This window comes from Streptomyces sp. NPDC093111 (assembly GCF_040683955.1).
Taxonomy (GTDB): Bacteria; Actinomycetota; Actinomycetes; order Streptomycetales; family Streptomycetaceae; genus Streptomyces.
In genome coordinates, this window is record NZ_JBFBNW010000014.1 from 166221 (window position 1) to 221078 (window position 54858).

52 protein-coding genes, 1 tRNA gene and 1 pseudogene (2 of these 54 running past the window's edge) are annotated in these 54858 nt (G+C 73.8%); 30 read left to right on the forward strand and 24 right to left on the reverse strand.

The genetic code is table 11. From position 1 onward, the window contains the following. A protein-coding gene (locus tag AB0Q96_RS25195) for a M20/M25/M40 family metallo-hydrolase (RefSeq protein ID WP_365329130.1) crosses the window boundary here: on the reverse strand, window positions 1-833 show its 5' portion. It extends 493 nt beyond the left edge of the window; only the first 833 of its 1326 coding nucleotides appear in the window; its start codon is at window positions 831-833; the stop codon falls past the left edge of the window. 208 nt (window positions 834-1041) lie between these two features. On the opposite strand from AB0Q96_RS25195, the gene AB0Q96_RS25200 reads away from it, so the two are divergent. Continuing rightward, a tRNA-Leu gene (locus AB0Q96_RS25200) sits at window positions 1042-1129 on the forward strand. A 75-nt stretch (window positions 1130-1204) separates the two neighbouring features. Further along, entirely contained in the window at window positions 1205-2134 is a 930-nt protein-coding gene (locus AB0Q96_RS25205) for an RluA family pseudouridine synthase (protein WP_365329131.1), read from the forward strand. Here AB0Q96_RS25205 and AB0Q96_RS25210 read toward each other — a convergent pair. Both AB0Q96_RS25210 and AB0Q96_RS25215 read right to left on the reverse strand, forming a co-directional pair. Continuing rightward, window positions 2118-2747 (reverse strand): MBL fold metallo-hydrolase, encoded by a 630-nt coding sequence (locus tag AB0Q96_RS25210; RefSeq protein ID WP_365329134.1) that lies wholly within the window; start codon window positions 2745-2747, stop codon window positions 2118-2120. The two genes, AB0Q96_RS25205 and AB0Q96_RS25210, sit on opposite strands and share 17 nt — an antisense overlap. Then, window positions 2747-3832 carry an S-(hydroxymethyl)mycothiol dehydrogenase gene (locus AB0Q96_RS25215; protein WP_365329136.1) on the reverse strand — a complete coding sequence of 362 codons (1086 nt, stop codon included), beginning with the start codon at window positions 3830-3832 and terminating at the stop codon, window positions 2747-2749. Before AB0Q96_RS25215 ends, AB0Q96_RS25210 begins: the two co-directional genes overlap by 1 nt. Before the next feature lie 140 nt (window positions 3833-3972). Between AB0Q96_RS25215 and phsA the strand changes: the two genes are divergently transcribed. Continuing rightward, window positions 3973-5826 carry an O-aminophenol oxidase PhsA gene (gene phsA, locus AB0Q96_RS25220; RefSeq protein WP_365329138.1) on the forward strand — a complete coding sequence of 618 codons (1854 nt, stop codon included), beginning with the start codon at window positions 3973-3975 and terminating at the stop codon, window positions 5824-5826. A gap of 150 nt (window positions 5827-5976) precedes the next feature. Here the strand turns inward: phsA and AB0Q96_RS25225 are convergent, their stop codons facing one another. Both AB0Q96_RS25225 and AB0Q96_RS25230 read right to left on the reverse strand, forming a co-directional pair. Next, entirely contained in the window at window positions 5977-7443 is a 1467-nt protein-coding gene (locus tag AB0Q96_RS25225; protein WP_365329140.1) for an amino acid permease, read from the reverse strand. Window positions 7444-7607: 164 nt separating this feature from the next. After that, window positions 7608-8309, reverse strand: coding sequence for an FCD domain-containing protein (locus AB0Q96_RS25230; protein ID WP_365329142.1), 702 nt, complete (start codon window positions 8307-8309; stop codon window positions 7608-7610). 147 nt (window positions 8310-8456) lie between these two features. Between AB0Q96_RS25230 and AB0Q96_RS25235 the strand changes: the two genes are divergently transcribed. Together AB0Q96_RS25235 and AB0Q96_RS25240 are read left to right on the forward strand one after the other, a co-directional pair. Next, window positions 8457-8990, forward strand: a complete 534-nt coding sequence (locus AB0Q96_RS25235) for a gluconokinase (RefSeq protein WP_365329144.1) — start codon at window positions 8457-8459, stop codon at window positions 8988-8990. A gap of 63 nt (window positions 8991-9053) precedes the next feature. Next, the gene (locus AB0Q96_RS25240) at window positions 9054-10451 is read left to right on the forward strand and encodes a gluconate:H+ symporter (RefSeq protein ID WP_365329146.1); all 1398 of its coding nucleotides are present in this window, start codon (window positions 9054-9056) and stop codon (window positions 10449-10451) included. A 140-nt stretch (window positions 10452-10591) separates the two neighbouring features. On the opposite strand, the gene AB0Q96_RS25245 is transcribed toward AB0Q96_RS25240, so the two are convergent. Then, complete coding sequence (locus AB0Q96_RS25245; RefSeq protein WP_365329148.1) at window positions 10592-12253, reverse strand: FAD-binding dehydrogenase; 1662 nt, start codon at window positions 12251-12253, stop codon at window positions 10592-10594. A 115-nt stretch (window positions 12254-12368) separates the two neighbouring features. Between AB0Q96_RS25245 and AB0Q96_RS25250 the strand changes: the two genes are divergently transcribed. The 9 genes from AB0Q96_RS25250 (at window position 12369) to AB0Q96_RS25290 (ending at window position 19150) form a co-directional block, all read left to right on the forward strand. Next, a complete protein-coding gene (locus AB0Q96_RS25250) occupies window positions 12369-13031 on the forward strand; it encodes a helix-turn-helix domain-containing protein (RefSeq protein ID WP_365329150.1) in 663 nt (220 codons plus the stop codon). Then, on the forward strand, window positions 13028-13819 hold the full coding sequence (locus AB0Q96_RS25255; protein ID WP_365329152.1) for a glucose 1-dehydrogenase: 792 nt from the start codon (window positions 13028-13030) through the stop codon (window positions 13817-13819). The genes AB0Q96_RS25250 and AB0Q96_RS25255 overlap by 4 nt, the downstream gene beginning before the upstream one ends. A 40-nt stretch (window positions 13820-13859) precedes the next feature. Next, window positions 13860-14375 carry an NUDIX domain-containing protein gene (locus AB0Q96_RS25260; protein WP_365329154.1) on the forward strand — a complete coding sequence of 172 codons (516 nt, stop codon included), beginning with the start codon at window positions 13860-13862 and terminating at the stop codon, window positions 14373-14375. 209 nt (window positions 14376-14584) lie between these two features. Next, entirely contained in the window at window positions 14585-14980 is a 396-nt protein-coding gene (locus AB0Q96_RS25265; protein ID WP_132914678.1) for a DUF202 domain-containing protein, read from the forward strand. Beyond that, entirely contained in the window at window positions 14977-15309 is a 333-nt protein-coding gene (locus tag AB0Q96_RS25270) for a DUF202 domain-containing protein (RefSeq protein ID WP_365329156.1), read from the forward strand. Before AB0Q96_RS25265 ends, AB0Q96_RS25270 begins: the two co-directional genes overlap by 4 nt. 121 nt (window positions 15310-15430) lie before the next feature. After that, a complete protein-coding gene (locus AB0Q96_RS25275; protein WP_365329159.1) occupies window positions 15431-15727 on the forward strand; it encodes a hypothetical protein in 297 nt (98 codons plus the stop codon). Window positions 15728-15824: 97 nt separating this feature from the next. Next, window positions 15825-16736 carry an MBL fold metallo-hydrolase gene (locus AB0Q96_RS25280; RefSeq protein WP_365329161.1) on the forward strand — a complete coding sequence of 304 codons (912 nt, stop codon included), beginning with the start codon at window positions 15825-15827 and terminating at the stop codon, window positions 16734-16736. A gap of 155 nt (window positions 16737-16891) precedes the next feature. Further along, the gene (locus tag AB0Q96_RS25285; RefSeq protein ID WP_365329163.1) at window positions 16892-17929 is read left to right on the forward strand and encodes a phosphotransferase family protein; all 1038 of its coding nucleotides are present in this window, start codon (window positions 16892-16894) and stop codon (window positions 17927-17929) included. 6 nt (window positions 17930-17935) lie between these two features. Then, the gene (locus AB0Q96_RS25290; protein ID WP_365329165.1) at window positions 17936-19150 is read left to right on the forward strand and encodes an acyl-CoA dehydrogenase family protein; all 1215 of its coding nucleotides are present in this window, start codon (window positions 17936-17938) and stop codon (window positions 19148-19150) included. 15 nt (window positions 19151-19165) lie between these two features. Here the strand turns inward: AB0Q96_RS25290 and AB0Q96_RS25295 are convergent, their stop codons facing one another. Genes AB0Q96_RS25295 through AB0Q96_RS25305 form a run of 3 tightly spaced genes read right to left on the reverse strand, consistent with a single transcriptional unit; the run spans window position 19166 to window position 22328 of the window. Then, window positions 19166-19759, reverse strand: a complete 594-nt coding sequence (locus AB0Q96_RS25295; RefSeq protein WP_365329167.1) for a TetR/AcrR family transcriptional regulator — start codon at window positions 19757-19759, stop codon at window positions 19166-19168. Window positions 19760-19788: 29 nt separating this feature from the next. Beyond that, a complete protein-coding gene (locus AB0Q96_RS25300; protein WP_365329168.1) occupies window positions 19789-21558 on the reverse strand; it encodes an AMP-binding protein in 1770 nt (589 codons plus the stop codon). Then, window positions 21555-22328 (reverse strand): SDR family oxidoreductase, encoded by a 774-nt coding sequence (locus tag AB0Q96_RS25305; protein ID WP_365329170.1) that lies wholly within the window; start codon window positions 22326-22328, stop codon window positions 21555-21557. The genes AB0Q96_RS25300 and AB0Q96_RS25305 overlap by 4 nt, the downstream gene beginning before the upstream one ends. A 153-nt stretch (window positions 22329-22481) precedes the next feature. Between AB0Q96_RS25305 and AB0Q96_RS25310 the strand changes: the two genes are divergently transcribed. From AB0Q96_RS25310 to AB0Q96_RS25335, 6 genes are all read left to right on the forward strand, one after another. Beyond that, window positions 22482-23756, forward strand: a complete 1275-nt coding sequence (locus tag AB0Q96_RS25310) for a DUF1343 domain-containing protein (RefSeq protein ID WP_365329172.1) — start codon at window positions 22482-22484, stop codon at window positions 23754-23756. Window positions 23757-23830: 74 nt separating this feature from the next. After that, window positions 23831-25243, forward strand: a complete 1413-nt coding sequence (locus AB0Q96_RS25315; RefSeq protein WP_365329174.1) for an erythromycin esterase family protein — start codon at window positions 23831-23833, stop codon at window positions 25241-25243. Between the two features lie 68 nt (window positions 25244-25311). Then, window positions 25312-26595, forward strand: coding sequence for a serine-threonine protein kinase (locus AB0Q96_RS25320; protein ID WP_365329176.1), 1284 nt, complete (start codon window positions 25312-25314; stop codon window positions 26593-26595). Window positions 26596-26743: 148 nt separating this feature from the next. Further along, window positions 26744-27355 (forward strand): hypothetical protein, encoded by a 612-nt coding sequence (locus AB0Q96_RS25325; RefSeq protein ID WP_365329178.1) that lies wholly within the window; start codon window positions 26744-26746, stop codon window positions 27353-27355. Further along, window positions 27355-28095: a 3-keto-5-aminohexanoate cleavage protein gene (locus tag AB0Q96_RS25330; protein WP_365329180.1), complete on the forward strand. Its 741-nt coding sequence runs from the start codon at window positions 27355-27357 to the stop codon at window positions 28093-28095. Before AB0Q96_RS25325 ends, AB0Q96_RS25330 begins: the two co-directional genes overlap by 1 nt. A gap of 122 nt (window positions 28096-28217) precedes the next feature. Then, complete coding sequence (locus AB0Q96_RS25335; RefSeq protein WP_365329182.1) at window positions 28218-29291, forward strand: RNA ligase (ATP); 1074 nt, start codon at window positions 28218-28220, stop codon at window positions 29289-29291. A 60-nt stretch (window positions 29292-29351) separates the two neighbouring features. On the opposite strand, the gene soxR is transcribed toward AB0Q96_RS25335, so the two are convergent. Next, on the reverse strand, window positions 29352-29813 hold the full coding sequence (soxR, locus tag AB0Q96_RS25340; RefSeq protein WP_365329184.1) for a redox-sensitive transcriptional activator SoxR: 462 nt from the start codon (window positions 29811-29813) through the stop codon (window positions 29352-29354). Between the two features lie 139 nt (window positions 29814-29952). On the opposite strand from soxR, the gene AB0Q96_RS25345 reads away from it, so the two are divergent. Continuing rightward, window positions 29953-30414 carry a MaoC family dehydratase gene (locus AB0Q96_RS25345; protein ID WP_365329186.1) on the forward strand — a complete coding sequence of 154 codons (462 nt, stop codon included), beginning with the start codon at window positions 29953-29955 and terminating at the stop codon, window positions 30412-30414. On the opposite strand, the gene AB0Q96_RS25350 is transcribed toward AB0Q96_RS25345, so the two are convergent. The 3 genes and pseudogenes from AB0Q96_RS25350 to AB0Q96_RS25360 form a co-directional block, all read right to left on the reverse strand. Beyond that, window positions 30405-31031: a TetR/AcrR family transcriptional regulator gene (locus AB0Q96_RS25350; protein WP_365329188.1), complete on the reverse strand. Its 627-nt coding sequence runs from the start codon at window positions 31029-31031 to the stop codon at window positions 30405-30407. The two genes, AB0Q96_RS25345 and AB0Q96_RS25350, sit on opposite strands and share 10 nt — an antisense overlap. A 76-nt stretch (window positions 31032-31107) precedes the next feature. After that, window positions 31108-31320: pseudogene (locus AB0Q96_RS25355) on the reverse strand (YiaA/YiaB family inner membrane protein); the annotation flags it as partial. 125 nt (window positions 31321-31445) lie between these two features. Continuing rightward, a complete protein-coding gene (locus AB0Q96_RS25360; RefSeq protein WP_365329191.1) occupies window positions 31446-32597 on the reverse strand; it encodes an acyl-CoA dehydrogenase family protein in 1152 nt (383 codons plus the stop codon). A 65-nt stretch (window positions 32598-32662) separates the two neighbouring features. Here AB0Q96_RS25360 and AB0Q96_RS25365 point away from each other — a divergent pair, with 65 nt between their 5' ends. The 3 genes from AB0Q96_RS25365 to AB0Q96_RS25375 all read left to right on the forward strand — a co-directional run bounded on the left by AB0Q96_RS25365 (window position 32663) and on the right by AB0Q96_RS25375 (window position 35110). Beyond that, entirely contained in the window at window positions 32663-33310 is a 648-nt protein-coding gene (locus AB0Q96_RS25365; protein ID WP_365329193.1) for a TetR/AcrR family transcriptional regulator, read from the forward strand. Between the two features lie 119 nt (window positions 33311-33429). Continuing rightward, complete coding sequence (locus tag AB0Q96_RS25370) at window positions 33430-34125, forward strand: winged helix-turn-helix domain-containing protein (protein WP_365329194.1); 696 nt, start codon at window positions 33430-33432, stop codon at window positions 34123-34125. Window positions 34126-34201: 76 nt separating this feature from the next. Then, the gene (locus AB0Q96_RS25375) at window positions 34202-35110 is read left to right on the forward strand and encodes a DMT family transporter (RefSeq protein WP_365329196.1); all 909 of its coding nucleotides are present in this window, start codon (window positions 34202-34204) and stop codon (window positions 35108-35110) included. 58 nt (window positions 35111-35168) lie between these two features. On the opposite strand, the gene AB0Q96_RS25380 is transcribed toward AB0Q96_RS25375, so the two are convergent. From AB0Q96_RS25380 to AB0Q96_RS25420, 9 genes are all read right to left on the reverse strand, one after another. Continuing rightward, the gene (locus AB0Q96_RS25380; protein WP_365329198.1) at window positions 35169-36248 is read right to left on the reverse strand and encodes a Zn-dependent alcohol dehydrogenase; all 1080 of its coding nucleotides are present in this window, start codon (window positions 36246-36248) and stop codon (window positions 35169-35171) included. Window positions 36249-36276: 28 nt separating this feature from the next. After that, window positions 36277-37668 (reverse strand): aldehyde dehydrogenase family protein, encoded by a 1392-nt coding sequence (locus tag AB0Q96_RS25385; protein WP_365329199.1) that lies wholly within the window; start codon window positions 37666-37668, stop codon window positions 36277-36279. An 880-nt stretch (window positions 37669-38548) separates the two neighbouring features. Beyond that, a complete protein-coding gene (locus tag AB0Q96_RS25390) occupies window positions 38549-39205 on the reverse strand; it encodes a class F sortase (protein WP_365329393.1) in 657 nt (218 codons plus the stop codon). Window positions 39206-39362: 157 nt separating this feature from the next. Next, a complete protein-coding gene (locus AB0Q96_RS25395; RefSeq protein WP_365329202.1) occupies window positions 39363-40133 on the reverse strand; it encodes a hypothetical protein in 771 nt (256 codons plus the stop codon). Window positions 40134-40257: 124 nt separating this feature from the next. After that, window positions 40258-41718, reverse strand: coding sequence for a citrate:proton symporter (locus AB0Q96_RS25400; RefSeq protein ID WP_365329204.1), 1461 nt, complete (start codon window positions 41716-41718; stop codon window positions 40258-40260). A 285-nt stretch (window positions 41719-42003) separates the two neighbouring features. Next, complete coding sequence (locus tag AB0Q96_RS25405) at window positions 42004-42687, reverse strand: TetR/AcrR family transcriptional regulator (protein ID WP_365329395.1); 684 nt, start codon at window positions 42685-42687, stop codon at window positions 42004-42006. Window positions 42688-42706: 19 nt separating this feature from the next. After that, window positions 42707-43981 carry a hypothetical protein gene (locus AB0Q96_RS25410; protein ID WP_365329397.1) on the reverse strand — a complete coding sequence of 425 codons (1275 nt, stop codon included), beginning with the start codon at window positions 43979-43981 and terminating at the stop codon, window positions 42707-42709. A gap of 89 nt (window positions 43982-44070) precedes the next feature. Continuing rightward, window positions 44071-44874, reverse strand: a complete 804-nt coding sequence (locus tag AB0Q96_RS25415; RefSeq protein ID WP_365329207.1) for a hypothetical protein — start codon at window positions 44872-44874, stop codon at window positions 44071-44073. Beyond that, window positions 44871-46964: a right-handed parallel beta-helix repeat-containing protein gene (locus AB0Q96_RS25420; protein ID WP_365329208.1), complete on the reverse strand. Its 2094-nt coding sequence runs from the start codon at window positions 46962-46964 to the stop codon at window positions 44871-44873. Before AB0Q96_RS25420 ends, AB0Q96_RS25415 begins: the two co-directional genes overlap by 4 nt. A gap of 150 nt (window positions 46965-47114) precedes the next feature. Between AB0Q96_RS25420 and hmgA the strand changes: the two genes are divergently transcribed. The 3 genes from hmgA to AB0Q96_RS25435 are packed head-to-tail and all read left to right on the forward strand — an operon-like array spanning window position 47115 to window position 50455. Then, complete coding sequence (gene hmgA, locus AB0Q96_RS25425; RefSeq protein ID WP_365329210.1) at window positions 47115-48428, forward strand: homogentisate 1,2-dioxygenase; 1314 nt, start codon at window positions 47115-47117, stop codon at window positions 48426-48428. Window positions 48429-48470: 42 nt separating this feature from the next. Further along, window positions 48471-49220 carry a GntR family transcriptional regulator gene (locus AB0Q96_RS25430; RefSeq protein ID WP_365329212.1) on the forward strand — a complete coding sequence of 250 codons (750 nt, stop codon included), beginning with the start codon at window positions 48471-48473 and terminating at the stop codon, window positions 49218-49220. Between the two features lie 14 nt (window positions 49221-49234). Further along, window positions 49235-50455, forward strand: coding sequence for a type ISP restriction/modification enzyme (locus AB0Q96_RS25435; protein ID WP_365329214.1), 1221 nt, complete (start codon window positions 49235-49237; stop codon window positions 50453-50455). A 21-nt stretch (window positions 50456-50476) separates the two neighbouring features. Here AB0Q96_RS25435 and AB0Q96_RS25440 read toward each other — a convergent pair whose 3' ends face one another. Further along, on the reverse strand, window positions 50477-51196 hold the full coding sequence (locus AB0Q96_RS25440; protein WP_365329216.1) for a TetR/AcrR family transcriptional regulator: 720 nt from the start codon (window positions 51194-51196) through the stop codon (window positions 50477-50479). 86 nt (window positions 51197-51282) lie between these two features. On the opposite strand from AB0Q96_RS25440, the gene AB0Q96_RS25445 reads away from it, so the two are divergent. Further along, window positions 51283-52239, forward strand: coding sequence for an ATP-binding cassette domain-containing protein (locus tag AB0Q96_RS25445; RefSeq protein ID WP_365329218.1), 957 nt, complete (start codon window positions 51283-51285; stop codon window positions 52237-52239). Beyond that, window positions 52236-53012 carry an ABC transporter permease gene (locus AB0Q96_RS25450; protein WP_365329221.1) on the forward strand — a complete coding sequence of 259 codons (777 nt, stop codon included), beginning with the start codon at window positions 52236-52238 and terminating at the stop codon, window positions 53010-53012. Before AB0Q96_RS25445 ends, AB0Q96_RS25450 begins: the two co-directional genes overlap by 4 nt. A 151-nt stretch (window positions 53013-53163) precedes the next feature. Here AB0Q96_RS25450 and AB0Q96_RS25455 read toward each other — a convergent pair whose 3' ends face one another. After that, the gene (locus tag AB0Q96_RS25455; protein ID WP_123955266.1) at window positions 53164-53430 is read right to left on the reverse strand and encodes a hypothetical protein; all 267 of its coding nucleotides are present in this window, start codon (window positions 53428-53430) and stop codon (window positions 53164-53166) included. Window positions 53431-53706: 276 nt separating this feature from the next. Between AB0Q96_RS25455 and AB0Q96_RS25460 the strand changes: the two genes are divergently transcribed. Further along, on the forward strand, window positions 53707-54858 hold the 5' portion of the coding sequence (locus AB0Q96_RS25460; RefSeq protein WP_365329223.1) for a serine/threonine-protein kinase. The gene runs 498 nt beyond the window's last position; only the first 1152 of its 1650 coding nucleotides appear in the window; the start codon lies at window positions 53707-53709; the stop codon falls past the right edge of the window.

Consider the following 54858-nt stretch of genomic DNA (forward strand, 5'->3'; position numbering starts at 1 on the left):
TTGGCGAGGGTGGCCTCCATGTCCTCGGGGTCGAGCGGGGTGCCGAGGGCGTCCGAGAGCTCGTCGAGGAAGGACCGGACGGTCTTGGTGACCCTGACGGGCCACTGGTGGCGGCCGAGCCGGCCCACGGCCTCGCACAGCTCCGTGATGGCGTTGTCGTTGTTGGTCATCGAGCCGTGGCCGGCCGTGCCCTCGACGGTCAGCCGCATCCAGTGCATGCCCTTCTGGGCGGTCTCGACCAGGTAGAGCCGGAGGTTCTCGTTGACGGTGAAGGAGAAGCCGCCGACCTCGCCGATCGCCTCGGTCACCCCGTCGAAGAGGCCCCGGTGCTTGTCGACCAGGTGGCGGGCGCCGTAGGTGCCGCCCGCCTCCTCGTCCGCCAGGAAGGCCAGGACGATGTCGCGCGGGGGCTTGCGGCCGCTGCGCATGCGGTCGCGGACGACCGCGAGGGTCATCGCGTCCATGTCCTTCATGTCGACGGCGCCGCGGCCCCAGACGCAGCCGTCGGCGACCTCGCCGGAGAAGGGGTGGTGGGTCCAGTCCTCGGCGTTGGCCGGGACGACGTCGGTGTGTCCGTGGATGAGGAGGGCCGGCCTGGACGGGTCCTCGCCCTCGATGCGGGCGACCGTGGAGGCCCGCCCCTTGTGCGACTCGATGATCTTCGGTTCGAGTCCGACCTCGGCCAGCTTCTCGGCGACGTACTCCGCCGCCGCCCGCTCGCCCGGACCGGAGTGGTCGCCGTAGTTGCTGGTGTCGATGCGGATGAGGTCACGACAGAGGTCGACGACCTCGTCCTCGCCCGTGACGGTTCGGCCGGTGTTCGACTCGCTCACGCTGCTTCCTCCCACTACGTGCCCCATGTACTGACTGGTGATCTCCCCATCCTCCCGCGTGCCCCCCTCGGGACCCAAGGGCGGCCACCGCCCGACATGCGCCCGTCACACGACGGGGGGCGCGCAGGGGTGGTGATCGGCCACCTCAGATGTTTGCTATGGTTTTCCTCGTCGGAAGGGCCCAGCGGTCCGGAAGACGAGATCACCTGTCCGGGTGGCGGAATGGCAGACGCGCTAGCTTGAGGTGCTAGTGCCCTTTATCGGGCGTGGGGGTTCAAGTCCCCCCTCGGACACCAGCGAAGGACCCCACATCATGTGGGGTCCTTCTTGTATGGGGCTCTTCTCAGGGCTCGTCCAGGGCGGTGGGACCGGTGCGACGCAGGAACAAGGCTCCCGTCTCCCCGCTTCCGCAGCGGCACGGGATCGACGCCGTGCGGGTCCGGCTGCCGGAGGATCCGGAGCGGTGCTGGGGCACCGTGGGGGCGTATCTCCTTGACCGGTACGCGGCGGCCGTCGGGGCCGGGCGGATCGAGGCGATGCTGCGCGAGGGGCGGTTCGTCGGGGCGGACGGGACGGCGGCCGACGGGGACGAGCCGTACGCGGCGGGGCGGCACCTCTGGTTCCACCGGGACTTTCCCGCCGAGGAGCGGGTGCCCTTCGAGATCGGCGTGGTGTACCGGGACGAGCGGATCGTGGTGGCGGACAAGCCGCACTTCCTGGCGACGACGCCGCGGGGCCGGCACGTCACGGAGACGGCGCTCGCGCGGCTGCGCCGGGAGCTGGGGCTGCCGTTCCTCCAGCCCGCGCACCGGCTGGACCGGCTGACGGCCGGGCTCGTGCTCTTCGTCGTACGGCCGGAGGACCGGGGGGCGTACCAGACGCTGTTCCGGGACCGGGTGGTGCACAAGGCGTACGAGGCGGTGGCGCCGTACGACCCGGCGGTGGAGCTGCCGGTGACCGTGCGGAGCCGGATCGAGAAGGAGCGCGGGGTGCCGGCCGCCCGGGAGGTCCCGGGCGAGCCGAACGCCGAGAGCCGGATCGAGCTCCTGGCGCACGCGCGCGGGCTGGCCCGGTACCGGCTGGTGCCGGTGACCGGGCGGACCCATCAACTGCGGGTGCACATGAACGCGCTCGGGCTGCCGATCCTCCACGATCCGCTGTACCCGGTGGTCCGTGGGGACGGGCCGGAGGACTTCGGGCGACCGCTCCAGCTGCTCGCGCGGTCGCTGGCGTTCACCGACCCGGTCACGGGCGAGCCGAGGCGGTTCCTGAGCCGCCGCCCGCTCAATGGCCTCGGCTGATCCACTCCTCCAGGTGCGGGGCCTCCGCGCCGACGGTGGTGCCGTCGCCGTGGCCGGTGCGGACGACCGTCTCGGGCGGCAGCGTGAGCAGCCGGTCCCGGATCGAGTCGACGATCGTCGGGAAGTCCGAGAAGGACCGTCCGGTCGCGCCGGGGCCGCCCTGGAAGAGGGTGTCGCCGGTGAAGACGGTGCCCAGGTCGGGGGCGTACAGGCAGACCGCGCCGGGGGCGTGGCCAGGGGTGTGCAGGACGTGCAGGTCGGTCCCGGCGATGGTGAGGACCTGGCCGTCGGCGAGGTCGCCGTCCGGGGTGTGGTCGGGGTGGGTGAGCTTCCACAGCGGCTGGTCGGCGGGGTGGAGCAGGATCCGGGCGCCGGTGGCGGCGGCGAGGGCCGGGGCCGCGTCGATGTGGTCGTCGTGGGCGTGGGTGCAGATGATGGCGCGCAGGGCGCGCCCGTCGAGGGCGGCGAGAATGGCCTCGGCGTCGTGGGCGGCGTCGATGACGACGGCCTCGGTGTCGTCGCCGACGATCCAGACGTTGTTGTCCACCTCCCAGGTGCCGCCGTCGAGGCTGAAGGTGCCGGAGGTGACCAGGTGGTCGATGCGGGTGGTCATCAGAGGATCACCACCGAGCGCAGGACGTCACCCTCGTGCATGCGTCCGAAGGCCTTCTCGACGTCGCCGAGGCCGATGGTCTCGGTGACGAAGGCGCCGAGGTCGATGCGGCCCTGCTGGTGCAGGTCGATCAGCATCGGGAAGTCGCGGGAGGGCAGGCAGTCCCCGTACCAGGAGGACTTGAGGGCGCCGCCGCGGCCGAAGACGTCGAGGAGGGGCAGTTCCAGCTTCATCTCGGGGGTGGGGACGCCGACGAGGACGACGGTGCCGGCGAGGTCGCGGGCGTAGAAGGCCTGGCGGTAGGTCTCGGGCCGGCCGACGGCCTCGATGACGACGTCGGCGCCGAAGCCGCCGGTGAGCTCGCGGATCGCCTCGACGGGGTCGCCGGTGCGGGAGTCGACGGTGTGGGTGGCGCCCATCTCGCGGGCCTTGGCGAGCTTGCGGTCGTCGATGTCGACGGCGATGATCCGGGCCGCTCCGGCGAGCCGGGCGCCGACGATCGCGGCGTCGCCGACGCCTCCGCAGCCGATGACGGCGACGGTGTCGCCGCGGCCGACCTGGCCGGTGTTGAGGGCGGCGCCGATGCCGGCCATCACGCCGCAGCCGAGGAGTCCGGCGACCTCGGGGGCGACGGCCGGGTCGACCTTGGTGCACTGTCCGGCGGCGACCAGGGTCTTCTCGGCGAAGGCGCCGATGCCGAGGGCCGGGGAGAGCTCGGTGCCGTCGAGCAGGGTCATCTTCTGCTTGGCGTTGTGGGTGTCGAAGCAGTACCAGGGGCGGCCGCGCAGGCAGGCCCGGCACTGGCCGCACACCGCGCGCCAGTTGAGGACGACGAAGTCACCGGGGGCGACGTCGGTGACGCCCTCGCCGACCGACTCGACGACGCCCGCCGCCTCGTGGCCGAGGAGGAAGGGGAACTCGTCGTTGATCGCGCCCTGTTTGTAGTGGAGGTCGGTGTGGCAGACGCCGCAGGCCTGGATCTTCACGACGGCCTCACCGGGCCCGGGGTCGGGGATGATGATCGTCTCGACCCGGACCGGCTCGTTCCTGCCGGGGGCGACGACCCCCTGGACCTGCTGCGCCATCGTGGACTTCCCTTCCACCAAACGGTGACCTGCGTTACGGATGTGACGATATCGGCCAGGTTACGCGGAGGCCGCAACCCGCGTCCTCCCGCTCGCCGTCTCCACCTCCAGCAGGCATGACACAGCCTCAGGGGGAATCCATGACCAGTGAACTCGAACCGTTCGCGGACCCGTTGACCGTGCCGCCGGTGATCCGTCCGGAACCGGGCGACGACACGGCCGAGATCGAGATCGCGTTACGTCCGACGTGGGTGCGGATGCACCGGCAGCTGCCGCCCACGCTGATGTGGGGGTACGGGGGGAGCGTCCCGGGCCCGACCATCGAGGTGCGGCGGGGGCAGCGGGTCCGGGTGGCGTGGACCAACCGGATCCCGCAGGGCAGCGCGTACCCGGTGACCGTGGTCGAGGTGCCGCGGACCGAGGGGCGGCCGGATCCGCACAACCGGCCGGGCCGGGAGGGCGTGGAGCCGGTCCAGGAGGTGGCGGCGCTGCCCGCCTGGTCGGTGACGCACCTGCACGGGGCGCAGACCGGCGGCGGCAACGACGGGTGGACGGACAACGGGGTCGGCTTCGGCGGCGCGCAGCTGTCGGAGTATCCGAACGAGCACCAGGCGGTGCACTGGTGGTACCACGACCACGCCATGAACATCACCCGGTGGAACGTGTTCGCGGGGCTGATGGGCACCTATCTGGTGCGGGACGAGGAGGAGGACGCGCTGGGTCTGCCGTCCGGGGAGCGGGAGCTGCCGCTGGTCCTGGCGGACCGCAATCTCGACGTGGACGACGACGGGGTGCTGAACGGGCGGCTGCTGCACAAGACGACGCGTCTGGTGGCCAGTCACCCGGAGACGGGGAAGCCGGTCGGGCTGCCGTTCCTCGGCCCGTACACGACGGTGAACGGCACGATCTGGCCGTATCTGGAGGTGCGGGACGGCTGGTACCGCTTCCGGCTGGTGAACGCGTCGAACGCGCGGACCTACGACCTGGTCCTCGTCGACGAGGACGACCGGCCGGTGCCGGGGGCGGTGCATCAGATCGGCAGTGACGGCGGGCTGCTGCCGCGCCCGGTGCCGTTCGACTTCGCGGCGGGCGACGGGGGCGCGGAGACGGTCGCGCCGATGACGATCGCCCCGGCCGAGCGCTTCGACCTGCTGATCGACTTCCGGGGCCGGGCGGGGCAGCGGCTGCGGCTGGTGAACAAGGCCCCGGGGCGGGAGCCGGGGGTGCCGGACGCGGCGCTGAGCGTGCCGTATCCGCAGGTGATGGAGTTCCGGGTGGGCGAGGGGGCCGAGGACGGGGGCTGCGACGGCTTCGCGCTGCCGCCGGTGCTCTCGGGGTCCTTCCGGCGCTACGACCACGCGCACGTCGAGCACGGGCACCGGCTGGTGGTGCTGACGCCGCCGGGGACGGTCGGGGGCGGCGGGCATCCGGAGATGTGGGAGATGGAGGAGGTCCCGGAGGGCGAGGGGGCCAAGCTGCGGCTGCCGGCGAACGGGGTGATCCAGCTCCAGTCGGCGGACGGCAAGGTGCGCACGTACCGGCGTACGGCCCGGACGTTCAACGACGGGCTCGGGTTCACCATCGGCGAGGGCTCGTACGAGCAGTGGTCGTTCCTGAACCTGGCCCCGGGGCCGCTGATGCATCCGATGCACATCCACCTGGCGGACTTCCAGGTGATGGGGCGGGAGGCGTACACGACGGACGGCTTCGACGCGGTGGTGGGCGGTTCGCGCAGGCCGGTGCGGTTCGATCCTTCGCGGCCGGTGCCGGTACCGGCGAACGAGGCCGGCTGGAAGGACGTGTTCCGGGTGCCCGGCGGGGAGCTGGTGCGGGTGCTGGGCCGCTTCGACGGGGCGTACGGCCGGTTCATGTACCACTGCCATCTGCTGGAGCACGAGGACATGGGGATGATGCGCCCGTTCGTGGTGGTGCCGCCGGAGGTGCTGCCCTTCGACCACGGCGCGGGCCACGGGCACGGGCACGGGGGCCACTGAGCCGCCGGAGGTCCGGTGAGGACGCGCGAGGCCCCCGCGAGCTGCGTGCTCGCGGGGGCCTCCTCCCGTGGGGGGGTCTCTGTCGCCGGGATCGGCTCAGTCGTGGGGGTGGGCTCAGTCGCGGGGGTGGGCCCCGTGGCCGGGGTGGCCTCAGTCGCGGGAGTGGCCCTCGGTGGCGCGGACCCGGCCGCGGACCAGGAACCAGCCGCCGACGAGGGCCGCGGCGATGAGCGGGAGGCAGGCGACGGTGGTGCGGCCGACGCCGCCGTCCATCCACATGAGGACGAGGACGGTGGCGAGGAAAGCGAGCGTGATCAGCTGGGTGTAGGGGGCCCAGGGCAGCTTGAAGCCGGGGCGGGTGACCCGGCCGGCGCGGGCGGCGCGCCAGAACAGCAGCGAGCAGATCATGATCATGGCCCAGGTGCCGATGATGCCGATGGAGGCGAAGTTGAGGACGAGTTCGAAGGCCTCGCCGGGCATGACGTAGTTGAGGGCGACGCCGAGGACGCCGAAGCCGGCGGTGAGCAGGATGCCGCCGTAGGGGACGCCGCCGTTGTTCATGACGCCGGTGAACCTGGGTGCGGAGCCGGCCAGGGACATGGAGCGCAGGATGCGTCCGGTGGAGTAGAGGCCGGAGTTGAGGCTGGAGAGGGCGGCGGTGAGGACGACCAGGTTCATGACGCCGGCGGCGCCGGGGATGCCGAGTTTGTCGAAGACGGTGACGAAGGGGCTCTGGTCGCCGGTGTAGGCGGTGTAGGGGAGGAGCAGGGCGAGCAGGACGACGGAGCCGACGTAGAAGAGGCCGACGCGCCACATGATCGAGTTGATCGCCTTCGGCATGATCTTCTCGGGGTTCTCGGTCTCGCCGGCGGCGACGCCGCACAGTTCGACGGAGGCGTAGGCGAAGACGACGCCCTGGATGAGCAGCAGCATCGGCATCATGCCGTGGGGGAAGATGCCGCCGTTGTCGGTGATGTTGGCCAGGCCCGGGGTGTGGCCGCCGACCTCGTGCTGGGTGACGACGAGGAAGATGCCGACGAGCATGAACGCGACGAGTGCTGCGACCTTGACGATGGCGAACCAGAATTCCATCTCGCCGAAGTACTTGACCGAGATGAGGTTGGCGGCGAGGACGACCGCGAGGGCGATCAGGGCGAGGATCCACTGCGGGACGTCGCTGAACATCGCCCAGAAGTGGGCGTAGGTGGCCGCGGCGGTGATGTCGGCGACGGCGGTGGTCGACCAGTTGAGGAAGTAGAGCCAGCCGGCGGTGTAGGCGCCCTTCTCGCCCATGAACTCCCGCGCGTAGGAGACGAAGGCGCCCGAGGAGGGGCGGTAGAGCACGAGCTCGCCCAGGGCCCGCACGACGAGGAAGGCGAAGACGCCGCAGACCGCGTACGCGAGGAAGAGCGAGGGTCCGGCACTGGCCATCCGGCCGCCCGCGCCGAGGAAGAGGCCGGTGCCGATGGCGCCGCCGATGGCGATCATGTTGATGTGCCGGGACTTGAGGTCCTTGCGGTATCCGGCGTCGCCGGCGTCGATGTGGGGGGACGCCGTGGAACCGGTGGCCGCCGGGACGGCGGTCCGCTGCTCGGCCGCGGTGACGCGGTCACTCATGGAGTTGGTCGCCTTCGTGAGGGGAGGGTCGTGCGGTACCCGGCCGCGCCCGTGGGGGGTTCTCCCCGGCACGGCCCACGCACATCCTCACGGCAACCGGCGCCACTGACTGTGGCGGATGTCACTGAACGCCCCGATTTGAGCTAGTTCAGAGCTTGGGCGGCTCAGGGCGCGAGGACGTCCAGCTCCTTGAGCGCGCCGACCGCGATCTCCCGGGTCAGCGCCTCGGCGCGGACCGCGTCCCGCTCCCGTACGGCCTCGGCGACCTGCACGTGGAGGGTGACGGCGGCCGGGTCGGGGTCCTCGAACATCACCTGGTGGCGGGTGCGCCCGCTGAGCACCTCGGCGACCACGTCCCCGAGCCGGGCGAACATCTCGTTGCCGGAGGCGTTGAGGACGACCCTGTGGAAGGCGATGTCGTGCACCAGGTACTCCTCCAGGCGGCGCCCGCGCGAGGTGGCGACCATCCCGAGGGCCTCCTCGGTGAGCTCGCGGCACTGCTCGGGGGTGGCGTGGAGGGCGGCGAGTCCGGCGGCGACCGGCTCGATCGCGGAGCGCAGCACGGTGAGCGAGCGGAGCTGGCGGGGGCGGTCGGCGCCGGCCAGCCGCCAGCGGATGACCTGGGGGTCGTACACGTTCCAGCGCTCGGTCGGCAGCACGATGACGCCGACCCGGCGGCGGGACTCGACCAGGTGCATGGACTCCAGGACGCGCACGACCTCGCGGACGACGGTCCGGGAGACCTCGAAGCGCCCGGCGAGCTCGTCGCTGCGCAGCACGGCGCCGGGCGGGTACTCCCCCGCGGTGATCGCGAGGCCCAGGGCGTTCAGGACGTGCGGGTGGAGCCCCTGGGCCGTTGTCGTCATGGTGGCCAGCCTATGCGTGATCACACAGGTGATCACGCCGGGAAGAATAAGTACGACTTATTTGTCACAGCCTCTTGAATACGTCGTACCCAACAGGTTTCATGAGCGCGACGGATCGATGTCGAAGAAGACAGCGAGGCACCCCCCATGAGCAGCACCCCCCAGCCCGTCCCGGCCGGCCCCCCGGTCGTCGTCGTGATGGGCGTCGCCGGGACCGGCAAGACGACCATCGGGCCCCTGGTCGCCGAGGCGCTCGGCCTTCCGTACGCGGAGGGCGACGACTTCCACCCGGCGGCCAACGTGGCCAAGATGTCCGCCGGGACCCCCCTGGACGACACGGACCGGGAGCCCTGGCTCGACGCCATCGGGCGCTGGGCGCACACCCGGGCCGGGCTCGGCGGTGTGGTGAGCAGCTCCGCGCTGAAGCGGATCTACCGGGACCGGCTGCGCGCCGCGGCCCCCGGCGTGGTCTTCCTCCACCTGACCGGCGACCGGGAGCTCATCGAGCGGCGGATGGCCGCGCGCAAGGGCCACTTCATGCCGACCGCGCTCCTCGACTCCCAGTTCGCCACCCTGCAGCCGCTCGGGGCGGACGAGGCGGGCGTCGCCGTCGACGTGACCGGCACCCCCGAGGAGATCGCCCGGCGGGCCGTCACGGCCCTGCGCCGCCTCGCCGGCTGACCCCGGCTCCGTCCCCTCTTCCCCCCTTTCTGCCCCCGCCCCCTTTCCCCCAAGGACCCCACCGTGACCAGTCTCAGCGTCGAGATCCTGGCAGCGGACGCCGCCGAACCCATCACCTCGGCAGGCAACGCCCAGCTCGGCATCGCCGTCCTCGCCGGCATCGCCGTCATCGTCCTGCTCATCACCAAGTTCAAGATGCACGCGTTCCTGGCGCTGACCATCGGATCGCTGGCGCTCGGCGCGTTCGCGGGTGCCCCGCTCGCCGCCACCATCAAGTCCTTCACCGCCGGACTCGGCAGCACCGTGGCCGGTGTGGGCGTGCTCATCGCGCTCGGCGCGATCCTCGGCAAGCTGCTCGCCGACTCCGGCGGCGCCGACCAGATCGTCGACACGATCCTGGCCAGGACCGGCCGGCGCGGCATGCCGTGGGCGATGGTCCTGATCGCCTCCGTGATCGGTCTGCCGCTCTTCTTCGAGGTCGGCATCGTGCTGCTGATCCCGGTGGTGCTGCTGGTCGCCAAGCGCGGCAACTACTCGCTGATGCGGATCGGCATCCCGGCCCTCGCCGGTCTGTCCGTCATGCACGGGCTCATCCCGCCGCACCCCGGCCCGCTCGTCGCGATCGACGCGGTCGGCGCCAACCTGGGCGTCACCCTCGCCCTGGGCCTGGTCGTCGCGATCCCGACCGTGATCATCGCCGGTCCGGTCTTCTCCCGGTACGCGGCCCGCTGGGTGGACATCCCGGCCCCCGAGAAGATGATCCCCACGCGCCCCTCCGAGGACCTGGAGAAGCGGCCCGGCTTCGGCGCCACCGTGGCCACCGTGCTGCTGCCGGTCGTCCTCATGCTGGTGAAGGCGCTCGTCGACATCGTGGTCGACGACCCGGAGAACGGCGTGCAGAAGGTCACCGACGTGATCGGCTCCCCGCTGATCGCCCTGCTCGCCGCCGTCATAGTGGGCATGTTCACCCTGGGCCGGGCGGCCGGGTTCACCAAGGAGCGCCTCTCCTCCACCGTCGAGAAGTCGCTCGCCCCGATCGCGGGCGTGCTGCTGATCGTCGGCGCGGGCGGCGGCTTCAAGCAGACCCTCATCGACATCGGCGTCGGCCAGATGATCCTGGAGTTCTCCGAGAACTGGTCGATCCCGGCCCTGCTGCTCGCCTGGCTGATCGCGGTCGCGATCCGGCTCGCGACCGGCTCGGCGACGGTGGCGACGATCTCGGCGGCCGGCCTGGTGGCCCCGCTGGCCGAGGGCATGTCGACGGGCGAGGTCTCGCTCCTCGTCCTGGCGATCGGTGCCGGTTCGCTCTTCTTCAGCCACGTCAACGACGCGGGTTTCTGGCTGGTGAAGGAGTACTTCGGGATGAACGTCGGCCAGACGATCAAGACCTGGTCGGTGATGGAGACCATCATCTCGGTGGTCGGCATCGTCTTCGTGCTGCTGCTGTCGCTGGTGATCTAGCGGCGACCGAGCGGTAGCAGGTTCCCTCTGCCGAGGCCCTGGAGTGCGGTGATCCGCGCGCCAGGGCCTCGGTCGTTTCCCGCCGGCCGGACGGAGACCGGCCGACGGGAAACGGCCGGTCTCCGTCCGGTGGGCCTCCGTCAGCCGACCGCCCGGGCCGCCGCCCGGCCCGCCGCGCGGCCGGAGAAGAGGCAGCCGCCGAGGAAGGTGCCTTCGAGGGAGCGGTAGCCGTGGACGCCGCCGCCGCCGAAGCCCGCCGCCTCGCCGGCCGCGTACAGGCCGGGCAGCGGCTCGCCGGTCTCGGTGAGGACGCGGGAGTCGAGGTCGGTCTGCAGGCCGCCGAGGGACTTGCGGGTGAGGATGTTGAGGCGGACGGCGATCAGCGGGCCGGCCTTCGGGTCGAGCAGGCGGTGCGGGGACGCGGTACGGATCAGGCGGTCGCCCAGGTACCTGCGGGCGCCGCGGATCGCGGTGACCTGGAGGTCCTTGGTGAACGGGTTGGCGATCTCGCGGTCGCGGGCGGTGATCTCGTGGCGCAGCGCCGTCTCGTCGATCAGGTCCTCGCCGGTGATCCGGTTCATGCCGCGGACCAGGGCGGCCAGGTCGCGCTCGACGACGAAGTCGGCGCCGTTGTCCATGAACGCCTTCACGGGGGCGGGCACGTCCGCGCGGGCGCGGCCGATGACGTCGCGGACCGACTTGCCGGTGAGGTCGGGGTTCTGCTCGGAGCCGGAGAGGGCGAACTCCTTGCCGATGATCTTCTGGTCGAGCACGAACCAGGTGTGGTCGTGGCCGGTCCGCATGATGTGTTCGAGGGTGCCGAGGGTGTCGAAGCCGGGGAAGAGCGGGACGGGCAGCCGCTTGCCGGTCGCGTCGAGCCAGAGCGAGGACGGGCCGGGCAGGATCCGGATGCCGTGCCGGGCCCAGATGGGGTTCCAGTTCTCGATGCCCTCGGTGTAGTGCCACATCCGGTCGCGGTTGACGTGGTGCGCGCCGGCCTTCTCGGCGATGCCGAGCATCAGGCCGTCGACGTGGGCGGGGACGCCGGAGAGCATGCGGGCGGGCGGGGTGCCGAGCCGCTCGGGCCACTGCGCGCGGACCAGGTCGTGGTTGCCGCCGATGCCGCCGGAGGTGACGATCACGGCCTGGGCACGCAGGGTGAACGCGCCGGTGGCCTCGCGGGCGCTGGCCGTGCCGCGCGGGGCGTCGGAGGGGGCCAGGATCTCGCCGGTGACGGTGTCGAGGCTGCCGGCGGTACGGGCCAGCCCGGTCACCCGGTGGCGGAAGCGGAAGCGGACCAGGCCGCGGGCCGCGCCCTCGCGGACCCGGGCCTCGAAGGGGGCGACGAGGCCGGGGCCGGTGCCCCAGGTGATGTGGAAGCGGGGGACGGAGTTGCCGTGGCCGTTGGCGTCGTAGCCGCCGCGCTCGGCCCAGCCGACCACCGGGAAGAAGCGCACGCCGAGGCCGTGCAGCCAGGCGCGCTTCTCACCGGCCGCGAAGTCGACGTACGCCTCGGCCCAGCGGCGCGGCCAGGCGTCCTCGGGGCGGTCGAAGCCGGCGGTGCCGAACCAGTCCTGGAGGGCCAGGGCGTGGCTGTCGCGGATCCGCATCCGGCGCTGCTCGGGCGAGTCGACGAGGAAGAGGCCGCCGAAGGACCAGTGGGCCTGGCCGCCGATCGACTGCTCGGGTTCCTGGTCGAGCAGGATCACGGACCGGCCGGCGTCGACCAGCTCGGCGGTGGCGACGAGTCCGGCGAGGCCGGCTCCGATGACGATGACGTCGGCGTCGTAGGCAGGAGGCATGGACCGCATCTTGGATACACCGATGTATCGAGTCAACGGTTGGAGGCACTTTGCCCGCCACTTTCCGGAGGCGACCACCCTCCCGTTTTCTAATGTCGGGCATTAATATGGACGTATGGCAAGGACGTCAGGGCCCGAGACCCGGGACAAACTGATCCGTGCGGCGGAGCGGGTCTTCGCCGCCCAGGGCGTCGACGGCGCCCAGCTGCGGGACATCGTGGCACTCGCCGGACAGGGCAATCCGTCCGCCGTCCAGTACCACTTCGGCTCCCGGGCCGGACTGCTCGACACGGTGATGGCCGGCCGCCAGCTGCGCACCGAACAGGTGCTCGCCCCGCTCCTCGCCGCCGGCCCCGTCGAGCTGCACGAGCTGGTCGACGCGCTGGTCACCGCCGAGTCGAGCGAGCTGCGCACCGACCGGGGCCGCTGCTGCCTGCGGATCTCCGCGCAGCTCAGCCACGAGAGCGGGATCCGCACCCGCTCCCCGCACCCCACGCTCGCGGGCACCTGCTACTGGCGCCTGATCGAGCGCCTGGAGACCTGCCTGGCCGCCGCCGGACTGCCCGAGCCGCTGCGTCTGGAACGCCTCGACCTGGCGCTGACCGTCGTCGGCGCGGCGATGGCCGACCGGGCCCGGCAGTACCTCGACGGCACCGAACCCCTCACCGGAGAGGCGCTCTTCCTCGCCGATCTGGTCGAGACCACCACGGCGCTCCTCCTGGCCGCACAGCCCCGGAGCGGCGCCCACCCCCGTAGGCCCCGAAAGGACCCCTCATGAGCGAGAACACCCCCGCGCACCACCCGCACGACCTGACCGGCCGGACCGTCATCGTCACGGGCGGCGCCCGTGGCCTGGGCGCCGAGGCCGCCCGGCAGGCCGTGGCCGCCGGTGCCAACGTCGTGATCACCGACGTGCTCGACGAGGAGGGCAAGGCCACCGCCGCCGAGCTGGGCGAGCGGGCCCGGTTCCTCCACCACGACGTGACCTCGGAGGAGGAGTGGGCGGCGGCCGTCGCGTACGCCGTCGAGGAGTTCGGCGGGCTGCACGGCCTGGTGAACAACGCCGGCATCTCGACCGGCGCTCTCCTGGAGACCGAGTCCGTCGAGCACTTCCGCAAGGTCCTCGACATCAACCTGACCGGCGTCTTCATCGGCATGAAGGCCGCGATCCCCGCGATGCGGGAGGCGGGCGCTGGCTCGATCGTCAACATCTCCTCGGCCGCCGGCCTGATGGGCCTCGCGCTGACCGCCGGCTACGGCGCCTCGAAGTGGGGCGTACGCGGGCTGACGAAGATCGGCGCGGTGGAGCTCGGCACCTCGCGGATCCGCGTCAACTCGGTCCACCCGGGCATGACGTACACCCCGATGACGGCCTCCGTCGGCATCGAGAAGGGCGAGGGCAAGTACCCCAACACCCCGATGGGCCGGGTCGGCGAGGCGCACGAGATCGCGGGCGCGGTCGTGTTCCTGCTCTCGGACGCCGCGTCGTACGTGACGGGCGCGGAGCTGGCCGTGGACGGCGGCTGGACGACCGGCCCGACGGTGAAGTACGTGATGGGGCAGTGAGCCTGCCCACCTGACGACGGCCGGTGATTTCATGGGGCGCATGAGCGCTGCCGATGAGGTCCTCGATGTCGTCGACGAGAACGACCGGGTGGTCGGACGGGCCCCGCGCGGTGAGGTGTACGCGCGGGGCCTGATCCATCGCTGCACCTTCATCCGGGTCCGGGACGCCGAAGGACGCGTCTTCGTCCACCGCAGGACCCCGACGAAGCTGGTCTACCCGTCGCTGTACGACATGTTCGTCGGCGGGGTCGTGGGCGCGGGCGAGTCCTACGACGACGCCGCCCTGCGGGAGGCCGAGGAGGAGCTGGGCGTCTCCGGGCTGCCCCGGCCCGTACCGCTGTTCCGCTTCCTGTACGACTCCGGGGGCGTCGCCGGCAAGTGGTGGTCGGCCGTGTACGAGGTGCGCTGCGAGCTGCCCGTACGGCCCCAGGTGGAGGAGGTCGCCTGGCACGCCTTCCTGCCGGAGGACGAGCTGGAGGCACGGCTCGCCGACTGGGAGTGGGTACCGGACGGCCTCGCCGCGTACGAGCGGCTGCGGGGGCTCGGGGCGGGGTGAGCGGGGCGGGCTGAGCCGGGGCGGGGTGAGCCGGGGCGCGGGGCGCAGGGAGCGGGGCGGGCTGAGCCGGGGCGCGTGAGCCGGGGCGCGTGAGCCAGGGCGGGTGGGGCTTGCGTGCCGGGTGACCTGGGCCGATGGCGCGGGTCGGCGAGGCCGGCCGCGAGGGTCGCCGCCGGGCGGTGTGATCATGCGACGGATAAGGTGCCCGCGTGAGCGACTTCATACAGAGCCTGCGACTGTGGTTCGCGCCGCAGCGGCTCCGGGAGGAGGGCGAGACCCCCGACTACCGCTTCTCCCTGGCCAACGAGCGGACCTTCCTCGCCTGGATCCGGACCGCGCTCGCGCTGATCGGCGGCGGCTTCGCCGTCGACCAGTTCCTGCCGGACCTGCGCTGGGGCGTCCGGGTCGGGCTCGCGCTCGCGCTGCTCGCGGCCGGTGTGCTGTGCGCCCTGCGCGCCGTGAACCACTGGGTGCGCTGCGAGCGGGCCATGCGGCGCGGCGAGGACCTGCCGACCTCCCGGTTCCCGGCGGTGCTGAGCCTGGCGGTGGCGGTGGTCGCGGTCGCGATGGTGGTGGTCGTCGTCTTCGGCTGGGCCGGACGGTGACCGGCGCGGGCGACGGGGGCGGGCCGGCCCTCCGGGACCCGGGGCTCCAGCCCGAGCGGACCCGGCTGGCCTGGCGGCGCACCACCCTGTCGTGCACGGTGACGGCGGTGCTCGCGGGCAAGCAGGCGATCCACGAGGGCGTGACGGCGACCGGCCTGCTCGCGGTGGGGCTCTCGGCCCTGGTGTGGATCGGCTTCCTCGCGGTGGCGCACCGCAGGATCCAGTCGCTCGGCGCGGCGCGGCCCCGGCAGCTGTCGCTGCGGAGCGCCTGGCTCGCGGCGCTGTGCACGATCGCGTTCGCCGGGTTCGGGGTGGCGGTCCTGCTGTGAGGCGGGCCGGGGCGGGGCCTGGTCGTGGTCGGCGCCCCGGGCAGCGCCCGCACCCACCTGAAGAAACGGACATTACGGACTAGCCTGAGGTCATCAGCGGACCCCTCGCAGAGGTGGAGCCATGACCGTCACCCACCACGAGCACGCCACCCACGCGCACAGCCACGGCCCGGCCTGCGGGCACACCGCCGTCCCCCACCGGGACCACACGGACTACGCGCACGACGGGCACCTGCACCGCGAGCACGCCGGGCACTGGGACGAGTGCGAGTCCACCGCGCACGTGGCGCACACCCATCCCGGCCACACGCACGGGCCCGGCTGCGGGCACGCCGCCGTCCCCCACGGCGACCACGTCGACTACGCCCACGACGGGCACCGGCACGCCGAGCACGGCAACCACTGGGACGACCACTGACCCCGCGCTCCGGGCGGCGCGGCCCCGGTTTCCCCCGGACCCGTCCCGACTGGCACCCTTCCCCTGTCCAGTCGGGCTCTCATCCGGGGGAACTCCTGTGTCTGTCACCGATCCTTACGTGGTCGCGCTCGCGCCGAACGTCCACGCCTTCGTCCAGCCCGACGGCGGCTGGTGTCTGAACAACGCCGGTTTCCTCGGCGACGGCGGGGAGACGCTGCTCGTCGACACGGCCGCCACCGAGCGGCGGGCCCTGCTGCTGCGCGACGCGGTCCGCGAGGCCGGGCTCGCCGCGCCGCGCACGATCGTCTCCACCCACCACCACGGCGACCACACCTACGGCAACGGGGTGTTCCGGCCGGAGGCGCGGATCATCGGGCACGAGAACTGCCGGGCCGAGCAGCTCGCCGCCGGGCACCAGCTCCATCTGCTGTGGCCGCAGACCGACTTCGGCCGGGTCGAGATCCTGCCGCCGCACCTCACGTACCGGGACTCCCTCACGCTGTACGTCGGCGAGGTGGAGGTACGGGTGATCCACCCCGGCCCGGCACACACCACGGGCGACTCGATCGTCCATCTCCCCGGGCACGGTGTGGTGTTCACCGGCGACCTGGTCTTCCACGGCGGCACGCCGTTCCTGCCGATGGGCTCGCTCGCCGGTTCGCTGCGCGCGCTCGACCTGCTGCGCTCGCTCGACGCGCCCACGGTGGTGCCCGGGCACGGCCGGGTGACCGACCCCTCCGCGTACGACGCGACCGAGCGGTACCTGCTGTGGGTGCGGGAGCTGGCCCGGGAGGGCCACGCGAAGGGGGCGACGCCGCTGGAGACGGCCCGGGGCGCGGAGCTCGGCGAGTTCGCCGCGTGGCGGGAGAGCGAGCGTCTGGTGGCGAACCTGCACCGGGCGTACGCGGAGCTGGACGGCCTGCCGGAGGGGCACCCGCTGGACCCGGTGGCGATCTTCGGGGACATGGCCGCGATGAACGGCGGGGTCCCGGTGGCCTGCCACGCGTGACGGCGCGGCGGGCGGTCGCCGGGCCCGCGTCCGGGCCGGGCGGCCGGTGAGGACGTGCCGTACCGCCCGGCGCGCGAAGGAACCGCCCCCTCTGGACGACATACCGACTGGTCGGTCATCATGAACGCCGACGCCGATCCCGGAGGTATCCCCGCATGAGCTCCACCCCGCCGCCAGGTTCCCCGCCGCCCGGTCTCGACCCCGAGCGGCTGCGCGCCTTCCTCGACCGCGAGCGGCCCGGGCTGGTCGCCGGCCCCCTCACCGCCCGGCTGATCGAGGGCGGCCGGTCGAACCTCACGTACGGGGTGACCGACGGGACCGGCCGCTGGGTGGTGCGGAGGCCGCCGCTCGGGCACGTGCTCGCCACCGCGCACGACATGAAGCGCGAGCACCGGGTCATCAGCGCCCTGCGGAGCACCGCCGTGCCCGTGCCGGAGACCGTCGTGCTGTGCGAGGACGAGTCGGTGCTCGGGGCGCCGTTCTACGTCATGGAGTTCGTGCCCGGCACGCCGTACCGCTCGGCGGCCGAGCTCGCCCCGCTCGGCCCCGCCCGTACCCGCGAGGCCGTCCTCGGGCTCGTCGACACCCTCGTCGACCTGCACGCCGTGGACCCCGCCGCCGTGGGGCTCGACGACTTCGGGCGCCCCGAGGGCTTCCTCGACCGGCAGCTGCGCCGCTGGGGCAAGCAGCTCGCCGCCTCCCGGGGGCGCGAGCTGCCGGGCATCGACGAACTGCACGCCGCGCTCGGCCGGGGCCTTCCCGCCTCGCCCGCGCCGGCCGTCGTCCACGGCGACTACCGGCTCGACAACGTCCTCATCGGCGAGGACGACCGCATCAAGGCCGTCCTCGACTGGGAGATGTCCACCCTCGGCGACCCGCTCACCGACCTCGGCCTGCTCGTCATGTACAGCGCGCCGCTGGAGCTGCCGGACTCCCCCATCTCCACCACCGCGTCAGCCGCCGGGCACCCGACACCCGGCGAGCTGATCGAGCGCTACGCCGCCCGCTCCGGCCGGGACACCGGCGCCGTCTCCTGGTACACGGCCTTCGCCTGGTTCAAGCTGGCCGTGATCCTGGAGGGCATCCACTACCGCTACACCCTCGGACAGACCGTCGGCGCCGGCTTCGACCGCATCGGCGAGCTCGTCCCCGTCTTCATCGAGCACGGCCTCACCACCCTCCAGGAAGGCTGACCCGCCATGGACTTCGCCTACGACGCCCGCACCGAGGAACTGCGGGCGAGGCTCCTCGCCTTCATGGACGAGCACGTGTACCCCGCCGAGGCCGTCGCCCACGAGCAGCGCGCCCGGCTCGCCTCCCCCTGGGACACCCCGGCGGTCGTCGAGGACCTGAAGGCGGAGGCCAAGCGGCAGGGGCTGTGGAACCTGTTCCTGCCGGACGAGGAGTACGGGGCGGGGCTCACCAACCTCCAGTACGCCCCGCTCGCCGAGATCACCGGCCGCAGCCCCCAGCTGGCCCCCACCGCCCTCAACTGCGCCGCCCCCGACACCGGGAACATGGAGGTGCTCGCCCAGTTCGGCGACGAGGCTCAGCGGAAGCAGTGGCTGGAGCCGCTGCTCGCCGGCGAGATCCGCTCGGCGTTCGCCATGACCGAGCCCGAGGTGGCCTCCTCCGACGCCACCAACATCGAGACCCGGATCCGGCGGGACGGCGACTCGTACGTGATCGACGGGCGCAAGTGGTACATCTCCGGGGCGATGAACCCCGACTGCCGGATCCTCATCGTCATGGGCAAGACCGACCCGGACGGCGCCGACCCGCGCCGCCAGCAGTCGATGATCCTGGTGCCGCGCGACACCCCCGGCGTCGAGGTGCGCCGCGCGATGCGGGTGTACGGCTACGAGGACCACTCCCACGGCGGCCACGCCGAGGTGCTCTTCGACGGGGCCCGGGTCCCGGCCGCGAACCTGATCGGCGAGGAGGGCGGCGGCTTCGCCATCGCCCAGGCCCGGCTCGGCCCCGGCCGGATCCACCACTGCATGCGGCTGATCGGCATGGCCGAGCGGGCCATCGAGCTGATGTGCCGGCGCGCGGTCTCCCGCACCGCGTTCGGCAAGGCCATCGCCCAGCAGGGCGTCGTGCAGAACTGGATCGCGGACGCCCGGGTGACGGTCGAGCAGCTGCGGCTGCTCGTCCTCAAGACGGCCTGGCTGATGGACACCGTCGGCAACCGGGGCGCGCACACCGAGATCCAGGCGATCAAGATCGCCACCCCGCGCGCGGTGGTCGACATCATCGACAGGGCCGTCCAGGTGCACGGCGCCGGCGGGGTCTCCCAGGACTTCCCGCTGGCCGAACTGTGGGCCGGGGCGCGCACCCTGAGGCTGGCGGACGGCCCCGACGAGGTGCACCAGCGGTCGCTGGCCCGCCGGGAGCTGAAGAAGTACCTCTGACCCCGCCGGAACGGACTACGGGCGCAGCGCCCGCAGCAGGAGGTCGGCCAGCTGGTCGGCCACCTGCTGCGGGGTGAGCGGACCGTCGGGGCGGTACCACGTCGACAGGTGGTGGACCGACCCGAAGTGGTAGTCGACGACCAGGTCGGCGGGGGTCGCCGAGGAGAACACCCCGGACTGCTGGCCCTCCTCGATCAGGGCGCGGAACCGCTCGTGGTAGCGGCGCCGCTCGGCCCGGACCTGCTTGTTCTTCTCCGGGCTGAGGTGGTGCATGGAGCGGAAGAAGATGGCGGCGTCGTCGAGGTTCTCGATCGTCGTGACGACGACGTCGGCGGCGGCGTCCCGCAGCCGCAGCTCCACCGGGGCGTCGGCGCCCGCGAAGGCGTCCAGCCGCTCCTGCTGGAGGCGGAGCACCCGGGAGTAGACCTCCTGGAGCAGGTCCTCCTTGGAGCCGAAGTAGTGGTAGAGGGCACCCTTGGTGACGCCCGCCGCCTCCACGATCTCCTGGACGGAGGTCCGGTCGTAGCCGTGCTCCGCGAAGAGCCGGGTGGCGGCGGCGAGGAGCCTCTGGGGGACGGGGACCCCGTTGCCGTCCGTCGTCCTGGCCATGCTCCGCCTTCTTTCGTCCATGCCGGTGCTCACTTCCGGGACCGCAGGTCCCGCCTGAGGATCTTCCCACTTGTCGTCTTGGGGAGCTCCGCCAGGATCTCGACCTCGCGCGGGTACTTGTACGCGGCGAGCCGCTGCTCACAGTAGGCGGAGAGCTCGGCGGGGCCCGCATCGGCGCCGGGCCGCAGGCTCACGTACGCCTTGACCGTCTCGCCGCGGTAGGCGTCGGGCACGCCGACGACGGCGGCCTCGCGGACGGCCGGGTGGGTGTAGAGGACGTCCTCGACCTCGCGCGGCCAGACCTTGAACCCGGAGGCGTTGATCATGTCCTTCTTGCGGTCGACGACGTACAGCCAGCCGTCCGCGTCCATGAAGCCGATGTCGCCGGTGCGCAGCTCCCCGTCGGGGAAGGTCGCCGCGGTGGCCTCGGGCAGGCGCCAGTAGCCGGGGACGACCTGGGGGCCGCGGACGGCGATCTCGCCCTGCTCGCCGAACGGGACCTCGGCGCCGGTCTCGTCCAGGATCCGCACGACGGTGTCGGGCCCGGGGACGCCCACCGAGAGCGTGCCGGAGGCCGGGTCGACGGGCGCCTCGGACTGCGGCGGCACGGAGGCGCAGGGGGCGGTGCACTCGGTGAGGCCGTAGCCGTTGCGCAGGTACGGGCCGAAGCCGGCACGGAACTTCTCGACGAGCGCGGGCGGCACGGGCGCGCCGCCCGAGGACATCACGAGGAACGAGGAGAAGTGGCCGGGGGTGGCGGCCGGGTGGGCGGCGAGCGCCATGTAGGCGGTGGAGGGGCCGACGGTGTAGGCGGGCCGGTGCTCCAGGAAGGCGTCGAGGACGACCCCGGACTCGAAGCGGTAGGCGAGGGCGAGGGTGCCGCCGTTGGCGAAGCAGGCGCCGAGCTCGCAGACGAGTCCGGTGATGTGGAAGAGCGGGGCGAGGGCGAAGTAGACGGCGCCCTCGGGGACGGGGTGGCCGGCGCGCTGCCGTTCGGCGTTGTGGACGATGCCCCGGTGCAGGTTGAGGGCGCCCTTGGGGGTGCCGCTGGTGCCGGAGGTGTAGCTGATCAGGGCGAGGTCGTCGGTGGCCGGCTCGCGTCCCTCCGGGGCCGGGTGTCCGGCGCGGGCGACCGAGAGGAGGTCCTCCGCGCCCCGCAGGGCGTCGGCCGCGACCCGGTCGAAGCCGAGGACGCGGGGGTCGTCGCGGGTCTGGAGCTCGCGCTCGTACGCGGTGAGGGCGATCCGGACGCCGGCCTCGGCGGCGGTCTCGCGGAGGTAGGCGTCCCAGGCGCGGTCGGAGCAGACCAGGGCGGTGGCGCCGGAGTCCCTCAGGGCGTGGCCGACCTCGCCCGCCTTGTACATCGGGTTGAGCGGGACGACGGTGGCGCCCGCCTTCCAGGCGCCGAGGAGGGCGAGGACGAAGTGCGGGCTGTTCTGGAGCATCACCGCGACCCGGTCGCCGCGCCCGACGCCCCGGGCGGCCAGGTGTCCGGCGACGGAGTCGGAGAGGGCGTCGGCCTCGCGGTAGGAGACCCGGCCGTCGAAGTAGGCGAGGGCCGGATGGTCCGGGGTGCGGGCGGCGGCGGCACGGAAGGCGTGCAGGGTGGTGGGGGGCGGGCTGATCGGGGCCCGCTGGGCCGCGCTGAGCCGCCCGAGCCAGGGCTTGGCGGCGTAGATCGACCCCGTACCGCCGCTGCCGTACGACTCGGGGCCCGGCTGCTCTGACTGGCCCTGCTGCCCCGGCTGGCCCTGCTGTCCCGGCTGCCCCTGCTCCCGCTCCTGCCGGCTCGTGCTCATGCGCCCGCCCCTTCCCACTTCCGCTGGATGTGGTTCATATTGCCCAGCCACCGTTCGGGCTCGGTCGCCCGGGCCCGGTAGTAGTCGGCGACCTCGGGGTGCGGCAGGACGAGGAAGCGGTCGGCGGCCATGGCGTCGAAGAGGGCGTCGGCGACGTCCTCGGGCTCGATGGCGGTGGGGGCGAGGACGAGTTCGCCGGCGGTTCCGGAGGCGGTGAGCATGTCCGTACGCACCCCCTGCGGGCAGATCGCGTGGACCTTGAGGCCGTGGTGCCGGTAGGTCAGCGAGAGCCATTCGGCGAAGGCGTACGCGCCGTGCTTGGAGACGCTGTACGGGGCGGCGCCGATCATCGTGAGCAGTCCGGCGGCGGAGACGGTGGAGACGAAGCGGCCGGTGCCGCGCTCCAGCCAGTCGGGCAGCAGCGCGCGGGCGGCGCGGACGTGGGCCATGACGTTGACGTCCCAGGCGGCGGCCCAGACCTCCTCGTCGGCGAAGGCGTCGCCGGGCGAGGCGAGTCCGGCGTTGGCGCACCAGACGTCCACGGTGCCGCCGAGCGCGGCGCGGGCCTCCTCGACGATGCCGGAGGCGTCGCCGGGGACGGCGAGGGCGCCGATCTCGTCGGCGACGGCCTGGGTGCGGCCGGGGTCGAGGTCGTTGACGACGACCCGGGCCCCGTCGGCGGCGAACCTGCGGGCGAGTGCGGCGCCGATGCCGCCGCCCGCGCCGGTGACGACCACCGCGGCCCCCTCCACGCCCTGCACCGTACTCATCGGCGGTCCACCTCTCCGTAGCGGTCGTGCGGGCAGACTAACCGGTCGGTATGGAGCCGGGGAAGACTCCGGCGGTACGCCTCGTTCCGCGCGGCCCGGCGGAGCGCTAGCGTGCGGGGCCATGTCAGGAAAGGCGATCAAGGAGGTTTCCGCATGAGCCTGTCCAGACGTGGCCTGCTGGCCGCGGGCGGTGCGCTCGGCGCCGTGGCGGCGGCCGGTACGGGATCGACGGCGGCACACGCGGCCCCGGACGGCGCCGCCGGGGAGGGCGCCCGGGGGCGCCGGGTGCGCACCGGGTTCGAGCGGCTCGCCGCCGACGGGTACGCGCGGCTGGCCGGGCAGCGGGTCGGCGTGGTCACCAACCCGACCGGCATCACCGCCGAGGCCCGGCACATCGTGGACGTGATGCACGCCGACGAACGCGTCGACCTGGTCGCCGTCTTCGGCCCCGAGCACGGCTTCCGGGGCACGGCCCAGGCCGGCGGCTCGGAGGGGCGGTACGACGACCCGGCGACCGGGCTGCCGGTCTACGACACGTACCTGAAGAGCGGCCGGCCGCTCGCCGACGTCTTCACCGCCTCGGGCGTGGACACGGTGGTCTTCGACATCCAGGACGTGGGCGCCCGTTTCTACACGTACATCTGGACGCTCTACGACTGCATGGTGGCGGCCTCGCTCGCCGGGAAGCGCTTCGTGGTCCTGGACCGGCCGAACCCGGTGACCGGCCGGGCCGCGCTCGGTCCCGTCCTGGACCGGGCGTACGCGACCTTCGTCGGGCGCGAGCCCGTCGCGCAGGCGCACGGGATGACGGTGGCCGAGCTGGCCCGCCTCTTCAACGGGGAGTTCCTGGAGCGGCCGGTGGAGCTGGAGACGGTGCCGGTGACCGGCTGGCGGCGCGGGGAGTTCTTCGGCGCCACGGGCCTGCCGTGGGTGCCGCCCAGTCCCAACATGCCGACGCCCGACACGGCGCTCGTCTATGCGGGCACCTGCCTCTTCGAGGGCACCAACCTCTCCGAGGGGCGCGGCACCACCCGCCCGTTCGAACTGCTCGGCGCGGACGGGATCGACGGCCGGTGGGCGGCGGCGGCGAACGCCCTGGAGCTGCCCGGGGTGCGCTTCCGCGAGGCGTACTTCGCGCCGACCTTCTCCAAGTTCCAGGGGAAGACGGTGGGCGGGCTCCAGCTGATGGTGCACGACCCGGCGGCCTTCGACCCGGTGCGCACCGGGATCGCGCTGCTGGTCACCGCCCGCCGGAGCTGGAGCGGTTTCGCGTGGCGGCCGGACGCCTGGATCGACAAGCTGACCGGTTCGAGCCGGGTGCGCACGCTGATCGACGCGGGCGCGACGGCGGACGAGGTGGCGGCGGACTGGGAGGCGGGCCTGGCGGCGTTCCGGGCGGTGCGGCGGGAGTACCTGCTCTACCGCTGACGGGGGCTGGCCCCCGGACGGGCACGGGTGCGGGCCGGATGTCCCGGCCCGCGCCCTGCGGGTTGGCTGGGGTCATGAGCACTTCCTTACGACGCCGCCCCACGCCCCGGACCACGCTTCGCACCACGCCCGGCCCCACGCGCCGGCACCCGCGCCGGCGCCCGCTGACCGTCCTGCTCGCCGCCCTGTGCGTGGGCCTCCTCGCCCCCGCCGCCCCGGCCCTCGCCGACGGGCCGTCGACCCCCGACCCGGTGCGCGAACTCGCGGCCACCGCAGGCCCGTTGACCGACACCCGGACCCTGGAACGGATCGTCGGCGACGCGAAGGTCGTCGGCGTCGGCGAGGCCACGCACGGCTCGGCCGACTTCTTCCGCCTCAAGCACCAGGTCTTCGAACAGCTCGTGGAACGGCAGGGGTTCACCACCTTCGCCCTGGAGGCGAACTGGAGCACCGGTCTGCTCGTCGACGACTACGTGCGCCTCGGCAAGGGCGACATCCGGAAGATCATGCGCGAGGAGTTCCAGAACTCGTACGGCTTCTGGAACACCCAGGAGTACCTGGACCTGTTCACCTGGATGCGGCGGCACAACCAGCGCCACCCGGAGCACCCGGTGCGGTTCATGGGCAACGACCTCGGCTACGCGGGCCCCGGGCTCTACGACCGGGTCACCGACTACGTGGCCCGGACCCGGCCGGGGCTGCTGCCCCGGGTCCGGGAGCTCTACCGGGGCTCGCGGCCGACCGGCACCGTGGACGCCTGGATGAACGCCTACCTGACCAGGCCGCTGGCCGAGCGCAGGGCGATGGCGGCGGACACCGGCCGGGTCCTCGCCCTCCTGGAGGAGCAGCGGCCGGCCGGGCGGGACCGCGCGGCCCGCGAGGCGCACGCGTGGGCGGTGCAGCACGCCCGGGCCATCGCCCAGGTCGGCGCGGAGTACGCGTACGACCTGACCGGCGAGAGCGGCAAGGACGAGGCCGCGCAGGCGATGCTCTACCGCGACCGGGTCATGGCCGAGAACACGGTGTGGTGGCAGCGCCGCACCGGCGACCGGATGGTGCTGTCCGCGCACGACGGACACATCGGCTACGAGACCCCCCGTCCCGACCAGTACCCGCGGCTCCAGGGCGCCTTCCTGCGGGACGCGCTCGGGACGGGGTACGTGAGCATCGGCGCCACCTTCGGGCGGGGCTCGTTCAACGCGCACGACACGGGGACCCCGGGCGAACCCGTACGGGAGTTCACGGTCGGCCCGCTCGGCGCGGGGAGCAACACGGACGTCCTCGACCGGGTCTCGTCCCGCCCCTTCCTGCTGGACCTGCGGACCGCGACCCCGGCCGCCCGGGAGTGGCTGTCGGTGGCCCGCCCGACGCGGGCGATCGGCACGGCGTTCCCCTGGGAGGGCGACGTCGTGGGGGTGCGGCTCTCGACCGCGTACGACGCCGTCGTGCACTTCCCCGAGATCTCCGCGGCGCGGTACCTCGGCTGACGACTGTCCGTCCCTCCGCGGGGGAAGAATCCCGGTGCCGACGGCACCTCGACGCGGAGGGACGGGCCATGACCGGGATGAGTGTCGGGCCGTACCGGGAGATCACCTTCGACAAGGACGGCGACGGCCCCGGCGGGCCGGCCGGACAGGCGGCCGGGCTCGCGGAGCTCGCCCGCCAGGGCTGCACGGACCTACTGGTGTTCGCCCACGGATGGAACAACTCGCCGTCCGTGGCGACCCGTTTCTACTCGGCGTTCTTCGCCCCCTTCCCCGGCCTCGAAGGGCCGGGCGTACGGCTCGGCTACGCGGGGGTGGTCTGGCCCTCGATGATGTTCTCCGACGAGCCCGTCCCCGACTTCGCCTCGCTCACGGCCGCGCTGCCCGGGAAGACGGCGGTGGTGGCGCGGCTCGCGGAACTGACCGGCACGCAGCCGGCCCGGGAGTCGGCGTTCGCCGAGTTCGGGGCGCTGCTGCGGGAGCTGACGGACACCGACCGGGCGGGGCTGCTCGGCCCGGACTCCGACGTCCCGGCCTTCCTCGTCGCCGACCCCCTGACGACGTACGCGGCCTTCGCCGCCGCGGGCGAGGAGGACGGGCCGGGTGACGGGGGCGGCGGCCCGGGTGACGGGGGCGGCGGCCCGGCCGGCGCCGCCGGTCCGCCGGACGCCTCCGGCGCGGGTGGTGCGGCGCTGTTCGGCGGGGACCGGGTGAAGCGGCTGTGGAAGGGCGCGAAGGAGGCGCTGCGCCAGGCCACGTACTACACGATGAAGCGCCGGGCGGGCGTGGTCGGCGCCCGGGGCCTCGGCCCGGTGCTCGGCGAGCTCGCCCGTACCGCCCCGGGTCTGCGCGTCCACCTCGCCGGGCACAGCTTCGGCGGCCGGCTGGTCGCGCACGCCCTGCTCGGCCTGCCCGACGGCACCCGCACCGTGAAGTCGGTGACCCTCCTCCAGGGCGCGTTCTCGCACTACGCGTTCGCCTCCCGCCTCCCGCACGCCCCCGGCCGCGGCGGCTCCCTCCCGGAGCTCCAGCGCCGGGTGGACGGCCCCCTGGTGGCCTGCCACTCCCGGCACGACACCGCGCTGCGGGTCTTCTATCCGCTGGCCTCCCGGATGTCGCGCGACGACGACGCGCTCATCGGGCAGGACGGGCGCCGGTGGGGCGCGCTCGGCTACGACGGCATTCAGGCCGTTCCCGGGACGGCCGCCCGCACGCTGGGGGCGGTGCTGCGGGACGGGCTGCCCGGGTCGGGCTGCGTGAGCGTGGACGCGGCGGAGGTGGTGTCGGAGCACAGCGACGTCTGCCACCCGGAGCTGGCCCGGGTGGTGGCGAGGGCGGGCCGCTTCGGCGGCTGAGCGGCGGATCGGCGGGCTCGCGCCGGGGGTCGGTTCCGGCCGTCGGAGGGCCGTCGGCGGCCGTCGTCCGATGTTCGATGGAACACGGAGCGGCTCCCGTTCGTCCCTCTCATATCGCCGAAGTGCCAGCGACGGAGGTGGGCAGACGATGGCCGGGTTCCGGAGTCTCGCGAGACAGGTCCGTGATCCAGGGAGCGACACGGCCTTGCGACGGTATTCGCTGCGCAAGTGCCTTGAGCGGTTCGCGCCCTATGGTCACCGGGCGACCTGGGACCATCTGTGCCGGAGCCACGGCTTCGGCCCGGAGGACCGGGAAGCCGATCCGGGGCGGCTGGTGGCCGCCCTGGACGAACTGGAACAGGCGCGGGCCGTGTGGCTCGCGTACGAGGCGGAGTTCGCCGAGCGCAGGCGGCGGGAGAAGCACGGCGGGCTGCGCCGCCCGGCCGCGCTCGACGAGTGGCACCGCCGGATCTGGGGCGGCAACGGGGTGGCCCGCTGCGACGATCCCGCCCGTCATCCGCAGGAGCCGCTGCCCGAGGTGGTGGGGCGGCTGGTGGAGGCGTTGAAGCGGGGGCCGGGCGACCACTGTCCGGTCTGCGCGGGGCCGCGCATCGAGTGGCGGGCGGAGCTGCGGGACGAGCCGTGGTTCGGTCCGGTGTGCGAGGACTGCGGGGTGCTGATACCTCGCGCGGTCCTCACGTCCCGGGCACTCGCCCGGACCCGTGGGGACGCGCTGCCCCGGCTGGCGTCGGTGGCGTGATGCTCCAGGTCTGTCTCAACGGGGGCCACGGGCCCGGGGATTCGGCCTCGGTGCCGATGTCCCCGGTCGCGATGGCCGAGGCGGCGTCCGCCGCCGTCGCCGCGGGCGCCGACGACGTGCACGTGCACCCCAAGACCCCCTGCGGCGGGGACACCCTCTCGCCGCGGGTCCTCGCCGACACGCTGGCCGCGATCCGCGCCGCCGTCGACGTGCCGGTCGGCGTGACGACCGGGGTCCGCTCGGAGCGCGACCCGGTGCGCCGGCTCGCCCGGGTCCGCGCCTGGACGGTGCTGCCCGACCACGCCTGCGTCAACTGGCACGAGCCGGGGGCCGAGGCCCTCGCCGCCGCCCTGCTCGGCCGGGGTGTCGCCGTCGAGGCATGTCTGCGCTCCGGCACGGACGGACCGGCCCGCTTCCTGCGTTCCTCGCTGGCCTCGCGCGTGCTGCGCGTCCACGCCGAGGTGACGGACCCGTCCCCCGCGGCGGCCGAGTCCACGGCCCGCGCCCTGCTGGCGGCCCTGTCCCGCTCCCCGCACTCCCGCCCGGTCCTGCTCCACGGCTCCGGCGCCACCGCCTGGCCGCTGCTGCGGCTGGCCCGGCACCTCGGCCTGGGCATCCGGATCGGCCTGGAGGACACCCTGCTGCTGCCCGACGGCAGCCCGGCCCGCTCCAACGCGGAGCTGGTGTCGGCGGCGCTGGCGGTGCCGATCTCGGCCCGGGCGGCGGGGACTTCGGCCTGAGGCCCGTCGCGAACGAGCGACGCTAGCAGACGGAAATCCGGTCGCCCAGCGGAATGCGCGCCGGGCACAGTGTGCGGCGATGACCACGCCACCACACCGAGCCGAGCGACCGGAGTCCTGACATGTCGACCCTGCGCGTCACCGCGGAGACCCTGACCGTGCACGAGCACCCGAACGCCGACGCGCTGGAACTCGCGCAGGTCGGCCTGTACCGGGCGATCGTGGCGAAGGGCGGGTACCGGACCGGTGACGTGGCGCTCTACATCCCGGAGCAGGCGGTGCTGCCGCTCGCGCTCGTCGACGAGCTGGGGCTCACCGGGCGGCTGGCCGGCAAGGCGGGCGACCGGGTCAAGGCGGTGCGGCTGCGCGGGGAGCTGTCGCAGGGGATCGTGTGCCGGCCCGAGGCGCTCGCCGGGGTGGACCTGGCGCGCGCGGCGGCCGAGCGGACGGACTTCGCCGAGCTGCTCGGGATCGTCAAGTGGGCGCCGCCGGTGCCGCCGACGATGAGCGGGGACGTGGAGTCCGCGCCGGACCTGCTGCCGTGGGTGGAGATCGAGAACCTGCACCGCTTCCCGGAGGTCTTCGCGCCGGGCGAGCCGGTGGTCCTGACGGAGAAGCTGCACGGCACGGCCTGCCTGGTGACCCATCTCGCCGGGGAGGGCCGGACGCTCGTCTCGTCCAAGGGCTTCGGCGCGAAGGGTCTGGCCCTGCGGGAGGACCCGCGCAACCTGTACTGGCGCGCCGTCCTCGGGCACGGGCTGCCGGCCGTCGCGGCCCGGCTCGCCGCGCGGCTCGGGGCGCGCCGGGTCGGCCTGTTCGGCGAGGTGTACGGGGCGGGGGTGCAGGACCTGGCGTACGGGGCGAACGCCCGCGTCGAGGACGGGCTCGGGTTCGCGCTCTTCGACCTGTGCGCCAAGATCGACGGGCGCGTCCGGTGGCTGGATCCGGCGGAGGTCCTGGAGCCGGGCGAGCTGCCCCTGGTACCGCGGCTGTACTCGGGCCCGTACGACCTCGGCACCGTCCTCGCGCTGGCGAGCGGCCGGGAGACGGTCTCCGGGCGGGAACTGCACCTGCGCGAGGGGGTGGTGATCCGCGCGGCGACCGAGCGGCACAGCCCGGTCGTCGGCGGGCGGGCGATCGCGAAGGCGGTCAGCCCGGCGTACCTGACCCGCAAGGGCGGCACCGAGTACGAGTGACCGCCCGCCCCAGAGCCGAGCGGGGGCCCGCCCACGGGGGTGGCGGGTCCCCGCTCGTCGTCAGCCCTTGCCCTCGGGCATCAGGCGCGAGCCGCTGAGCCGCTCGCCGAACACGTCGTCGGGGTTGGACAGGACGCAGTTCCGCAGCGAGAGGCAGCCGCAGCCGATGCAGTCGCTCAGGTGGTCCCGGAGCCGGCCGAGCTGCTTGATCCGCTCGTCCAGTTCGGTCCGCCAGGCCGCCGAGAGCAGGGCCCAGTCCTCGTGGGTGGGCGTGCGCTCCTCGGGCAGCCGGGCGAGGGCGTCGCGGACGGTCGCGAGCGGGATGCCGACCCGCTGGGCGGCCCGGATGAAGGCGACGCGGCGGAGCGTGTCGCGGCCGTAGCGGCGCTGGTTGCCGCTGGTGCGGCGGCTGCCGATCAGGCCCTTGGCCTCGTAGAAGTGGAGGGCCGAGACGGCCGCCCCGCTGCGCGCGGACAGCTGACCGACGGTGAGTTCGTGGACCTTCTCGGGAATCTGCGGCACCCGCCCGAGCCTACGCGAGGGGCGTTCCGGTGCGTTGACAGGAGGGCGCCCGCCCCCACATGCTGAGCAAGCGCTTAGACATCACGGGGCTTCACCGGGACACCACCGGAACATCACCGGGACGAGAGGGAGCGGGAACATGGCCGAGCCGAGGATCTTCACCTCCGCCGAGGAGCTGCGCGCCGGGGTCGGCGAACAGCTGGGCCACAGCGACTGGCTGGAGATCGAGCAGAAGCGGATCGACCAGTTCGCCGAGGCGACGGGCGACCACCAGTGGATCCACGTCGACCCGGAGCGCGCCGCGGCCGGCCCGTTCGGGCGGACGATCGCGCACGGCTACCTCACGCTCTCGCTGCTGCCGACCCTGGTCCCGCAGATCATGCGCGTCGAGGGCATGCGGATGGGCCTCAACTACGGGACGGACAAGGTGCGCTTCCCCGCCCCGGTGCCGGTGGGCTCGCGGCTGCGCGCCACCGCCGTGCTGACCGAGGTGACGGAGGCCGGCGGCGGGGTGCAGGTGACGGCGAGGGTCACCGTGGAGCGCGAGGGCGGCGACAAGCCGGTGTGCGTCGCCGAGTCGGTCTCCCGCTACTACTTCTGAGCCCCCGCCATCCGCAGCACGAGGTCGGCGTAGAGCGCGCCGACCTCGTCCGGCGTCCGGCGCCCCTGGGTGGTGAACCAGCGCGAGACGTCGATGCAGAGGGAGAGCACCGCCACAGTGGTGCCGGCCACGTCGGGGACGTCGAACTCCCCGGCCGCCACGCCCTCGTCGAGGATCCGGCGCACGGTGGCGTCCGACTCGCGGCGCAGCGCCACGATCTCGGCGCGGTGCTCGGGGCCGAGGGCGTCGAGCTCGTACTGCACGACCCGCGCGGTGGTGTGCCGCTCCGCGTGCCAGCGGACGAAGGACCGTACGGCGTCGGCGAGCCGCTCGGCGGCCGTGCCCTGCCCGTCGGCGGCCTCCCGGAGGATCTCCAGGGCCTTGTCGTGGCCGATCCGGCTGATCCGGTGGAGCAGCTCTTCCTTGGTCTTGTAGTGGATGTAGAGCGCGGCCGGGCTCATGCCGGCCCGGCCCGCGATGTCCCGGGTCGTCGTGGCGTGGTAGCCGCGCTCGGCGAACGCCTCGACGGCGGCGACCAGCAGCCGCCGGGCCGCTTCGGGCGTGACCTCGCCCCACGGCATGTCCTCGCCGCCGGGCGTCTCCTCCGTCACGCTCATCGCACTCTCCTCGTCGGGCCTCAGGGACGAACACCATACAACGAGGGTGAGCAAGCGCTTAGAGAGTGGCGGCTCAGCTTTCCTGCCGGTCACGGACGACCTTGGCGAGGGTGAAGGCGGAGGTGGTGAGGTAGAGGACGGCGACGGCGAGGAAGCCGCGGACCCAGGCACTGGCGTCGAGCCGGTAGATCCCGACCGTCACGGCCAGGAGCGCGGCGCCGAAGGACAGGATCGCCTGCACGTAGTAGGCGGAGGTGTTCTGCTGCTGCTTGACCGGGTATTCGCTCATGCGGAACAGCATCGGGCGGCTGTGGCCGACACCACATCCGCCCGGATACTCAGAGGGCGCCCGGGTACTTCCGCGCACGCCCCGCGCACTCCCCCGGGTACTCCCCCCGGCACTCCCCCGGGTGCTCAGAACGCCGAGACCCCGGTGAGCGCCCGCCCGATGATCAGCTTCTGGATCTGACTGGTGCCCTCGTACAGGGTCATCACGCGCGCGTCCCGCAGCAGCTTGCCGACCGGGTACTCGTCGATGTAGCCGTAGCCGCCGAAGACCTGGAGGGCGCTGTTGGCCGCGCGGACGGCGGCCTCCGAGGCGAACAGCTTGGCCTTCGAGGCGGCCGTGGCGAACTCCTCGCCCCGGTCGATCAGGTCCGCGACCCGCCAGGTGAGCAGCCGGGCCGCGTCCACGTCGACCGCGATGTCGCTGATCAGCTCCTGCACCAGCTGGTACGAGGCGATGGGCTTGCCGAACTGCTCGCGCTCCCCCGCGTACCGCACCGCCGCGTCGAGCGCCGCCTGCGCGATGCCGACGCAGCCCGCGGCGACCGACATGCGGCCCTTGGCGAGCGCGGACATGGCGACGGAGAAGCCCTTGCCCTCGGGGCCGAGCATCGCGCTCGCCGGCACCCGGACGCCTTCGAGGACCAGCTCGGCGGTGGCCTGGCCGCGCAGGCCCAGCTTGCCGTGGATGGTGCGGCGAGTGAGGCCGGGGGTGTCGGTGGGCACGAGGAACGCGGAGACGCCCCGGTGTCCGGGGGCGCCGCCGGTGCGGGCGAAGAGCAGCACGACATCGGCCCAGGTGCCGTTGGTGATGAACGTCTTGCTGCCGTCGATCACGTACGCGTCGCCGTCGCGGACCGCCCGGGTGGCCAGGTTCCCGGCGTCGGATCCGGTGCCCGGCTCGGTCAGGCCGAAGCAGCCGATCGCGTCCCCGGAGGCGAGCCGCGGCAGCCAGCTCCGCTTCTGCGCCTCGTCGCCCCAGGAGGCGATCGTCTTGGCGACCAGGCCGAGGGAGACCGAGACGATGCCGCGCACCGAGGAGTCGCCGCGGCCCAGCTCCTCCGTGACCAGGCAGTACGCCAGGTGGTCGCCGCCCGAGCCGCCGTACTCCTCCGGGAGGGTCAGGCCGAGGAAGCCGACCGCGCCCAGCTTCTTCACGATCGACCGGTCGACGTTCTCGGCCCGGTCCCACGCGACGACGTGCGGGGCGACCTCGCGGGCGACGAAGTCCTCGGCGAGCCGTCGTACGGCCGCTTGTTCCTCGCTCAGCTCCAGATTCACCGGGCCACCCCATCCTCATTTAATTACCACTGCTAGTTTTCAGGGTCGGGCCTACTATGTGCGCCATGGCCCGACCGCGCAAGCCCCTCCTCAGCCGAGACCGCATCGTCGAGACGGCGGGAGCGCTCGTGGACGCCGAGGGGCTCGCCGCCCTCTCGACCAGGCGACTCGCGGCCGAACTCGGCGTCAGCGGGCCCTCGCTGTACAACCACTTCCGGACCAAGGACGAGATCCTCGACGCCGTCGCGGACGCGGTCAGCGCCAAGATCGACCTGTCGATGTTCGCGGACGGCGACCCCCGCGACTGGCGCACCGCCCTGCACGACTGGGCGGTCTCCTACCGCGCCGCCCTCGCCGACCACCCGCACATCGTCCCGGTCCTCGCCCAGGGCCCCGGCCGCCGGCCGGCCGGCCTGAAGGTCGCCGACGCGGTCTTCGGCGCGATGGTCCGCGCGGGCTGGCCGCCCGCCCAGGCCACGTACATCGGCGCGCTGATGCGCTACTTCGTCACGGGCTCGGCCCTCGGCTCCTTCGCCCGCGGCTTCGTCGACGACGAGACCGCCTACGACCCCGCCGACTACCCGCACCTCGGCCAGGCCCATCTCCTCGCGGAACGGCGCGAGAAGGTCGACGAGGGCGCCTTCGACACGGGGCTGCGGGCCCTGCTCGACGGGCTCGGGGCACAGTTCACGCAGTACGCGCAGCCGGCGTAGCCCGTGTAGCCGGCATAGCCTGCGTAGCCGCCATAGCCCGCATGGCCCGCAATGCCGCTGGGTGGCCTGACCGTCATGGTTCGGCCACCGCCGAACCGTGGCTGCGCCATGCTGGTCCCATGGCCCCCAAAGACCTCGCCTCGCTCGCCGCCCTCTTCGCCGACGAGACCCGCGCCGCCTTCCTGCTCGCCCTGCTCGACGGGCGCGCCTGGACCGCCGGGGAGCTGGCCCGCCACGCGCGGGTGGCCGCCTCGACCGCCAGCGAGCACCTGGGCAAGCTGGTCGCGGGCGGGGTGCTCGCCGAGGAGCGGCAGGGGCGGCACCGGTACGTCCGGCTCGCCGACCCCGGCGTCGCGCACCTCGTCGAGGACCTGGCCGCCCGCTCCGAGCCGGCCGAGCCCCGGGCGCCCCTCGGCCTGCGGGCGGCGAGCGCCGGGCAGGCGATGGCCCGCGGCCGGACCTGCTACGACCATCTCGCCGGGCGGCTCGGCATCACCCTCACCGACGCCCTGACCGCGCGCGGACTGCTGCGCCAGGACACCGGGTTCGCCCTGACCGACCCGGGCATGGCCTGGTTCGAGGAACTCGGCATCACCCTCGCGCCCAAGGGGCGGCGGCCCGTCGCGCGCGGCTGCCTCGACTGGACCGAGCGGCGCCAGCACCTCGCCGGGCTCGCGGGAGCGGCCCTGTGCGGGCACGCGATGGACGCCGGGTGGTGCGTACGGATCGGGTCGGAGCGGGCGGTGAAGGTGACCCCCGAGGGCGAACGGGCGCTGTACGAGCGCCTGGGCATCGAGGCGGCGGCGCTGCGGTGAGGCGGGCGAGGGTCGACAGCGGGCGGCGGCCGATAATTCGGTGAGCGCCGAACGGTCCGCGCCGTACGGTCGGTCCATGCCGAACCGAACCTCCCGTCTCGCGCTGGCCGCCGCCGGTGTCACCGTCGTCCTGTGGGCGTCCGCCTTCGTGTCCATCCGCAGCGCGGGCGCCGCCTACTCCCCCGGCGCCCTCGCCCTCGGCCGGCTGCTCGCCGGCTCCCTGGTCCTGGGCGCGGTCCTGCTGATCCGCCGCGAAGGGCTCCCGCCGCGGGCCGCCTGGCGCGGGATCGGCGTGTCCGGGCTGCTGTGGTTCGGGGTGTACATGGTGGTGCTCAACTGGGGCGAGCAGGAGGTCGACGCGGGCACCGCGGCGATGGTCGTGAACATCGGCCCGATCCTGATCGCCCTGCTCGGCGCGCGCTTCCTGAAGGAGTCGCTGCCGCCCCGGCTGCTCGCGGGCATGGCGGTGTCCTTCGCGGGCGCGGTGGCCGTCGGGCTGTCCATGTCCGGCGGGGGCCACGCCTCGGTGCTCGGCGTCGCGCTGTGTCTGCTGGCGGCGATCGCGTACGCCGGCGGGGTCGTCGCCCAGAAGCCCGCGCTGGCGCACGGCAGCGCGCTCCAGGTGACGACCTTCGGGTGTCTGATCGGTGCGGTGGCCTGTCTGCCGTTCGCCGGGCAGCTCGTCGAGGAGGCGGGCCGGGCCCCGCTGTCGGCGACCCTCAACATGGTCTACCTCGGCGTGTTCCCGACCGCCCTCGCCTTCACGACCTGGGCCTACGCCCTGGCGCGTACGACCGCCGGCCGGATGGGCGCGACGACCTACGCCGTGCCCGCCCTGGTGGTGCTGCTGGCCTGGGTGTTCCTGGGCGAGCTGCCGGGGCTGCTCACGCTGGGCGGCGGCGCGCTGTGCCTGGCGGGCGTGGCGGTGTCCCGGTCGCGGCCGAAGCCCGTGGCGGCGGCTCCGGCCGGGACCGTACGGGGCTAGGTCCGGCGCCGTGGGGGTGCCGGGACCGGCCCCCCTGCGGGGGCCGGGGAGGGGCGGGCTAGAAGACGATCAGGGCCCGGCCGCCCTTGCCCGCGAGCATGTTCTCGAAGGCGCCCGGGATGCCCTCCAGGGTGATGCGTTCGGTGACGAGCGCGCCGAGGTCGAGGCGGCCGGCGCGGATGTGCTCGGCGAGGACCGGAAGGTCCTCGGCCGGGTTGGAGTTGCCGTAGACGCAGCCCGCGAGGGTGCGGCCCCAGTGGAAGAGCTCCAGGGCGTTGAAGGTGACCTGCTGGTCCTTGCCGCCGATGCCGACGACGGTGGTGCGCCCGCCGCGCCGGGTGGCGTCCCAGGCGGTGCGGATGGTGACGGCGCGGCCGACGCACTCGACGGCCACGTCGACGCCGTGGCCGCCGGTCAGCTTCCGGATCTCCTTGGCGGTGGTGTCGGAGGCGACGACGTACTCGGTGGCCCCGGCGGCCCGGGCCAGCGCCTCCTTCTCGGGCGACACGTCGACCGCGACGATCGTCGAGGCGCCGGCGATCCGGGCGGCCTGGAGGGTGGCGAGGCCGACGCCGCCGACGCCGAAGACGGCCACGGTCTCGCCGCGCCGGACCCGCGCGGAGTGGTGGACCGCGCCCCAGCCGGTGAGGACCGCGCAGCCGAGCAGGGCGGCGTCGGTGAGCGGCACGCCGTCCGGGACGGGCAGCACGCAGTTCGCGGCGACGACCGTCTCCTCGGCGAAGGCCGCCACGTTGAGCCCCGGGTGCAGCTCGGTGCCGTCCTCGGTGCGGGCGTACACGTCGCCGGCGCCGGTCAGCGCGTGCGCGCAGAGCCAGACCTCGCCGATCGAGCAGGGGTGGCAGGTGCCGCAGGACGGCGCCCAGTTGAGGACGACGCCGTCGCCGGGGGCGACGTGGGTGACGCCCTCGCCGACGGAGACGACCGTGCCGGCGCCCTCGTGGCCGAGGACGGCGGGCACGGGCACCCGCATCGTCCCGTTGGTCAGCGACAGGTCGGAGTGGCAGACCCCGGCGGCGGCGAGACGGACCTTGACCCGGCCGGGTCCCGGCTCGGGGAGTTCGATGCCGGTGATCTCCAGGGGAGAGCCGATGGCGGGCAGGACGGCGGCGCGGATCACGGTGGGGCTCCTCGGGTGAGTACGGCGCTCAGAACTGCAGGGACTTGGTCTGGAGGTACTCGGCGAGTCCGTGCGCGCCGAGCTCGCGGCCGACGCCCGACTGCTTCCAGCCGCCGAAGGGGGCCAGCGGGTTGAACCGGCCGCCGTTGATGTCGACCTGGCCGGTCTCCATGCGGCGGGCGAATGCGACGGCCTCGTCCGGCTCGCCCCAGACGGCGCCGCCGAGCCCGTACACGGTGCCGTTGGCGATGGCGAGCGCGTCGGCCTCGTCCTCGTACCGGATGATCGAGACGACCGGGCCGAAGATCTCCTCCTGGGCGATGGTCATCCCGGGGGTGACGTCGGCGAAGACGGTCGGGGCGACGTAGTAGCCGGTCGGTCGCGGGGCCTCGGGGCCGCCCGCGACGAGCCGCGCGCCCTCCGCGACGCCCTTCTCGATGTAGCCGCGGACCCGGTCGCGCTGCCGGGCGCTGACGAGCGGGCCGAGGCGCTCGCCGGGGACGTACTTGGCGACGGCCTCGGCGGCGAGGGCGACGGCCTCCTCGTACCGCTCGGCGGGGACCAGCATCCGGGTCCAGGCGCTGCACGTCTGGCCGGAGTTGGACATGACGTTGGCGACGCCGACGGCGACGGCCTTGCCGAGGTCGGCGCTGGGCAGGATCACGTTGGCGGACTTGCCGCCGAGTTCGAGGGCGACCCGCTTGACCGCGCCGCCGGCGAGGGCGCCGATCCGCCGGCCGACGGCGGTGGAGCCGGTGAAGGAGACGAGGTCCACGTCGGCGTGCTCGGCGAGGGCCTGCCCGGCGACCGTCCCGAGGCCGGTGACCAGGTTGAAGACACCGGCCGGCACCCCGGCGGCGTGGACGGCCTCGGCGAAGAGCTGGGCGGTCAGCGGGGTGTCCTCGGCGGGCTTGAGGACGACGGTGCAGCCGGCGGCGAGGGCGGGGGCGACCTTGGCGACGATCTGGTGGAGCGGGTAGTTCCAGGGGGTGATCGCGGCGACGACGCCGACCGGCTCGGAGTAGACGGTCGAGTTGCCGACCTTCTCCTCGAAGGGGTGGGTGGCGGCGAGCTCGGCGTACGAACCGGCCACGGCGATCGGCAGTCCGGCGTGCACGGCGGCGGCGAGCTGCGGCGGGGCGCCGAGCTCGGCGGTGACCGTGGCGGCGATCTCCTCGGCGCGGGCGGCGAGCGCGTCGCGCAGCGCGCCGATCCGGGCGGCCCGCTCGGCGGGCGCGGTGGCGGCCCAGCCGGGGAAGGCGGCGCGGGCTGCGCCGACGGCGGCGTCCACGTCCTCGGCGGTGCCGGCCGGGACGTGGGCGATGACCGTCTCGTCGGCGGGGTCGATCACGGCGATCGTCGCCGCGGACGCCGCGGGGCGCCACTCCCCGCCGATGTACATCGCGTCGTGGGCCTTCATCCGCTGTCTCCTCACACGTCGGGGCGGCGCGCTTGCTCGCGTGACCGGCACCCAAACTAGCGCTGTTAGTTTTTGGGCGCCAGGCCCCTTCCCGCCGGACCGCCCACTCGGGCACACCGGCACGGAGGCACCCCGGGGCCGCCCCGACCGTCTTCCCGATGCCTGATGCCCGATGCCTGATGCCCGATCCTCGCCTTCCGCTTCCCCCGGTGTCCACGGGCACCCCGGACAGCCCTGCCGCCCGCGAACTGGGGGGTTCCGCCTTGCCGGGGCGGTGGGCGGTGGGCGGTGGGCGAGGGGACGGGGATGCGGGCGCGCGGGCGCTGATCCGGATGCCGATGCGGATACGGAGGTGTCGGCGGCGCGGGGCAGGCGGTGGCAGCGCACTGTGCGCGGAGGGGGCGCGCGGCCCCACGGCCTGGCGTCGCCGTGGCCCCGGACGGCTGGTCGGCGGACCGGCCGACCGCGGAGTGCTCCGTGCGGGAGAGGAGTGTCCCGTACCGGCGTCTCCGCTGCCGTCCTCGGGCTGGGTCCGCCCGGAGGCGGGGCGCGGTCCCGAGGAGGAGCGGGACCGGCCGTTCCGGGCGACGGCGTGGCCGCTCGGCGTATCGGGTGCGGAGCGGCCGTGATGCTGGTGCCGGACGATCTCCACGCGGCTGACGCGGGCTCTTTTCCGGCTCCACGATCATTGTGCGCGCCGGGCCGGCGCCCCCGGAAGGGGGTTGGCGATGACTCGCCACCACATGACGGCGCTCCCGGCGGCGGGCCGGGAGGCGGGCGGCGGCGCTCCCGGCGGAGGTGGCGGGTCCGGCGGGCGCGCGCCGGGTGGCGTGAGCCCGCCGGGGCGGGGCGGGCGCGGCGGAGGGGCGCCCCGGTGGGGTCAGATCACCCGGTCGACGCCCGTGAGGTGGGCGAAGACGACGATGTTCGACTCGTAGCCCGCCTTGCGGTCGAAGGTTCCGCCGCAGGTGAGCAGGCGCAGTTCGGGGCGGCCCGTGCCGCCGTAGACCTCCTTGTCGGGGAAGGCGGACTTGGCGTACGTACGGACCCGGTCGACGGTGAAGACGGCGACGCGGCCGTCGGCGCGGGCGATGCGGACGGTGTTGCCGGGGGCGAGGGAGTTGAGGTTGAGGAAGATCGCCGGTCCGGTGCGGGTGTCGCGGTGGCCGACGACGACGGCGGTGCCGCGCTCGCCGGGGGTCGGGCCGTCGGCGAACCAGCCGACGACCCGCGGGTTCTCGATCGGCGGGGTGGCGAGGACGCCGGACGCGTCGAGGCCCAGCTTCACGACGGGCGCCTCGATGGTGATGGCGGGGACGGCGAGGGTGGTGGGGTGGGATCGCCCCAGGGGTGCGGGTGGGGGCTGGGGTTTCGCCGTGGCGGGGGCCGCGCGCGGGAGGCTCTTCGGCTTCTGGTCTCCCGGGGCCGCGGCCGGCCGTGCCACGCCGTGTGCGGCGGTGCCGGCCGCGAGGGCCGGCCCTTCCGGCTCCCCGTCCTGGGCCCACCAGACGACGCCGGCGACCAGGGTGAGGGTCAGGGCGACGGTGCGGGCGAGCCTGAGGAGCCGGCGCTGCCTGCGGGTGGTGGGTCTGCGCGAGGCAGGCCCGCGCGGGTGGGGCCGGCGCGGGCTCCGCTCGTTCGGGGAGACGGAGGGAGCCCGGCCGGTGGATACCGTCCTGCGCGGGGAGGGGGACCTACGCGGCGCCATCGTTGCGGCGGCGCGCACGACGGATGAGGATCAGGCCGGCGGTGCCCGCCAGACCGGCGGCGACGGCGGATCCGACGCCGAAGGCGGAGCCGTCGTCCGAGGCGGTGGTGTCGGCCGCTCCGCCGCCGCCCGCACCGACGGGACCGTGCGGCGGCTTGTGGTGGCCGTAGCCGCCGTTGCCACCACCGCTGTCGCCGCCTCCGTTGTAGCCGCCCCCGTTACCACCGCCTCCGCTGTAGCCGCCGCCGCTGCCGCCCCCTCCGTTGCCGCCGCCTCCGTTGCTGCTGCCTCCGCCGGTGGGAGGCGGCGTGGTCGGCGGGGGTGTGGTCGGCGGGGTGGTGGAGTTGTCGCAGTTGACCCGGAAGACCTTGCTCTTCTTGGCGCCCTGCTGGCCCACCCACGTCACCTCGACCTTGTACATGCCGTCGGGGAGCGTCATGTCGGGGCTGTAGCCGTTGTGGGCGGAGTCGAGGGCGATGTCGCCCGACCGTACCGCCGGCGGGGTGCCCGGGGGCTGGTTGTAGATGTCCCAGTGGATCGTGGAGAGGTCGTTGAAGTTGAAGGCGGCGAAGTGGAACTCGCAGACCTGGGGGTCGTTGCTCTGGTCGGGCTCGACCGTGCCCGCATGGTGGACCTTGATGTCGCCGTCGTCTCCGGGGGCCGCGAAAGCGGCGGGAGCGCCGGCCAGGGTGACGGCACCCAGGGCGAGGCCGACTACGGCGGCGGAGAGCAGGGGACGGGCAGCCTGAGCGGTCATGCGGAGTTCCTCCAGTCGTCTACAGACACCGGCTCAATAGGCCGATAATCTGACTATTGGTCATCGCATGACTACGGAGGGTGGCACCGTGCCGTGCCACCCTCCGACTTCCACCCGTCCGGGCCTAGATGATCCCGAAGAGGATCCCGGCCGCGAGGACCACCAGCGAGGTGAGCGCGGCCCACTTCACGGTGAACCGGGTGTGGTCGCCGAACTCCACCTTCGCCATGCCGACCAGCACGTACACCGCCGGGACCAGCGGGCTCGACATGTGCAGGGCCTGGCCGACCAGCGAGGCGCGGGCGATCTCCAGCGGGGACACTCCGTGCGCGGCCCCGGCCTCGGCGAGCACCGGCAGGACACCGAAGTAGAAGCCGTCGTTCGACATGAAGTAGGTGAGCGGGAGGCTCAGCACACCGGTGACCAGCGCCATGTGCGGCCCCATGCCCTCGGGGATGGCGCCGACCAGCCAGTCGGCCATGTGCTTGACCATGCCGGTACCGGTGAGCACGCCGGTGAAGACGGCGGCGGCGAAGACCATGCCGGAGACGTTGAGGACGTTGTCCGCGTGGGCGGCGATACGGGCCTTCTGCTCGCCCATGTTCGGGAAGTTGACCGTGAGGGCGAGCGCGGCGCCGAGCAGGAAGAGCACCGGGATCGGCAGCAGCTCCATGATCATCGCGGCGAGCAGGACGACGGTGAGGCCGGCGTTGAACCAGTACAGCTTGGGACGCAGGGTCGCGCGGTTCGGGTCGAGCCCCTGGAAGCCGCCGCCGGCCTCCTCGTCGGCGCCCGTTCCGGCGGCCTCGGGGAGCTCCCCACCGGAAGCCGCCCCGGTGGCACCGTTCGCGCCCTTGCCCGCCTTGCCGCCCTTGCCGCCCTTGGCACCCGTGCCGACACCGTTCCCGCCGGCCCCGACCAGCACGGTCTCGCTCTCGGCCTGCGGGACCAGCGCCTCGTCCAGGCTGAGGTAGCCGATGCGCTTGCGCTCGCGGCGGCCCAGGACATAGGCGAGGGCGAAGACGAAGAGCAGACCCACGGCGAGCGCCGGGATCATCGGGACGAAGATGTCGGCCGCGTCCAGCTTGAGCGCGGTGGCCGCGCGGGCCGTCGGACCGCCCCAGGGGAGGGTGTTCATGACGCCGTTGGCGGTGGCGGCGACACCGGTCATGACGACCAGGCTCATGCCGAGGCGCTTGTAGAGCGGGTACATCGCCGACACGGTGATCATGAAGGTGGTGGAGCCGTCACCGTCGAGCGAGACGATCGCGGCGAGCACCGCCGTACCGACCACGACACGCATCGGGTCGGCCTTGCAGAAGCGCAGGATGCCCCGGACGATCGGGTCGAACAGGCCGACGTCGATCATGACGCCGAAGTAGACGATCGCGAACATCAGCATCGCGGCCGTCGGCGCCAGCTTGCCGACGCCTTCGATGACGTAGTCGCCCAGCTGGGCCCCTTGTCCGACGGCGACGCAGAACAGCGCGGGAATCAGCACGAGCGCCGCGATCGGCGACATCTTCTTCGTCATGATCAGGACCAGGAAGGTCGCGATCATGGCGAAGCCGAGGATGGTCAGCATGGGAGGACACCTCACGTTCACCCTTGAACTCCCGCCAGAGCGGCGGTGCGGATGACGGTAGGTGGCCGGTTCCGGCGTTAACAAGATGTTGACGCGTGAGCAATACGAGCAAAACCCCAGGTCACAGCAGGGGTGCTCGACCCGGGGGGACCTGTACGGGGGCGCGGGACGCTGTCCGGCCGGCTGCCGCCGGAGCGCGGAGGGCGTCGCGGGTCGGTCCGCACGGTCCGTACAGCCCCTACGGTCCGAGGCGGAGCATCAGGCCGAGGCGCCGCTCCGACCGCCTCAGTCGAGGGAGGGCGCGAGGTAGGCGCGGAGCAGGGCGCGGGTCTCGGCGATCAGGGCGGGATCGCCCGACGGGTCGGCGCGGAAGGCGAGTTGGAGCAGGGCGTCGGTGGCCTCGACACCCACGAGCACCTTGCGGCGCAGCGCCTCGTCGGCGGTGCGGCCGAGGGGGCCGGCGAGCAGGCCGCAGATGCGGTCGGCGACGAGCTGGTTGGGGGGCTCCTCACCCGCCTCGCCGGGGGCGGGGATGCCGAAGTCGACGCGCGCGAAGCCGGGCACGGTCCGCTTCATCGCGATGTACTCGTCGAGGACGGCGTCGACGAGTCCGACGGCGGTGGCCGCCCGGTCCCCCTCGGCGGGCGGCACGTCGAGCCGGGTGGCGATGCGGGCGGCGTAGCGGTCGAGGTTGCGGTGGGCGAGGGCGGTGGCCAGGGCCCGCTTGTTCGGGAAGAAGCGGTAGACGGACCCGATGGGGACGCCCGCCCGGGCGGCGACGGCCCGGGTGCTCAGCTGCTCGTAGCCGGTCTCGTCGAGGAGTTCGGCGCAGGCGTCGAGGATCCGGGCGAGCCGTTCGGCGCTGCGCTGCTGGACGGGGGCGCGGCGGAGCGCCGGAACGGTCTGCGCGGCCTGGGCGGCGTGGTGCGACGGCGGGAACTGCGGGTCGGACTGGGGCACGGGGACCATCATGCCGTTCCGGTCGGGGTCAGGCGATCAGCAGCCCTATGCCTCCGAGGGTGTACGCGATCATCAGCGCGAACAGCGGGAGTTGTCCGGCCACGGCCCGGTCGGGCGGGAAGAGGCGGACGGAGCGGTCGTGGGCGGCGATGACGCCGAGGACGTGGCCGATGACGATCGAGGCGACCTGGAGGGTGGCGAGGCCGCCGGGGCCCAGGGGTGGGGCGGGCGTGGGGGCGTTGTCAGTGCCCGCTGCCATGATGACGGTACGTGGTCCTTCGGTGGCGAAGAGTGAGAAGTAGTGGGCGACGAGGTAGCCGAGGGCGATGGGCAGGAGCGAGTGGGCGAAGGAGGTGAGCGGGGTGGTGAGTTCGCGGTTCAGCAGGCGCAGGGCGCCGGCGCAGAGTCCGTAGAGGAGGGCGACGAGGGCGACGGAGGCGAGCAGTCCGAGGGTGGCGGTGGGGGTGCGCCCGAGGGCCGAGGTCTGGAGGACGCCGATCCAGCGGGGGTTGTCGGAGAGGCCGTCGTAGGCGGTGGAGCCGAGGAGGACGCAGACGGAGGCGACGAGGCCGGGGACGGGCGGGGTGGCGTCGAGGCCGTTGAAGGGGGAGCGCAGGACGAGGCGGCCGTCGGCGCGGCGGCCCAGCGGGGAGAGCCGGGCGAGGAGGGAGGAGTAGGCCTCGAAGGGGTCGGCGTGGGCGAACCAGTCGGGTCCGTGGCGGGCGGCGCCGAGGAGGTGGACGGCGGTGTGCGCGCCGAGGGCGGTGAGGAGGACGGTCGAGGTGGTGTTGTCGGGGGCGACGAGTTCGAGCCAGGTGAAGAGGAGGAGTCCGGCGGCGGCGGGCCGGATGCCGAGCCGGGCGGGCAGGGGGCGGGGCGGGTGCCCCGCGGGGAGGAGGCGCCGGAGCAGGGCGTGGAGGGTGCGGAGCGGGTTGAGCAGGCGCCAGACGGGGCCGAGGAGGAGGGAGGCGGGGACGAGTCCGACCCAGAGCAGGACGTAGACGGCGCCGGGCGCGGGGTTGCGGTCGGGGTCGTCGGGGCCGAGGAGGAGGAAGAGGACGAGGAGGAGCGCGGCGGCGGCGCCGAGGGCCCGCAGCGCGGTGCGGGTGGCGGGGGCGTCGGCGAGGCGCTGGACGGCGGCGGGCAGGGGGCGGCCGGCCCGGTCGCCGCGGAAGCGGGAGGAGGACCAGAGCAGGCCGAGCGAGAGGAAGGAGACGAAGAGCGCGGCGAAGGCGCCCGCGTAGGCGTAGAAGGGCGAGAGGGGCAGGTCGTGCTGGGCGCCCACGCCGTGGGCGAGCGGCAGGGTGGCCGGGCCGGGCCCCGGCGGGCCGGCGGCGTGGAGTCCGGCGCCCGCCAGGCCGGCCGCCAGAGCGCCGGCCTCGGCGAGCCCCGTCATCGGACGACGAGTTGGGTCAGCACGAGTCCGGACTCGTGGGTCTCCACCTCGAAGAGACCGGTGCGGTCCACGGTGAAGGTGAGGGTGGCCGGTTTTCCGGCGGGGAGGGGGAGTTCGCGGTCGTAGCCGTGCACGTGGAGGGTGTCGGTGCGGTCGCTGGTGACGCGGAGGGTGAGGAGTTCGCCCTTCTTCAGTTCGACCCGGGACGGGGGTGGTTGTACGGAGTCGCCGCTGACGGTGACGGTGAGGGTGCGCCCGGCGGGGGTGGCGGGCGGCGGGGTCGGGGTCGCGGCGGAGGCGGTGCCGTCGGTGTCGGCGAGGCGGACGGTGGCCTCGACGGGGCGTCCGGCGACGGCCCAGGCGGTGTGGTCGTCGGCGTACAGCCGGGCGGTGAGGGTGCGGGCGCCGGCCGGGACGTGGGCCCAGGGGCCGTAGGCGCGGGCGGTCTCGCGTCCGTCGAGGAGCAGCCGGGCGTGTCCCCGGCCGAGGAGGGCGCCGCCGCCGGTGCTCTCGGGGGTGAAGCGGAACCTCTCCACCAGCAGGTGGACGTTCCAGCCGCCCTCGCTGTCGGGCCGGATCTCCACCCGTACGCCGGGCGCCCCGGCGGCGGGCACCTCGCGGAGGCGGTGTCCGGTGGTGTCCTTGGCGGTGAGGAGGGTGCCGTTGCCGCCGGTGGCCTCCTGGTGGGTGGTGCCGGGCTTGTGGTGGGTGGTGGGGCGTCCGCCGCATCCGGAGAGCAGGGTGACGCCGACGGCGAGGGCGAGCAGGGTGCGGGCGGCGCGGGCCGTGCGGGCGTTCACGCGGCGCCGCCGGTGGCCGCCGGGGTGGCGGGCGTCGCGGGGGCGGTGGGCGGGGCCGGGGCCCGGGCGGGTCCGCGGGCGCCGGCGACGATCACGGCCCACAGCACCCAGACCACGGCGAGCAGTCCGCGCACCCAGGCGGGGCTGACGGGGATCCAGGGGATCATCAGGACCGCCTTGTCGAAGGCGTCGAGGAGGGTGAGGGCGCCGAGGGCGACCGTGGTCCAGGCGAAGACCGGGCGGGTGCCGCCGGCCCGGAGGGCGAGGCCGATGCCGGTCCACCACAGGCCGGTGAGGAGCAGGGCCAGGGCGGGGACGGAGGTGGGGGTGAGGGCGAGGGTGGAGCCGGCGACGTCGAGGACCAGGCCGGCCAGGCCCAGGGCGGTCGCGACGGCGGCGAGGCGGCTGCCGCGCAGGCGGCGCCACCAGAGCAGGGTGCCGACCAGGGCGAGGACGGCGGCGATGCCCAGGGTCAGCTGGGTCTCGACGCGCTGGATGCCGCGCGCCCCGTACCAGTCGCAGCCCGCGGGCAGGCGGCGGGCCTGGACGTTGTAGTCGGCGCAGACGAGGAGCTGGGCGAGCTTGACCGGTTCGCCGGCGAGGCGGCGGGTGTTCCCGGAGACCTCGCCGCGGGCGGTGCCGCAGGCGGGGAGGGCGGCGGGGGTGCTCGCGGCGGAGTCGGACTGCCAGCAGTTGCCGCCGCCCTGGCCGTCCCACCAGACGTCGGTGCGGTTGGGGCGGGAGGCGCCGGAGCGGTCGACGCCCAGGTGGTTGCCGGCGTAGCGGTTGTGGTGGGAGGTGTCGGTCTGCTTGCCCCAGGCGGATTCGCCGCGGATGAAGGCGGGGACGGCGCTGAGGAAGAAGGCGGCGCGCTGGTGCCCGTACACCCAGTTGTTCTCGTAGAGGTTCCAGTTGCCGCCGGCGGTGATGATGCCGGTGCCGGGCGGCATGGAGATCTGGGGGCAGACGACGCCCTGTTCGTAGCCGCGCTCGACGGGCGGCTTGGCGCAGGTGCCGTCGGCGACGTACTTGTAGTAGGAGGCGTTGTTGTCGTGGATCAGGTTCCGCTCGAAGCGGGCGTGGTTCTGCGGGAGTCCGGGGTGGCCGGGGAAGGCGGAGTCCATGGAGGCGCCGCCCATGTTGTGGTCGAACTCGTTGTCGTGGACGTAGACCGAGTCTCCGGCGGTGCCGCTGTAGCCGACCATGTTGTGGTGGCTGCGGCAGCCGGTGATCTCGATGGAGTAGCGGGGGACGTCGTAGCCGCGCCCGTCGTTGATGTTCGAGGCCGAGCCGGGGTAGATGCCGGAGTCGCCGTTGCCGTAGGACTCGCAGTTCTTGTAGAGGCCGTGGTCGGAGGCGAAGGTGAGGAAGCCGTACTCGTCGTTCCAGCGGGTGAGGACGTCGTCGATGACGAAGCCGTCGCCCGCGAGGATGTACAGCGAGTTGAAGGTGGTGCGCTGGGCGGTGAAGTTGCGGAAGTAGATGCCGTCGGAGCCGTCGGCCCGGATCGCGTTGAGCTTGGCGTACTTGGCGTCGACGACCACGTCGAGGCGGGAGGCGCCGGTGCCTTCGACCTGGAGGTTCTTCTTGCCGAGGATGGCGACCAGGTTCTGGTTGTGCGGGCACCGCTTCTGCTGCTCGTAGCTGAGGATCTGGTAGCCGAGCCCGGAGAGCGGTGCCTTGAGGGCGGCGCAGGCGCCGGTGGGCGCGGGCAGCGAGGGCTCCTCCTCGTAGAGCCCGGGCAGGATCGCGATGGTCATGCCGGGCCGGTTCACGGCGTCGACGGCCTGCTGGAGGTGGCGGAAGCCCTGCCGGGTGCCGGGGGCGGTGCAGCGCGCGTACAGGGCGCGGTTGCGGTCCTTGAGGCCGGCCGGGAAGGCGGCGATCCGGCGTTCGAAGTCCGCCCGGTCGGCCTTGCAGACGAGCAGGTCCGGCTCGCCGGTGCGCAGCACGGGCACGCTGCCCGAGCCGTCGGGCAGGGTGACGGGCCGTTCCTCGTGCGCCTGGGCCGCGGGCGCGGCGACGAGGGTGGCGGCGAGGGCCGCGAGTACGGCGGAGAGCGCGAGAACGAACCTTCGGGTCCACGACATGCGCGAGAGAGTAGAGCATTGTTCATCTTTTGGAACCCCCTGTGCACGCACCTCGTCCAAGAGCTCCTGAAAAGAGCCGTTGACGCGAGCGGGAGCAGAATCCTACGGTCATGCATAGGATTGTTGTGAGCGTCAGGACAGGAGCACGCGATGAACGCGGAACAGGCCGGCAAGACGGCCGCAGCGCTGAGCTACAGCACGGGATTCGGCAACGAGCACGGCTCCGAGGCCGTCCCCGGCGCCCTGCCGGAGGGCCGGAACTCGCCGCAGCGGGCCCCGCTCGGCCTGTACGCCGAGCAGCTCAGCGGCTCCGCGTTCACCGAGCCGCGGGCGCACAACCGGCGCTCCTGGCTCTACCGGATCCGCCCCTCGGCCGCGCACCCCCCGTTCACCCGGACCGACAACGGCGGCGTGCGCACCGCGCCGTTCACCGAGACCGTCCCCGACCCCAACCGGCTGCGCTGGAACCCGCTGCCGGAGCCCCCGGCCGGCACGGACTGGCTGGCCGGCCTGTGGACCCTCGGCGGCAACGGCGACGCCACCCAGCGCAGCGGCATGGCCGTGCACCTGTACCACGCGAACGCGCCCATGGAGCGGGTCTTCAGCGACGCCGACGGCGAGCTGCTGATCGTCCCCGAGCACGGCGGGCTGCTGCTGCGCACCGAGCTCGGACTGCTCGCGGTCCGCCCCGGCGAGGTCGCGCTGGTCCCGCGCGGGGTCCGGTTCCGCGTCGAGCTCCTGGACGCGACCGCCCGCGGCTACGTCTGCGAGAACTACGGGGCGCCCTTCCAGCTCCCCGACCTCGGCCCGATCGGCGCCAACGGCCTGGCCAACGCCCGCGACTTCCGCGCCCCCGTCGCCGCCTACGAGGACGTCGAGGGCCCGGTCGAGGTGGTCAACAAGTACTGCGGCAACCTCTGGTCGGCGACCTACGGGCACTCCCCGCTCGACGTCGTCGCCTGGCACGGCAACCACACGCCGTACGTCTACGACCTGCGCCGTTTCAACGTGATCGGGACGATCTCCTACGACCACCCGGACCCGTCGATCTTCACGGTGCTCACCTCGCCGTCCGACACCCCCGGCCTCGCCGGCGTCGACTTCGTGGTCTTCGCGCCGCGCTGGCTGGTCGGCGAGGACACCTTCCGCCCGCCGTACTTCCACCGCAACGTGATGAGCGAGTACATGGGCCTGATCGAGGGCGCGTACGACGCCAAGGCGGAGGGCTTCGTGCCGGGCGGCGGCTCGCTGCACAACATGATGTCCGCGCACGGCCCCGACCGGGAGACCTTCGACCGGGCCAGCGCCGCCGAGCTCAAGCCGCACAAGGTCGACGACGGCCTCGCCTTCATGTTCGAGACCCGCTGGCCGATCACCGCCACCCCGCAGGCCGCCGGGGCCGACCACCTGCAGCAGGGCTACGACGACGTATGGCAGGGTCTTCAGCGCCACTTCCGGCCGTAAGGTCCTGGCCTGAAGTCTCGTAGTCGTCGTACGGAGAGAGCCGTGACCGCCTTCGCTCCCGACTCGCTGGTCCTGAACCGGAAGCTGCCGCTCTGGTACCAGGTCTCGCAGTCGCTGCGCGCCTCCATACTGGGCCGCACCCCTGACGCCTCGCTGCGGCTGCCCACCGAGGAGCAGCTCGCCGCGCACTACGGCGTGAGCGTGCTGACCATGCGCCAGGCCCTCAAGGAACTGGAGGAGGAGGGCCTGATCAGCAGGCACCGGCGGCGCGGCACCTTCATCGAGCCGGGCGCCCGGCGCTCCGCCCCGCGCCGGCTGCTCGGCTCGATCGACGCGATCGTGGCCCAGCAGTCCGGCGAGCGGACCACCGTCCTCGGGCACGGCACCCAGCCGGTCCCCGGCGAGCTCGCCGAGTACTTCCCCGGGAGCGCCGAGGTCGCGGTCTACCGGCGGCTGCGCGCCGACGGGGAGAGCGGCGAGCCCACCAACTGGGCGGAGAACGCGGTGCTCCCGGAGATCGCGGCCGGCATCGATCCGGCCGACCTGGAGCGCTGGCCGATGACGAAGGTGCTGCGGGACCTGGTCGGCGTCCGGATCAGCCGCATCACGGACACCGTCGAGGCCCGGCTCGCCGACCCCGAGACGGCCGCCCTGCTCCAGGTGCCGCTGCTCTCGCCGATCCTGCACTACACCGGCGTCAGCTACGACGACGACGGCCGGGTGGTCGACGTGGCCCGCATCCGGTACCGGGGCGACCGCTTCTCCTTCACCGTCACGGTGGAGGCGCACTGACCGGCGTCGTTAGCATGCGGGGCGTGACGGAGGACCTGCCGCTGCTCGACGCGCCCCTGCTCGACGACCTCATGCCGTGGTCCACGGCCCCCTTGCGGCTCGGCCGCTCCTGGATCGTCGCCCCCGACCCGCGCACCCTCAGGGCCCGCTGGGACCGGCTCGTGGCGGCGCGGGGCGCGGAGCGCGAGGCGCTGTTCCGGCCGAGCCGGGCCCGGACGCCGGCGAGTTCGGTGGCCGCGCTGCCCGGACAGCGGACCGGCACCGTCCGGTTCTCCCGGGAGGCGGGCCCCTGCCCCGAGCCGGTACGGCTCGCGCACGGCCCCTTCGACGAGCAGTGGCTGCTCCCCGACCACCGGCTGATCGACTCCGCCCGCCCCGAGCTGTGGCGGGTCGCCGACGCGCACCAGCTGTTCGCCGTCGAGCAGGGGTACGTGCCGGGCGCGGCCGGTCCCGCGCTGCTGGTGACGGCCGCGCTGCCCGACGGGCGCTCCCCCGCCGGCCGCCCCGGCCGGATCCGCCCGCTCTTCCGCCGCCCCGGGGGCGCGGAGCCGAACCTGGCGCCGGGCCTGCTGCCGCTCCTGCGCGCACGGTACGGGTCCGGGGTCGCCGCGACGGACCTGCTCGGCTGGGCGGTGGCGGCGGGCGTGCCCTCCCCCGCGGGCTGCCGGGTGCCGCTGCCCGCCGACCCGGAGGTCTGGGCGGCGGGCGTGGCGCTGGGCCGGGAGCTGATCGAGGTGCAGCTGCGCGGGGCCGGGGGCGGGGCCCGGCCGCGGCTGCCGGGCGGGCGCCGGCCCTACGTACGGGCGGCGGTTCCGGCCCGGCCGACGGAGCTCGGGTACGACCCGGCGGAGGAGGTCCTGAGCCTGGGCGAGGGGCGGATCTCCCCGGTCCCGGCGGCGGCCTGGGAGTTCGAGGCGGGGGGTGCCCGGATGCTGGAGCAGTGGTTCGCGCACCGGACGGCGCCCGCCGAGCCGGGCAGCCTGGAGGCGATCGGGCCGGGCGGCTGGCCACAGGAGTGGACCTCGGAGCTGCTCGAACTGATCACGGTCCTCGCCCTGCTCGCCGGGCGCGCGCCGGAGCGTGCGGCGCTCACGGCGCGGGCGGCCTCGGCCGGAGTGACCCGGGAGGCGCTGCGGGCGGCCGGGGTGCTGCCCGTACCGGAGGGGGCGCGCCGCCCGGCGTCCGTGCTCGACCATCAGGAGGAGGGCCCGGAGGGGCAGTTCACGCTCCTGTGAGCGGGCCGGTGGCAGTCCCCGTCAGGCGCCCGGCGGCGCGAAGGAGTCGAGCAGCCGGGCGATGGACAGCTCGAAGACCTCCTCGGCGTCGACGGGCTCGGGGGACGCGGTGAGCAGCGCGGCGAGGTGCGGGTAGGCCCCGCCGGCCAGCTGCCCCCTCAGATAGGCGCCGCGCACCGCCTGCTCCTGCTCCTCGGACCAGGGGAGTCCGCGGGCCCGCTCGGCGATGGCCTGCTCGTTGCGGACGGTGGCCATCACGGTGCCGTTGACCATCGCGATGAGCTGCATCTTCAGGCCGGGGTGCACGTCCAGGGGCTCCAGGCAGCCCAGGCACCACTCCAGGTAGCGCAGGGCGTGCGGGCTGAATCCGTAGGCCGTGGTCATCACGCGGGACAGCCACGGGTGCCGGTACATGAGCGCGCGGGTCTGCCGGGCGAGGCCGGTCATGTCGGCCCGCCAGTCGCCGCTGGGCGCGTCGGGGAGCTCGTACTCCGCGCACGCCGCGTCGACCATCAGCTCGTACAGGTCCTCCTTGCGCGGCACGTAGTTGTACAGCGACATGGTGCCGCAGCCGAGTTCGGCGGCGATCCGGCGCATGGAGACCGCGTCGATGCCGTCGGCGTCGGCGATGCGCACGGCCACGGCCGCGATGTCGCTCCGGCTGTACGCCGGTCTGGGGCCTCGGCCCGTGCGCTCGGGGCGCGCCCAGATCACTTCGGGTTCGGCCGCTCGGCCCGTCATCGCTCATCACCTCGTCGCCCCATCGTAGTGACGCCCTCGGACGCACCTTGTTACGTACAGCGTACGTAATGCGCTATCGTCGCCGCATGACAACTACGTACGCTGTACTTAGTGAGGGTCTGCAGAAGCGCTATGGCGAGGTGCACGCGCTGCGCGGGCTCGACCTGGCCGTGCCCGAGGGCACCGTCTGCGGAGTGCTCGGCCCCAACGGGGCGGGCAAGACCACCGCGGTGCGGGTGCTCACCACCCTCACCGCCCCCGACGCCGGGAGCGCCCGGGTCGCTGGGCGGGACGTGGTCCGCGACCCCGCCGGGGTGCGCGAGCGGATCGCGGTCACCGGGCAGTACGCCTCCGTCGACGGCGACCTCACCGGTGCCGAGAACCTGCGCCTCTTCGCCCGCCTCCTGCGCGCCCCGCGCTCCCGCGCCGACGAGCTCCTGGAGCGCTTCGGGCTCACCGAGGCCGCCGGGCGGCCGGCCCGCACCTACTCCGGGGGCATGCGGCGGCGGCTCGACCTGGCGGCGAGCCTGATCGTCCGGCCGCGGGTGCTCTTCCTGGACGAGCCGACCACCGGGCTCGACCCGCACAGCCGGGGCGAGATCTGGGACGCCGTACGGGGGTTGGCGTCCCAGGGCACCACCGTGCTGCTCACCACGCAGTACCTGGAGGAGGCCGACCAGCTCGCCGACGAGGTCGTCGTGATCGACGGGGGCCGGGCCGCCCACCGCGGCACCCCGGCCGAACTCAAGGCGCTGATCGGCAGCTACGCCGAGATCGTCGTCGCCCACCCGGCGTCCCTGGAGGCCGCCGCCGCGGTCCTCGACCGGCTCACCGGCTCCGCGCCGGCCCTGGACGCCGAGCGGGGCGCCGTCGGCGCGGTCACCACGGACCGCACGCTCACCCTGCCCCGGATCGTGCGCGAGGCCGACGCCGCCGGGATCCAGCTGCTCGACGCCTCACTGCGCCCGCCCACCCTCGACGAGGTGTTCCTCCGCCTCACCGGCCGCGAGACCCGCCCCGAGCCCCAGGAGGCCGCCGCATGAGCTCCCTCGTCCACGACGGCGGCGCGCTCCTCGGCCGCCACCTCCAGAAGGTCCGGCACGCCCCGGCGATCACGGTCATGACGCAGACCATGCCGATCGTCTTCCTGCTGTTCTTCGGATACGTCTTCGGCAGCGCGCTCGCCATGCCGGGCGCGGACTACCGGACCTACCTGGTGCCGGGCCTGCTGGTGGCGACCGCCGCGAACGGCGTCATGACCGGCATGTTCCAGGCCGCCCAGGACACCCACCGGGGCGTGACGGACCGGCTGCGCACCCTGCCGATCAGCCGGGCCGCCGTGCCGCTCTCCCAGGCGCTCGCGGATCTGCTGACGACCGCGGTCGGCATCGTCCCGCTGCTCCTGGTCGGCCTCGCGATGGGCTGGCGGATCGAGGGCACCGCCCTGGAGGCGCTGGGCGCCCTGGGACTGCTGCTGCTCTTCCGCTTCGCCACCACCTGGGTGGGCATCCTGCTCGGGCTCGCCTCGCGCAGCGAGGAGGCGGCCGGACAGCTGGGCAGCGCCACGTTCATGCTGCCGCTGCTGTCCAACGCGTACATCCCGACGGACGGCATGCCGGGGTGGCTGCGCACGATCGCCGAGTGGAACCCCATCTCGGCCGTGACCACGGCCGTACGGGAGCTGTTCGGGAACGCGTCCGTGCCGGCGGACGCGGCCTGGCCGGTGGCGCACCCGGTGGCCGGGGCGCTGCTGTGGTCACTGGCGCTGCTCGCGCTCAGCGCACCGGCCGCGGTACGGCGCTACGCCCGCGCCTGAGGACCGCCGGGTCCGGACGCGGACGGAGTGAGGCGCCGGACGGGCGGGGACACGTCCGGCGTACCGGCGGGACGAACGGCCGGAAGCGGGCCGAGCGGAACGGGCGGGAGCGATGCGTCGGGGTACGCGGGAGCCCGGTCCGGACGGTCCGTCAGCTGTGGTTGCCGAAGAGGGAGCGGCGCAGTCGGCGCAGCGGAGCGAAGAGCGAGACCCGCGAGCTCCGGCTGCGGTGACCGTGCACCGGGACCTCACGCGCGGTCAGCTCCCGCATCAGCAGCGTCGCCTCGGCCGCTTCGCGCTGGGGCACGGCAGGGCCGCCGAGCACCGCGAGATGGCGGTCCAGTCGCGAACTCGTCGCGCTGCTCCCGCAGGTAATGGCAGGCACACGCGGCCTGCTGCGCATTGCTATCTGTTCCATGTCACTCCCCACCCGTACAAGGGCACCCGGCCCGGGCAGGTTAACCCTATCGCCCCGCTACGACACCCGTGTATTCCGGCCGCAGGATTCACCGCACGTGTACGGGGGTTGACGATCACTGTCCGAATCCGTCTGATTCCAGGGTGAGTTGGACAGCGGTCGAACGCCTGTCGAACCGTCACGAACCATCCTGCACGGGCGGCCCCCGGCGGCACGCGTCAGGGCGGGTGTGATCTCCGCCACCCGCGGGCGCGCCGCCTCGGCTACCGTGGAGGGATGACGGTGATCGCGGGTCGGTACCGGCTTCTGGACGTGCTCGGCGAGGGCGGGATGGGCACCGTCTGGCGCGCCCGGGACGAAGTCCTGGGCCGCGAGGTGGCGGTGAAGGAGGTCCGCGCCCCGGCCGGCCTGCCGGCCGAGGACCGGGAGCGGCTCTACGCCCGTCTGGAGCGCGAGGCGTGGGCCGCCGCGCGGGTCTCGCACCGCAGCGCGGTCACCGTGTACGACGTGGTCACCGAGGACGGCCGCCCCTGGATCGTGATGGAGCTGGTCCGCGGCCTCACCCTCGCCGAGACCCTGGAGGCGGAGGGCCCGCTGCCGCCCCGGCGGGCGGCCCTGGTCGGCGCCGACGTGCTCGCCGCGCTGCGCGCCGCGCACGGGGCGGGGGTGCTGCACCGGGACGTGAAGCCGGCCAACGTGCTGCTCGCCAACGACGGCCGGGTGGTGCTCACCGACTTCGGCATCGCGGCCGTCGCGGGCACCTCCCCGCTCACCATGACGGGTGAGCTCATCGGCTCCCCCGAGTACCTCGCGCCCGAACGCGCGATGGGGCGCACGCCGGAGCTCGCGGCGGACCTCTGGTCGCTCGGAGTGCTTCTGTACGCCGCCGTCGAGGGAGCCTCGCCGTTCCGGCGCGACACCGCGCTCGACACCCTGCGGGCGGTCGTGGACGAGGAGCCGGTCCCGCCGGAGCGCGCGGGACCGCTCGCGCCGGTGATCGAGGGGCTGCTGCGGAAGGACCCGGAGCGGCGGATGTCCGCGGAGGACGCCGAGGAGCGGCTGCGCGTGATCGGCGCCGGCGGCACCCCGAGCGCCGGGCCGACGCGGGCGGAGACGTACGGACCGTTCCCGGCGCCGCTTCCCGGCGCGGGCGGTCCCGGCGGCCGGACCGGCGGCTCCGGCGGACCGGGCGGCCCCCACGGCCCGTCGGGTCCCGGGGCCACCACCCCGCTGCCCGCGCCCGGGACGCCGCCGCCCGGCTCGGAGCCCGGGGAGCGGCGGCGCGGGCGCACGGCGCTCGTCGCGGGGATCGTCGCGCTGCTCCTCGTGGGCGGCGGACTGACGTACGCGGCGCTGCGGGACGAGAACCCCTCGCCCCCGCCCGCCCCGCCGGAGACGACGAGCGCGCCGGCCACGGAGACGACAACG

What these genes read in the sequence shown, in the direction of transcription:
- AB0Q96_RS25305 (WP_365329170.1), bottom strand. Translation starts at nt 22,328, where the DNA reads ATGAGTACGGTGCAGGGCGTGGAGGGGGCCGCGGTGGTCGTCACCGGC.
- AB0Q96_RS25375 (WP_365329196.1), top strand. Translation starts at nt 34,202, where the DNA reads ATGCCGAACCGAACCTCCCGTCTCGCGCTGGCCGCCGCCGGTGTCACC.
- AB0Q96_RS25320 (WP_365329176.1), top strand. Translation starts at nt 25,312, where the DNA reads ATGACCGGGATGAGTGTCGGGCCGTACCGGGAGATCACCTTCGACAAG.
- AB0Q96_RS25215 (WP_365329136.1), bottom strand. Translation starts at nt 3,832, where the DNA reads ATGGCGCAGCAGGTCCAGGGGGTCGTCGCCCCCGGCAGGAACGAGCCG.
- AB0Q96_RS25275 (WP_365329159.1), top strand. Translation starts at nt 15,431, where the DNA reads ATGACCGTCACCCACCACGAGCACGCCACCCACGCGCACAGCCACGGC.
- AB0Q96_RS25405 (WP_365329395.1), bottom strand. Translation starts at nt 42,687, where the DNA reads ATGGTCCCCGTGCCCCAGTCCGACCCGCAGTTCCCGCCGTCGCACCAC.
- AB0Q96_RS25330 (WP_365329180.1), top strand. Translation starts at nt 27,355, where the DNA reads ATGCTCCAGGTCTGTCTCAACGGGGGCCACGGGCCCGGGGATTCGGCC.
- AB0Q96_RS25310 (WP_365329172.1), top strand. Translation starts at nt 22,482, where the DNA reads ATGAGCCTGTCCAGACGTGGCCTGCTGGCCGCGGGCGGTGCGCTCGGC.
- AB0Q96_RS25260 (WP_365329154.1), top strand. Translation starts at nt 13,860, where the DNA reads ATGAGCGCTGCCGATGAGGTCCTCGATGTCGTCGACGAGAACGACCGG.
- phsA (WP_365329138.1), top strand. Translation starts at nt 3,973, where the DNA reads ATGACCAGTGAACTCGAACCGTTCGCGGACCCGTTGACCGTGCCGCCG.
- AB0Q96_RS25400 (WP_365329204.1), bottom strand. Translation starts at nt 41,718, where the DNA reads ATGCTGACCATCCTCGGCTTCGCCATGATCGCGACCTTCCTGGTCCTG.
- AB0Q96_RS25255 (WP_365329152.1), top strand. Translation starts at nt 13,028, where the DNA reads ATGAGCGAGAACACCCCCGCGCACCACCCGCACGACCTGACCGGCCGG.
- AB0Q96_RS25435 (WP_365329214.1), top strand. Translation starts at nt 49,235, where the DNA reads ATGCGGGGCGTGACGGAGGACCTGCCGCTGCTCGACGCGCCCCTGCTC.
- AB0Q96_RS25420 (WP_365329208.1), bottom strand. Translation starts at nt 46,964, where the DNA reads ATGTCGTGGACCCGAAGGTTCGTTCTCGCGCTCTCCGCCGTACTCGCG.
- AB0Q96_RS25235 (WP_365329144.1), top strand. Translation starts at nt 8,457, where the DNA reads ATGAGCAGCACCCCCCAGCCCGTCCCGGCCGGCCCCCCGGTCGTCGTC.
- AB0Q96_RS25345 (WP_365329186.1), top strand. Translation starts at nt 29,953, where the DNA reads ATGGCCGAGCCGAGGATCTTCACCTCCGCCGAGGAGCTGCGCGCCGGG.
- AB0Q96_RS25450 (WP_365329221.1), top strand. Translation starts at nt 52,236, where the DNA reads ATGAGCTCCCTCGTCCACGACGGCGGCGCGCTCCTCGGCCGCCACCTC.
- AB0Q96_RS25225 (WP_365329140.1), bottom strand. Translation starts at nt 7,443, where the DNA reads ATGAGTGACCGCGTCACCGCGGCCGAGCAGCGGACCGCCGTCCCGGCG.
- AB0Q96_RS25285 (WP_365329163.1), top strand. Translation starts at nt 16,892, where the DNA reads ATGAGCTCCACCCCGCCGCCAGGTTCCCCGCCGCCCGGTCTCGACCCC.
- AB0Q96_RS25250 (WP_365329150.1), top strand. Translation starts at nt 12,369, where the DNA reads ATGGCAAGGACGTCAGGGCCCGAGACCCGGGACAAACTGATCCGTGCG.
- AB0Q96_RS25365 (WP_365329193.1), top strand. Translation starts at nt 32,663, where the DNA reads ATGGCCCGACCGCGCAAGCCCCTCCTCAGCCGAGACCGCATCGTCGAG.
- AB0Q96_RS25315 (WP_365329174.1), top strand. Translation starts at nt 23,831, where the DNA reads ATGAGCACTTCCTTACGACGCCGCCCCACGCCCCGGACCACGCTTCGC.
- AB0Q96_RS25350 (WP_365329188.1), bottom strand. Translation starts at nt 31,031, where the DNA reads ATGAGCGTGACGGAGGAGACGCCCGGCGGCGAGGACATGCCGTGGGGC.
- AB0Q96_RS25290 (WP_365329165.1), top strand. Translation starts at nt 17,936, where the DNA reads ATGGACTTCGCCTACGACGCCCGCACCGAGGAACTGCGGGCGAGGCTC.
- AB0Q96_RS25245 (WP_365329148.1), bottom strand. Translation starts at nt 12,253, where the DNA reads ATGCCTCCTGCCTACGACGCCGACGTCATCGTCATCGGAGCCGGCCTC.
- AB0Q96_RS25395 (WP_365329202.1), bottom strand. Translation starts at nt 40,133, where the DNA reads ATGACCGCTCAGGCTGCCCGTCCCCTGCTCTCCGCCGCCGTAGTCGGC.
- AB0Q96_RS25440 (WP_365329216.1), bottom strand. Translation starts at nt 51,196, where the DNA reads ATGACGGGCCGAGCGGCCGAACCCGAAGTGATCTGGGCGCGCCCCGAG.
- AB0Q96_RS25445 (WP_365329218.1), top strand. Translation starts at nt 51,283, where the DNA reads ATGACAACTACGTACGCTGTACTTAGTGAGGGTCTGCAGAAGCGCTAT.
- hmgA (WP_365329210.1), top strand. Translation starts at nt 47,115, where the DNA reads ATGAACGCGGAACAGGCCGGCAAGACGGCCGCAGCGCTGAGCTACAGC.
- AB0Q96_RS25230 (WP_365329142.1), bottom strand. Translation starts at nt 8,309, where the DNA reads ATGACGACAACGGCCCAGGGGCTCCACCCGCACGTCCTGAACGCCCTG.
- AB0Q96_RS25295 (WP_365329167.1), bottom strand. Translation starts at nt 19,759, where the DNA reads ATGGCCAGGACGACGGACGGCAACGGGGTCCCCGTCCCCCAGAGGCTC.
- AB0Q96_RS25210 (WP_365329134.1), bottom strand. Translation starts at nt 2,747, where the DNA reads ATGACCACCCGCATCGACCACCTGGTCACCTCCGGCACCTTCAGCCTC.
- AB0Q96_RS25325 (WP_365329178.1), top strand. Translation starts at nt 26,744, where the DNA reads ATGGCCGGGTTCCGGAGTCTCGCGAGACAGGTCCGTGATCCAGGGAGC.
- AB0Q96_RS25385 (WP_365329199.1), bottom strand. Translation starts at nt 37,668, where the DNA reads ATGAAGGCCCACGACGCGATGTACATCGGCGGGGAGTGGCGCCCCGCG.
- AB0Q96_RS25300 (WP_365329168.1), bottom strand. Translation starts at nt 21,558, where the DNA reads ATGAGCACGAGCCGGCAGGAGCGGGAGCAGGGGCAGCCGGGACAGCAG.
- AB0Q96_RS25335 (WP_365329182.1), top strand. Translation starts at nt 28,218, where the DNA reads ATGTCGACCCTGCGCGTCACCGCGGAGACCCTGACCGTGCACGAGCAC.
- AB0Q96_RS25455 (WP_123955266.1), bottom strand. Translation starts at nt 53,430, where the DNA reads ATGGAACAGATAGCAATGCGCAGCAGGCCGCGTGTGCCTGCCATTACC.
- AB0Q96_RS25370 (WP_365329194.1), top strand. Translation starts at nt 33,430, where the DNA reads ATGGCCCCCAAAGACCTCGCCTCGCTCGCCGCCCTCTTCGCCGACGAG.